This is a genomic window from Paenibacillus rubinfantis, from assembly GCF_001486505.1.
In the GTDB taxonomy this organism is placed as follows: domain Bacteria; phylum Bacillota; class Bacilli; order Paenibacillales; family Paenibacillaceae; genus Fontibacillus; species Fontibacillus rubinfantis.
On the sequence record NZ_LN909064.1, the window covers coordinates 115344 to 173014 of the forward strand.

Genomic DNA, 57671 nt, shown 5'->3' on the forward strand with positions numbered 1-57671 from the left:
ATCCTAAAGTGTCCAATATTCGGGGGCCCGGCCGATCAGTCGCATGACATACTTGGCACTAACTTTAACCCTCACTCAAGCAAAGTCGGAAATGAAGAATTGGAGAGTTGGTTATTAAGACAATTATCACCTCGTATTTATTTCGAATTCTATGAATTAGTTACGGATTCTGGAAAAATAGTCATATTAGAGATCGAAAGGGCTACAGATAAACCCGTACAATTTAAAGGAACAGAGTATATACGAATAGGGTCTTACAAAAAGAATCTAAAGGATTTTCCTGATAAAGAGCGTGCTCTATGGAGAGCTTTTGATAAAATACCGTTTGAAGAAATGATTGCTGCTGAAAATGTCACGGATTCTGAGGTGCTTAAGCTTCTTGATTATCCAACTTACTTTGAGTTATTGGATCTAGAACTACCGGAAGATAGAAAACGGATTTTAGAACGTTTATCAAACGACAACATGATAAAGAAATGCGATGCGGGTGGGTGGAATATTACAAATCTAGGAGCGATTTTATTTGCCAAGAGGTTGTCAAGCTTTAGTCATCTAAAAAGAAAATCGGTACGAGTTATTATATATAGCGGCAAAGACCGCACTCAAACTGAACGGGAACAAGAGGGGGTTAAAGGTTACGCTGCTGGATTCGAAGGACTTATTGGATTCATAGATAATCTTTTACCGAGGAACGAGATAATCGGAAAAGCTTTAAGGAAAGATGTTTCAATGTATCCCGAATTAGCCGTTCGGGAATTGGTGGCTAATGCTATAATACATCAGGACTTTTCTTTACGAGGTACAGGACCAATGATTGAAATTTTCTCAGATCGTATGGAAATAACGAATCCAGGAATACCGCTCGTTCAAGTGGAACGATTTATCGACAGTCCTCCTAGATCACGAAATGAAGCGATTGCCTCATTCCTACGTCGTGTTGGCGTCTGTGAAGAGCGAGGCAGTGGATTTGATAAAGTAGTGTCGCAAACAGAGTTCTATCAGTTACCAGCTCCAATAATTGAGGTTACTGAAGAACACACTCGAGTAATTCTATTTTCGCATAGGCCTTTTGCGGATATGGATCGCGAAGAACGGGTCAGGGCGTGTTACATGCATGCCTGTTTAAAATATGTAACTAGAGACTTTATGACAAATGCAACTTTGCGTCAACGTTTTGGAATGGATAGTAGGCAAATCTCCATTGCCTCCAGAATAATTAAAGATGCAGTAGAAGCATCAAAAGTTAAGGCAAAAGATCCTGATACTGCTCCAAAACATATGAAGTATGTGCCCTACTGGGCATAGGTGGCTTACTTGACGGTAACTTGCACGTAACTTGCATATGGCTCCCACTTTAGGGGGGGAAGTAATGAGAATAATGCAGCGGATACTTTGTTTTGGGGTATTCAGAACTTCAAAGTATCATTTATTTAACTTGCACGTAACTTCATAGAATGAGCTGGGTGTATTAGTAGCATTATCGAGTCTAACTTCGAATGGAGTCTCTAGGGTGACATCAATTCTGTCACTACACCCACACGAAGTTCGCCTATGTGGCGTTGCCTTCGTATAGAAGTTCGACTCTTCTCGCCTCCATTAAAAAAACAGGGAGCATCCACTCAAAAAGGTATGCTCCCTGTTTTTTATGCAGATGTTGCATAGATGGGTCATTTATAGTTAGTTTCCTTGGGGCTAAAAGAGAGGAGTGAATACCTTTCCCAATCTTACAGCATTACTATCTTGCCTCCTGAATCTTTGACAACTCCAGATCCAATTAAATACTCACAAGCTTGCTGCATGGCATGATTAATGTTGCCGCCAGTTCTGCTGAATCCAAATGCACGTGCAGTAACCACATAAAGATCATTTGATGTGATTCCAAAACTCTTGCTCACAATCTGGAGCATCGCTTCAGCAATTTCTTCCTTTGAGATATGTGCTATTGTTCTAAAACCAATGTTATTCGAAAAGGGTACCCTCGCTTTGATGGTATCAGCCCCTTTAATCCAGAGAAAGTCATTCCTTTTTTCTATTTTATCTGCGAGGTACTTACCGATCACGTACTTGACTGAGTTCCGGACTTTGACTGTCACCTTCTGATTTCCAAATAACCCGGCTACTCTTTTGCACAGCAAATCTAAATGAATAGGGTACTCCTGCTGGACAACATAATCAATGACATACTTTAGATACGTAGTATTATCCGAGAAACGTTTCACCTCATGAATATTGGCCTCTTCGTAAAAATCAAAAGAGTACGGGTCTTCGTAAGATTGTTCGTCTTTTGATATGGCACTCTCAATAACCTCAATGCTTATCGTGTCTTTTGCGAGATTATCTTGAGCTCTTTGTATCCCTCCAGAATTTGTACTACTTTCGTCCAAATATCCCGCTATAGCCTTATGGACAGCTTCGAGTAGTTTATGTCCCTCTGTTAAAGGATCTTTAATCCAGTCGGTGGACCATATACGGTAAATCTTCCAACCTATATCCTCCAGAACAGTTTGACGCAGCCGATCACGTTCTCTAGCTGTACGAGCTGAGTGGTAAGTAGCTCCATCACACTCTATCCCTAGTACGAACCTGCCGTTTAACGTGGGGTGTTTAACGGCAAGATCAATTCGATATCCAGAGCAACCCACTTGAGTAGCTACAGAGTATCCATTCTTTACTAAGAAGTCATAAACAGATTCTTCAAATGGGGAATCTACGTTTACTGTATCGGTATACGTTATTTCGTTAATGATTGCGTCCGGTCCATTCATAGCAAACTCAATATAGTAACGGAGCATTTTGACACCTTCAGCGTTTGTACTCTCCAACTTAATATCAGTTGGTCGGATTGATCCCACAAGTTTTATATTATATTTGGCACGGGTAATGGCAACATTTAACCGACGGAAACCGCCCGATCTGCTTAATGGCCCGAAGTTCATATACATTACACCATTTGGATCTTTTGCATATCCTATGCTGAAGATAATAGTATCGCGTTCATCACCTTGAACATTTTCCAGGTTCTTGATGAAGAAAGCTTCTTCTTTATCCTCATTGAAGAATTTCTCGTATTCTCTGTTTTGTAAACGCAACTGACGAATCGCAGCTTCAACAGCTTGTTGTTGTGCTTCGCTGAAAGTGACAACTCCTAAGGACCTGTCGGGATAATAGCGGAAATGCTCATAAACCATTTCTGCTACACGTACAGCCTCGATAGAGTTACATTTCTTGCCTCCTCGATCATAAACCCCATTTTCCACATAAATGTATTCGACGCCGTGATCAGGAATCTTGTCGATGTGAGAGGGAAATGTGATTAAATCGTGATTGTAAATCTTGGCATTCGAAAAGGCAATCAGATGTTCGTGGCGGCTTCGGTAATGCCACCTTAGTGTACGCTCTGTAAGAACTGTCAAAGATTCATCAAGGATTGACTCAAAGGCGTCTGTATCGTCAACACTATCTTCATCAGAATCGTTCACATCAAAGTCACCATCTGATGTACTAGCGGCGAAGAAACTCGTCGGGGGTAGCTGTTTATTGTCACCGGCTATAATTACCTGACTACCCCTCATAATGGCTCCAATTGCATCTTCTGTACAAACCTGAGAAGCTTCATCAAATATTACAACATCAAAATTGTATTCATCTGCATCGAGAAATAAGCTTACAGATAGAGGAGACATCATAAGACAAGGCTTTAAAGTAAGTAGTAAGTTAGGTATCGCTTTAAATAACTTGCGAAGCGGAAGTATTTTACGCTGTTTACCCAATTCGCGTTTTAATATCCCAACCTCATCTACGGCTATTGTAGCCGTGTTTAGATCCGGTAACCTCGAGACTAATCGTTCTTTAATCCTTGTCCGAGCTAGATTAAGCTGAGTTAGATCAAGGCGATTAAATTCACGAATGATCTCATCGTGACTCCGACTACGGAATGAGTTAACCGTAGGAAACTTAAGGATTACGGAGTCTACCCAAAGTCGATAAAATCGCTTTAAGAAAGTACCTATAATCTGGTTCTTTTCGATCTTAAGCACTTCTATCTTCTGGACATACTCCGCCAGGCCTTCTTTATTACACTCATCCCGACAACTACGGAAATCAATCCATTCTTCCAATGAAGAAATGTTATTTAGACAATTGCGGATTTTAAACGTCAACGCTGATAAGTCAGTTTGGTGCAACTCTTCTTTGTTGTCAAAGAGGTCTGCATACCATTGCCATTCCCTTTGTATCTGGGACAAGATGTCCTTTAGGTTCTTATTGTATGTGGAGGCATTAGAGATGAATGATGTGTCGGAACAAATGCGATTAATATAATCCATTGGTAAAGTGTACTTTTCGTGTATCTTTTTGAAATCACCTGTCCAAGATAATGAACCTAAGATTGAATTCCAGTCCGTCTGGATACTACCATTGAAGAAGTTCTGATAAGTCTCTTTAAGAAGTTCACTCTCCGAATTAATCGTAAGGTCAGTGATCTGAATGATCTCGAGCTTGGAGAGATCGTCCATTACTTCATCATAAGATAGTTCTTTGCAGCTGTATCTGGTCACATCTGTAAATAGCTCAACTAGATCATGTAGTGAATTTGTTACACTAGTAATCATTTCAAGGAGTACTGTCGAATCCATGACCTTATAATCTGCAGTTGTTGAGAATACTTTCTGAAGAATAAGCGGTAGTTCATTATCGTTCATAATTCCAAGTTTCTCATGGTACGTTTTAAGGCTTTGATAGGTCGAACCACCGCTAATAAGGAAGTCCTTAACACTTGATGATATTGGTTCACCCGAGAACGAGCGGATGATACTTGTAAACTGTTCAAGTGATTGTACCAGCAAGCCCCAATCGGTTAATTTCCCCGCGTAATGACTTCCAAGCAATTCAGTCAAGAGGTGGTCATTCTCTTTTAGCCAGGTATGCTTATCAGAAAGATCCTTTAACTGATTTAATACGGTAGTAATTGTTTGATCGTCGATCTTTTGATTACTACCCTTCATTAGGCCAAGGACTTGTTTTTTATCTGATCTGTAACTCTTTTTAAGATGTTTTAACCAAGAGGTGTATTCCACTTTGAACCTTTTAAGCATAGAAGAGAAATCCAACTCAAAGATTTCTTTATCAAAGATATTGCTAATAGAAGCTGTAATTGCATTGATTTGGTCGTAGGTATTCTTAGCTTCTAAGGAAATCTTTTTAATTGCAGTGTATTTGCCCGGCTCAAACCAAGCCTCGGTTGGCCTCGGATTAAGAAGTATATGACTAATAAGAACGTGTAGGCTCTCTAAGCCGGCAATAGAAGATTTGTATGGAATTTCCAGTGATTCAGTAATGCTATCCGCCGCGGCAGAAGCGGTTTCTAATTTTGTTGTAACCGTGGATAGTTCATTTATGATAGATTTTGCAAACTTCATGACATCATTTTCAGTAGGAAAACTACCAGAGTTTAAAACTGGCTTAATGGCTAAGTTTTTTGTTTGGAGCTGTGACTTTCTAACTTCTGCTTGCATTGTGAAGTAATCAGAATGGTACACCTTACGCAGTTGAGCCTGATAATCCTCATACTCCTGTTTCATCTCGAGGTATCTCTCTGCTTGCTGAATAAGCGAGGAAATATCATCCGTTGTTACCCAATTGATCGGAATACCCGGTGATTTCTCAGATACATTCAGGATCTCAATGAGATCATCTATCTCGGATAAGTTCGATCCCCTATTCAAACCAAGTGTTGTGTTCGTTTTGTTGAAAGTCTCTAACAATGTTTCGAAGGCAGGGGCTAGCTTCCTTAGGTTTGTTTCAATGTCATGTCTTAATTCGTGGGAAACATTGGTGACATTGCAGTTTTTCCATGGGTTTAGAGCATAATCAGCGGTCATTTTTCCGATTGTCTTGGATAACTCGTTCAGGAGGCATTTATATCGATTCAATTGTTCCGGTGTTGTTCCAGCAACGTTATTAATGGTAAATATAACGTCGGGGGTCTCATACAATTTTGCCAATTTCCCATTAATCATATATAGAGATTGATTAAGTGGCTGGATGATCGTATGGAGTTCCGAAACATAAAGGTTCAATTTCTCCCTTTGTCTCTCAAGTAATTCAAGCTGTGAGATTGCCTCTTCATGAACCTTAAACCTATTTATAGTCAGTGTTCGTCCAAGATCATTCAGTACCTCTTTCTTGTTGGCTTTATGGCTGTGTAGGGTCAAGCAAAAGTCTGAAAGGCCGGCGTGAGATAGACGTTTATGTACTACCTCAAGAGCAGCCATTTTCTCAGACACAAAGAGGACTCGCTTACCTTCAGCAAGACTCTCAGCAATTATGTTTGTTATGGTCTGGCTCTTTCCGGTGCCTGGAGGGCCTTGCAGAACAAAACTGACACCCTTCTTTGAGTAAAGAATGGCATCCTGCTGGCTGGAATCGGCATCGACTACTTGAAACGTATCTATTGCTCGTGTTTTCTTATCATGATCATAGTTATTGAATTCAGCAGGTAATGTTTTGATTTGAGTTCTGTCTCCCGATAACCCGAGAAGAACGGGATGGGCCTTAATTTTTTCTTGATTCTTATCAAGGTCTTCATACATATTTATTTTCAAAAATGAGAGTAGGCTTAAGCCCGTTTCGAGAGCCACTTCCCATTTGTTCTTAATAACTGTTTTGCCAAGGGTCGAGAGATAATCCGAAATGCTGTCTTCATGTGCATCAAATTCAGGCAGAGTTACCCCAAATTCGTTCTCCATCTTATACATTAATGTTGGGTTGATAACGACCTCGTCTTCATGTAAACGTAAGACGAAAGGGGATGAAATGGATTCAAGTGTAAGTGTAACGGGAACAAGCACGATAGGAGATGTGATGGTTTGGTCGGAGTCCAGGCTTTCTTTCCATTTGAGAAAGCCAAATGTTAGATATAGGATATTGACGCCCTGCTCCTCAAGTGCTGTCTTGGCTTTGTTTCTTAGATTTCTTAAAGTCTTCTGTTGCTCTTTGATGGATTGGTTAGTTTGGATATCACCAAGTGAAGTATATGGCTCTGTAGCTTCATCATCCTCATCTTCGAGTTCTTCATATGGGAAAGGAAATTCCAAGGCTGACTCATTCACGACTAGCAGCCTGAACAATTCGGCAAGATCAGGACTTACTATCTTTATGTTGGAACGCTTGGTTTCCCGATAATTGATGAGTCTGTTTTTCTTGCCCAAATCAAGGAGTCGTTTTTTCCATTTATCTATACGGACATCAATTGCAGCCATAGTAACACCTCAGTCATAAAAATTAATCATTAGAAGGTAATAATGAAAACCTAAATATATAGTTTCAACAGTATACAAAAATCTCCTTCTTTCGACTCAGGACATCAAACGAAATATATTGGCTCTTCGCTCAATTGAGTGGCTAACGCTGAATTATGTAGATTTCATAGTGTCGCTTAGATGTGAGAGTTTTTGAAATCTGATAGAAAGGAAAAAGAGAAACGAAGTCGTGCTTTGTTAGCGGTCATGTAAACCATAGCAATCAAATTATTCACGTTTCAGTATTCACGAGCTTTTCGTTTTGAGGCTTGAACAAGTCCATTAATGAGTCAATTTCATAATTCAAAGCCGTTGATCTAGCTGGATATTTTGGTCATAGAAAAGGGAGTACCTCCCCAAATCTCGAATTAACAGGTAACCAAACCAAACCCGAGAAAAAAAAGGAGGTAACCCCTATCTATTCAATTCGCCAAACAGAACTGTTTTCCTTCGAGGAATTGTTACAAATGCAACCTGAAGGTAGATATAGCCAGATCTTCGAGCATTTGAACCTCGCTCCGGTTATGCAATCGCTAAGTAAAAAACACGGCCGTGGGCGACCGGAGGAATTGAACGTGCCGGCCATGATCTATTCGCTGCTCATCGCAAAAATGGAAGGTATAGAATTTGTGTCCGCCCTGGTTAAGCGGCTCAAGTCCAGCGAAGAATTTCGAATCCAGTGTCGGTTTACCGGTTCCAATCGCATACCGAGCGAAGCTTCCTATTCGAGACTGATCCATGCGCTGCAACAAAATGGACTTCTTGAGAAGTTACAGGACCGTCTAGTACTGTCCGCCTTAGAAGAAGGATTCGTATCTGGTACGCATATCGCCGTCGACTCCTCGATCGTCGAAGCTTGGGACTGCCAATTCAGCGAGTCCGCATCCAAGCGACGAGCCGCTCGACGTTCCAAAAAACAAAGTAAGACACCGGAGTTAGAACAACTCAAATTGGATGTCACCGAGTCGCAACCCCCACCCGTGAGCGAACGGCCTAGGAAACCGACCTACCCGCGCGGGCGCGCCTCTGCTGAAGAAACAGAGCGTCGGCGTAAGGAACGGGAGGCTTACGAAGCGAGCCTAGGGCCGTTTGAGAAGAAAGTGGAGGACATGCTGTCCTCCACATACGATGAACTGCTCGCTGCATTGCCTAGGCAGGCCGCACGCTGTGACAAAAAGAACTCTAAAGGCAGGCTCACCAGCTGGTATGGTTTCAAGGCGAATATATTAGTGGATACCGACAGCCAATACATTCTCAGCGGTGTGTTCAGCTCGGCGAACCCAAACGACCAACGAATGGCGATTTTGCTGCTTAAGGGCCTGCCGCTGAAGTTCCCTATGCTTAAAGTGAAGCACGTCTTAGGAGACAAAGGCTACGACAGCAAGGCGGTCTACCAGTTAATTCACTCGCTAGGCGCCTACCCGGTCATTGATATAATCCACCATACGGAACCTCCCGAGGGAATGAACCGGGATTACAGTCCCGTTTGCAAGGAGGGGCATGCCTACCGCTATGACAGTTTTGACACCAAATACGAGACACTTCGATATACTCGGCCAAACGAGTGCAAGGATTGCCCATTTGCCGAGTCCAGCTGCCAGAAGGTCTTTAAGATCCGCATTGAAACGGATCTGCGCAAGCACACCTATCCGGCAAGAGGAAGCGAGAGCTTTGTGAAGCTGTACAAGAAACGAACTGCTGTGGAGCGCGTATTTGCCTACCTCAAGGAGTATTTCGGAATGAGACGCACACGTCACCGCGGTGTTCGAGCGAGCGTCGACTTTCAGTTAAGCACGTTGGCTTATAATCTCAGTAAGTTTGCCTTAGACAAGTTGAACAAGCAGTTGAGTCAGCACCGGCAAGTCGCCTGATTTTTATAAAAAACGATCTCGAATTTTGGGCAAGCATGCCCTCCAGCAAACTGAATTATGAAATTGACTCTTAATACCTTCAAGCAAACCATTGGTCATCTTACTGTGAAACCAGAAGTATGCCCTCTTCATGCGTTTTAATGGTTTATGCAAGTTTAATCATGGGTTCAAGTTGAGTCATATCATGAATTTTAAGCTGTCCCCGAAATTCATCGAATAAAATGACATCCTCACCTTTATAATTGTCGAAAGGGTGAATATAGTCTGTTACTCTATAGACATTTTGGTATCCGAACTTTTCCATAACATGTCTAGTTTTTCCAACTCCAGTTTTTCCCCAAATATAAGCAACTTCTAATTCACGGAACTTATCTTTATATTCCTCAGCCTTAATGATTTGTCTCACTCTCTCTATCTTATCTGTATGGAGTAGATATTCAGGGGCCGATTCCATGATTTGATAGTTTGAGGCTCCAGACTTAATCATGTCGTATAAGTCAGCCAAATCGTTTCTTGCGCCAGGTCTTGAGTTGAGGACTACTTGATCAATGTACTCTTGAAGAACTTGCTTCTTTCGTCATCTTTGGCGGATTCTGCTTGTTTTTATAGATAGGCTTAAAATGTGATCGATCACCCAGTAGGTGTTTACAGAATTATTTCTGCCAGATGCAGCATTTTTAGAACACGCGATGGAGAGGCCCAATGGTTATTTTAAATATATTACGTGTGAAATGGGTTCTTAATTCATACATTTCGGTGTAGATGGATAAATACCTATGAATATTGACCGTTACCGCTGCATATACTATAATGGATCTAAGTGATCTAGCCCATGTTCCTTACGAGGACTGGGCTTTTCTATTGGAGTTGACATTATGAAGCCATTCAAGACGCATCGGCAGCAATTAACTATTTTACGCGATCGTGGACTTTTGATATCAAGTGGATCAAAGGCGATGAGAGTATTAGAAAGAGAGAATTATTATAGCTTAATAAACGGTTACAAGGACTTATTTTTGTTGCGGGATCTCCATGATAGGACTGTTGACCCCGAGCAATATAAGAGCGGTACAACTTTTGACGAGATATATAATCTATATTCTTTTGATCGTGAATTGAGGAATATCTTGCTTGAAAGCTTGTTAAAATTTGAATCAAGTATCAAATCAAAAAGTTCTTATCATTTTACGGCTAAATACAGGGAATCAAGTGCATACCTTGAAATGACAAACTACTCTCGGGATCCAGTAAAGCTGAAGACAGTTCTTCAAGTAATAGCTACGATATCCAATGAAATTTCTAAGAAAGCGGATAAAAGGGGTCCTATCAAACATTATCTTGATAATCACGATGGGGTTCCATTCTGGGTTCTCATAGGTTATTTAACTATGGGGAATATGCAGTACTTTTATGAGAGTCTTGACGAATCCTTAAGAAACACGATAGCTAAAGATTTTGGTGAGTCTTTTAATCGTGAATATATTAAGTCTATTCAATTTACATCCGATGAGCTGCAAAATATCTTAAAGGCAGCCACATTTTATAGAAATGTGTGCGCTCATGAAGAACGGCTTTATAATTTTGTGATGCATCGGCCTCCAAGAAGTTCATCGAGTGCTGGCCACTTAGGAGTCCCCACAGATATTATTAGTAAGGGTAATTTATTCGCAATGGTCGCGTTTCTAAAATTAGTTATTGCTAAAAAGGACTATAAATTATTAATTAGCAAACTTAAAAAACTATTTGCTTCCTACGAAACGAGTTTCACATCAGTAAACTTTTCTGACATACAAAATAAAATGGGATTCCCTCACAATTGGCTGAATTATTTATAAATATACCTTGGTTTGGAATGGCTGAGTTTTATCGCCGGTAATCTATATACAGGGTTTTAAAAATGTAAGTTTACCTCCATTGAAGAAGTATGTAAAAGCCATCAACCAGTGATCTGGTTGGTGGCTTTTCAACTTCATACACCATTAGTGATAAGGGATATACCTCTTAGGTTATCGTCACAAACATAGACGAAAGTTCCTTTGGTGCCACGAGTTGGAAAGGCCGCGTATGAATTACTTTATTGTCATAAAAGGTATCCTTTTTACTTATATCATACTGTCCAGGTTATCTAAATAGAGTTATGGATCAATAATAACTCCTGCATAGTTTAGATCAAGACCAGGTAAAGTATAGATACTCCCCATCTCTTTTTTAGCATCTAAATTGCTTAACCAACCTCCTGTCTGGCTGTTCCATTGGAGCTATTAGTCGCCGCCCCCTTGGGGCATGAGAATCTTTCAAACATTTTATGTGGTAATATATGTATGATATTACACAGCTATTTGACTTAACAAACGTGCTTTAATTTGGAGACTATTCTCTCTTCCGCCGCCCATAGAAATTCTATAGTATTTCTCATTCTTTCGTCTTGATATTGTAAAACTTCTTTTGTTAGTTTCAAATATACATGTTATGTCATTATAATCTAATATAACTATTTCACTTGTGTTTAGTTTTTCCTTCCCACAAATCAACAACATTATAAACTCTTTATTGATGTTTTTCTTAATTTCAAAAATATCATCCTCTGAAAAAGTGAACTGCCAACTAGAATAGTCATTGCTTCCAGTTGTTCTTTTCGATCTGTATTTCATATAAATATCATAAGCGCTAGTATCAGTTGAAATTTTATAAATTCTTCTATTATCGCCCCCTTCAACTAGAGCTGGTATCATATTGTTATTAAATAGAATTGATAACGCTGCCCCAAAATAAAAGTCTGCTTGTGTTACTTTCGCCATTGCAATTACCTCATTTCTAATTTGATTATTAGGATTGTGTTAGGTTGTAGCGCATAATTGTAGTGTTATACGGAAGATTGCGCTTCTATAATTTGAATTCAATTACTAAGATTCTCTATCCATTTAATGAACTGTTCTTTTGAACAGTTGGCGATATATTTATGCGAATTAGTATCATCTACCTTTAAGAGTTTTTCTTTAACCAGGACCTTAAATGTAGCGTATACAGGAATCCTAGGCGTCTTTTTATAATCACTGTGAGAAATAATTTCATTTTGTAGCAAATGGAGAACATCGGACGTTTTCACGAACTTCTTTTTAAAAACAAAATCTGATGCAGCTGTAGCTATTTCTTTAAATACCGCTAAAGGGAACACATTTGAATAGGGGCTTCCTTCCAATCTTTTGGTTTCGATCTTTACAGATTCATCTGCGGTCCACCATTCAGTTCTTTCATGCACTCCTTTCTTTTCATCCTCAATAGTTTTATAATCGATGAGCTGTTCTCCGCCATTAATATTCAACCATTCAGTTTTAAGTTGTTCGACTTTAACAGAAAAATCCTTAATTTTCTCCGCAATTATTAATTGCTTTGTTATTAAATGTGGTTTTCTTTCTTTCGCCAATTGGGCGACGGAATCCATTAGCGAATCTTCAAACTCCATAACAGTTGAAAGCAGATAGTCCAATCCATCAATTACATCATTTAAGAAATCCGCGTTACTTTCCAACTTATCCACTCCAATTCAACTCGATTCATTTGTTGATGAAATAATACATTAAAGGTTTCACTCCTGTCAATTACAAAATCATTATAATTTCAATAAATTAATAAAATAACGAAAACGTAATTGGGCTTGTGTTATTCTTTTTTTCATCTTCACGACCTACTTGAATACCTTGATAGGCCTACTATTAAGCTTACCTGTAGTACTGCAATGCTCATTATAGCTCACATCATGTGCTTCTTTAATTGAAATTAGCGCATTCTTTGCGAGCCATTTCTACGGATTATGCCATCAGAATATGCGTAATAACTTCTCCATGTGTTTATGAGGAGTCTCTCCAAATAATCAGATAATAATAAGTTTCACTCACCAACACTAATCTAAAGACTTTTCCGCTATAATATACCTATCACTATCCCGGAGGGCAAAGCATGTCACTTCCAATCGAATTAGTAAACATATTCCGTGTAAAGCAAAAGTCCTACAAAATGGTGCTTGTGCTTGCGATGATTGATACTTGGCAGGAAACGCATGATCAGATGCTTAAGCTTGATGATGTAGCAAGACGGTTCCTGACTTACTACCAGTATAGAGAGATCAACGGTCTTGTTGTGGACTCACCTCCCAATAAAGTAGCAACACGATGGGAGTTTATGAGCGTTCCGCAAATAAAGACTCATATTCTCGATACTCCAATAGAAGCGCTTCGTTCGGTTGTTGTTAAACAAGCGGACGGGGCTTTTTTGACGTTTGCGGATTCAGTATGGGCGCAAGGGGATGCGGTGTTATCGGAGCTTCAGGATGATGCTAACCGTGAATTGGACCTATACCATAACCAGCTTGGACAGGAGCCGCGCTTCTCGCTTCACGACAGCTTGGTTCATATCCTACAAACCTATCCTCAAGCTAAGACCGAATCTTTTACGAATCACGCGCTAGGTACTTTATTCAGAAAGAAGTTGCCGGAGCAGCTTCGTTTGCTTCCATTTGTTTCGGAGCATATCAAAATTCAAGGTTCAGTGGGGATGGGGAACTGGGCAACCGTACCTTGGCTAGCTCTTATGGATACCCGAATTACGAAATCTACCCAATACGGGGAATATATCGTTTACCTATTTGCTGAGGACATGAGCGCGGTCTATCTGACTTTTAACCAAGGGGTTACGAAACCTATTCAGGAGCGAGGTAGAAAAGAAGGGTACAAGTTCCTACAACAAAAGGTGACGGAAATAAGAGAGAGCCTTGATTTTCAAGCTTTCTCCAAAGATGAAAATATCCAGCTTACTTCAGCTGGTTTGGGCCGTGATTATCAAATATCGACGGTTGCCTACAAGCGGTACGATGCGTCTCATATTCCGAGCGATGATCAGCTAGTAGCTGATCTTGAGCAATTGATGACGACCTACCAAGAATACGTCGATCGGAAGCTTCAAACCGAACAGGTCGAAGATCCAGAATATCCTTTGGAAACGGTGGAAGAAAACATGGATGATGAGGCAGTTCGCGGGCATTTGGATGGTATCCAATCGTACATTAAAAATAAGGGGTTTGCCTACCCGCCTGGATTGATCGAAAACTTCTACCTCTCCCTCAAAACCAAACCTTTCGTCATCCTAGCAGGCGTATCGGGAACCGGGAAAACCAAGCTGGTCAAGCTCTTTGCAGAGGCGATGGGGGCGACTTCGGAGAATGGGCAGTTTACGTTGATCCCAGTCCGACCGGATTGGAGTGATCCGTCGGATTTGATTGGCTACAGTGACTTGTCTGGTAAGTTCCGTCCTGGGCGTGTTACCGAGGTATTGTTGGAGGCCTCCCATAACCCGATTAAACCTTATTTTATCTGCCTTGATGAGATGAATTTGGCACGAGTAGAACACTATTTCAGCGATATGCTTAGCATTCTGGAGACTCAGGAATGGCGGGATGGACATATTGCTACCGACCCCATCATTCACGGCAGTTCGCTTGTGCAGGATGAGGATCGAGAGATATATGGTAATCTGTCGATTCCGGAGAATGTGTACTTGATTGGGACGGTCAATATGGACGAGACGACGCATCCTTTTAGTAAAAAGGTGCTCGACCGGGCGAATACGATTGAGTTCAATGATATCTTCTTGGCTCAATTTCCTGACGAGGAATCAGAGGTGGGGCAACGTCCAGAGGCCATGCCAAATCTGTTCTTAAGATGTGATTATCTGCAGCTAGTAGATGCCTATAACGTGGAATCCAAAGCACTGATTACGAAGACGACCGATACGTTGGTGCGGATCAACGGCATTTTGGAGGAGATCCATGCGCATATAGGGTTTCGAATTCGGGATGCGGTGTGTTTCTATATGCTCTATAACCAGCGGTTCGGGTTGCTTACCGAGGATGAGGCGTTGGATCACCAGTTACTCCAGAAAATATTGCCTCGCATTCAAGGCAGCAGCGCTTCGATCCAGAGGGTTCTTCTGAACTTGATGCGGGAGTGTGTGGGTTCCTCTTTTGCCGTCAATGAGTATGTAGAGGATACGACTTCATTGTTCGAGGGTAATAAGCTTAAATCACTGCTCGATCAAGCCAAGTATCCGCGTAGTGCAAGGAAAATCGCTTCGATGTTACGGAGGCTTGAAGAAGATGGATTCACCTCTTACTGGTTATCGTAATGCGCCGATGGAGTTACTACGCATTGAGACCAATCTGTTTGATTTAAATATCAAAGGGAAGCCATTTCATCCGACTGTCGAGACGATGCAGCTTCATCGGCAGGAGGGGGAGGTGTGGGTGGACGCCCATTTTCAAGTAGAAGTCCCCTCGCCGAAAGTGGAGATGAACTCGATTCAAGTCTTTTCGCATGAGTCCTCGGGTCTCCAAGCTTGGAATCCTGGCGATCCGGCAGAGCCCCTGTTTTATGAAACCCAAGCTTATGAAATCGTAGTAGAGAAGAAACAGAAGGATCTACCGATCGTATTCTTCCATGAAAATCTTCACTTGCGGCAAGCGGTTAAACCTGTAGGCCGTCTTGGCCGTGTTATGTCGGGGATTCTTAATTTTCAGAATGAGGTTGGTCTTTCGGAACTGGAGTTACGCCTGCATGGCGAAGTCATCTTCAAGCTGCAGCTCGAAGTGTTCCCATCCAAAATGGATTACAAGCGCGATTACGAAGTGATTTTGCGAGAGGTGAATGAGCAGATCTATAATCTGTCTTTTGACTTTCTGCGCAAGACGTTTCATCTTACCGGGTTGAGGGAGACCCGGCATCAGAGTGTGACGGAGTTTTTTACGATATTACAGCAGGTTTTTGGGCAACTGACCCAAGGCGTTGATCGGATCAAAAATACCCCCCACTATAAAATGCGCCGTGAATCTCATCTGGTGGAGGCGTCGAGGGCGAAGCGGGTGGGGAAGGAGAATATCGCCTTTTTGCGCAAAAGGCCGGAGCTGTTTGTTCCGGGGCAGGAGCTGCCTACGCATGTGCTTGAAACCCGGCGGTATATGGACTTCGATACGGCGGAAAATCGGTTCATCCGCTGGGCGTTGCTGCGCATCACCTCGAAGCTGAAGGAGCTCAGGTCCCATGCAGCGAAAAAAGGAACCGCGGATCCCGTCTTGCTGAAGAAAATTGACGTGATGCGTTCACAGTTGCAGCGGCTGTTACAGCAGGATTTTTTACAAATTGGGGATATGAAGCAAGTTTCGATCACGCTGGTCCTGCAGATGGCTCCGGGGTATCGGGAGGTCTATCGGATTTATCTCTTGCTGATGAAGGGGCTCTCGATTCAAGGGGATCTGTTCCGGTTATCGATGAAGGATCTGGCGCAGTTGTATGAGTACTGGTGTTTCCTGAAAATCCACGATTTGATGCGGCGGAAATATGAGCTGGTGAGCCAGGATCTGATTAAGGTGAATCGGACGGGTCTGTTTGTGACGTTGGATCGCGGGCGGAAGGCGAAGATGGCCTATCGGAATCCGCGAAATGGGGAAGTGTTTACGCTCTACTACAATTCCCTGCCTCAGGGAGACGGCCACTCTACGCTAGCGCAGAGACCCGATAATGTGCTGACTTTGAAAAAGAATGACGCGGCGATTGAGTATAAGTATATTTTTGATGCGAAATACCGCTTGAACCCCGCTTATGAGGGGACGCCGTACTGGAAGAAGTACAAACAGCCGGGGCCTGAGGAGGACGACATCAACACGATGCACCGATACCGGGATGCGATTGTGTACCAGGATCTACGGAACGGCGAGTATGAGCGGAGTATGTTTGGGGCGTATGTGCTTTTTCCGTATCCGGATGAGGTGAAGTTTAGGGAGCATCCTTTTTACAAAAGCATTCAGCTCGTCAACATCGGGGCGATCCCGTTTCTGCCGAACACGACGGATTTGATGGACCAACTGCTGGAGGAGATCATCCAAGACAGCCCGGAGAAAGCTTACGAACGTTCCACTCGCCCCCGCGGGACGAAGGAATATTACTACAACAAGTTTGCGGGCAAGAATGTCCTGGTAGGTTCGCTCAGGGAGCCTTCCCAACTGGAGATGGCTTTGAAGCATCAGTTCTACCATATGCCGCTGAAAAATATCGCCGACCACAAGCTGCTGACTCAAATCGAATACATTGCCATGTGCCAGTCTCGCAAAAAGTTTCAAGGCCCAGGGAACACGGGTATTCATTGGTTTGGACGGGTCCGGGATTGGAAGGTGGTCCGGAGACGAGAAATCACGGAACGGCCGGCTCGTCCTGGGACGGAAGAGGAGCTCTATTTGAAGTTTACGATCGAACGTTGGGAGCGGCGGGACCAGCCGATTGCTCTTGGAGGGCAGGGGATTTACACCTGCCTGTATACGAGCAAATACATGTTTGATCGGGCCAGTGAAATCGCCGAGTTGAAGCTGGAGAATGAGGAAGACCTGCGGAAATGGCGCGAAGCTCGCAGGCTTGGCAAGGTGAAAGTGCATCTGGATCATACGGATGTGGACTTGGCGGAGAAAGTGGTGGAAATTCGGGTGGAGGAGTATAGGGGCACTACAGAAAAGTATAGTTAAGACGCAATGAAAACCCGCTCACTGAGCGGGTTTTTGTTTTTCTTTTTTAATAAACTTAATCGTTCGTAGAATCAATAAACTTCACATTCTTAAGGGCATATTCCAACGCCATGTTTATGATTTCATTTCGGGAACGATTGCTCTTTCGGGCAAGCTCATCTAATTGTTCTTGAAGGATTTTTTCAATGCGGATCGACATGGTTACCGTCTTGTCTTCCCTTGGAGTTATGATGAACTCGTCATTGCTCATTTGAATCACCTCACGTATCAGTATAGAAAGAAAGTGAGGGATTATAACATAACACAATTTATGTTATTTTATGAATACAAATTGTATTTTAACTATGATATATTTATGAATACATACATTTGTGCACGGACCCGAGTCGGTATATTTCGTATTGGAGGGCAGCAATGATGGAGATTGTTGTAGATTCCATTCCAGGTGGAGCCTTATTCTATGAAGAATACGCAGACGATTTGTTTAAAGTTAAAATTTATTTGGAAGACCACAAGATCGTTGGCCCCATTCAAGGCTATGGTCCAAATTCAGAAGAAGAGGAATTCGAAGTTGAACGATATTTCAGTAGTTTGCTGCCCTATGTTCATGATGTTTGGGTCAGGAGAATTTTACTAGAAAATTTGATCGTGGATGCCAGGCTTGAATTGGATGCCTATGATGAGGAACTAAACACAGCTAGTCCCGAAGAACTCGCGAAAATTTGGGAACCACGCGACAGGAGTAAATGGTGGACATTGCTATACCTAACAAAGAGGGAAGTTCTACAATACAGTAAGTACGAAGCACAAAGGAAACTTCATAAATACGAGAAAATGCTAAATGAATTGTCAAACGATGATAATAACCATTGGAAAACAAGGACCATATAGCTGTAAAAGGCAAGTTCCAGGTTACCCTGAGCTTGCCTTTTTTGCTTCGCATCTGTGTGATTGGAATCTAGTTCAAAACACAGGCTATTTCTAGTATACTCACAATATGGAATTTATTACCTCTGTTGTTAAACATTATTCGACGGATTTTCTGACCGTTGGGTCCTTTGCCAGTCCAGCATCTAGGAGGTTTATAGGTGAGTTATCTTAAAGTGGATTTCGTTAGATTAATAAGAGACAAGAAAGTAATTATTGTAGTGTTGATAATGCTTGCCATTGCCATTTTTGACCCCATTTCAGTAACTCGACACTTTGATCAATACCCGGGTTCCGTGGAGACCATTGGTCTAAATCCATTTTAATTCTGGATGTTGATGAATTCGGTAAGTTGGGGGAACAACTTTTATCATCAGATATTTTGGATCATGTCGGTTTTACTTACCGGGTTAATCTACCATGAAGATAAGAATACCTCCATGTATACCTATCAAATCATTCGAAAAAGTAAAATTCAGTATATCCTCTCCAAGTTTATCTCAACAGGAGTATTATCATTTGCGATCCTATTTGCAGCCCTAGAAATCAATGTATTCATGACGTACATTCTATTTCCTGATACGACTCAAATGACCGAGTATTACCATAACTTAATTCCGCAAGAGGGAAGCTTTGTATATCAGGCATTTCTTTCGAATCCGATGAAGGAGGTTCAAATCTATACGTTTCTTAATGCGCTTGCGGTAACGATATTTGTTATTTTTTCACTTTGTCTCAGTATGCTGTTTCATTTTAAAAATCGATATGTTGCCCTGTTAGTTCCCGTCATTATTTTGTATGGCATTACTTATATTTTTGATTCATTTCCACCGTTATTCTCTTATAACATTCGGATGATCCTCCAACCTATGGCGGTTAGTGCGATGACAAATATGATTGGATGGGAGAACGTGGCTGTTGCTTTTGGGGGCTGGATGACACTGAACATCATCATGATATGTATCATACTGATTAAGTCGAGAGATAGTTATGAATAGAGTATTATTTTTATTTGGGTTCACGATCTACATTGCCTTCACTGGAATCATCTTGATGTTGAAAATACCCATGGGTCATTCTTGGTTTGATCAATGGATATTTAATAAATTTTTTGTATTTCAGTTTATGTCCGTACTTACAGTCGGACTGGCTATTGAAAGCAGCCGTTTTCATCATACAACGTACGTAAGAATAGGAAGTCGAAGAAAAATACTTCGAAACGAGTTAGTTGGTTACTATATGCAAGGAATTATCTGTGTGAGTATTATCTTCTTTTATATTTGGTTGGGGGCAACCTTACTGAGGGAGAGCAGGTCGCTGTTCTTCCTGTTTGAATGGTATATAAGATACTTACTGGGAACCATCGTTTTTATCAATATCATGTCATGTCTGAAATGGTCAAACCAATTAGTTTTAAGTAAATACTGCCAACTCATCGTTTTTACGTGGTTAGCTTTGGAGAGTATTGTATTCATTCCTTATATAAAAAGGTTCTCCTCATATAATGTAAACCTAATATTCTCTTGGGTCTTTCATCAGGAGAAAGCAAGCTATCTGGTTTTAGTCGTATTCATTCTTTTAACGATATTCCTAAATATCAAGTTAAGTGATAAGAGGGATTTTATATGACAGAGGTGTTTAAGAGCGTAAGACCCATTGCTTATGTTATCTTGCTAGCCAGTATCCTAATAAGCTATATCTTCTTAAAAGCTTCGGGCATGAATGATCCTTTAACAATGTATCAGACGATCTTTGGAGGCAAGCCTTTGAGCAGTCCCATGTTACAGAGCTTATTCGTCATGCTCATTTTTTTAATACAATATGTGTGTATTGATTATATTGTCTTTTATATCGACAATTCGGATACTTTATCCATCCGATATGGAAGCAAAAACAACTGGCTCAAAGCTCTACTGAAAGGGACTTCAGCACTTCTATCTGTATTTTTAATATTGTTTTACATAGTGTGGGTATTTTTGGATCTAATTTGGGGAAGTTCAAAAGTGATTCAGTCCATAAACTTAGATACAGTTGGGGTTCTAGCGAGAATTTATTTGTTTTGCCTGATTGTGGTTCTCGCTCAAATCTACCTTCTTCTGAAGCAATCGAAAGCGGGTACTTTTATCATTATGGGGGGGATTTCAGTCCTCTTAGCAATGACTAGCCACTATCAGAATTTTGCATTTCATATCTTACCCCAAATAAATCATCCTACAATGACTTTCATGAATGTGATTGCAAATCTATCCGTAATTCTAGTGCTTCTAGTCATGATTCAAAGGAAAAGCACAAAGAAGGAGTTGTCATTCCATGAAGATTGAAGTAACCAACTTCACCAAGACGATCGGAAAAACAAATGTTCTTGAAAATATTAGTGTTACGCTCAATAGTGGGCATATTTACGGGGTGGTGGGTAAGAACGGAAGCGGAAAAACCATGTTCTTGAGGATGATTTCTGGTTTGATCCTCCCCACAGAGGGCCAAGTCCAAATAGATGGTAAAGTATTAGGTAAGCATATTTCATTTCCCGATCATCTAGGAATTTTGCTTGAGAAGCCAAGTTTTCTCGGTCATCTCACAGGCTATGAAAATTTGAAAATGCTGGCTAAAATCCGAAATGATGCGAGTGATGAAGATATTCAATCCTATATGAATCTGTTTGATTTAGACTGGCAAAGCAAAAAGAAAGTCAAGCAATATTCACTGGGGATGAAGCAAAAGCTAGGTATTATTCAGGCGATGATGGAAAATCAACAAATCATTATTCTGGACGAACCATTTAATGCTTTGGATGAGGCTTCGGTTGAAACCTTAAGACAAGTATTAAGAAAACTGAAAGCAGAGAAAAGACTAATCGTCATGACATCACATAACAAAGAAGATATTCAATTACTCTGCGATTATACATTTACGCTTTCTTCTGGAAAAATGATGAGTCCAACAAACGAGAGTGCTGTACTTATTGCCGAATAATTTCTGTAACTGCCCGATCAAAAAGACGACCTATTTTTGACCAGTCGAATATAGAAACATAGTAATAAAAGAGCTGACCGTGCCGGTCAGCTCTTCTTGATTGGAGGTGTCTATGGCGGATCGTTAGTATGAGACGCTGTTTGAGCTCGTGATGCGAAAGGAACTCTATGACCTCTTATATGCCTGGTTAAGCGAACAAGCGGAGCCTTCCGTTACAACAAAGACGGTAGAGATGATCGCTCGGATTGCAAGCCGGGGCATCTTTAAACCCTTGCAGATATATTTTGCTTTCTAGAATGGCTTGCAAGGTAATTTGAGTGTCCTCATAGGGGGAACTGCGTATGCTGGAGGTTGTCAGGAAGGGATCCTCGGATGGTCTTCATATAGTGTTCAGATTCACTCCATGCTTGGTAGAAACCAGAGTCGATCACAACCCATTCGTTTGGATAAAGGTGTTGTACCTCGTTCCACTTCATGACAATCACCTCCGCACAAACATTAGGTGAATTATATACTACCCCATGTGGTGGGGACAATGCTATCATGGGGTGACTCTTGGGTGACATAATCGGACAGGAGCTCGACTCCCCTCGCCTCCATATAGTAACTCCACAACAACGAAAAAGAGCTTCGCTACAGTAAAATGTAGAGAAGCCTCTTTTCGTTTGGGTTATGATTTCCGAATTACGGGGATCCATACTTCGACTTCTGCGTCGGCCGGATTTCCGTTTAACAAGATTTCGGCAATGGGACCTCCGTGATATTCGTAAGGGAAGTTCTCGGTCAAGACCTCCGTGAATGCTTGATCTTCAAGTTTGTCAAAGGCAAGGCGGGACAACCCGCCTTGGCCGCTCAGAATCAGATAGTGACTTTGGGGGAATAACACCTCTTCCGTTCCGTCGATAGGGGGTTGGGTGGTACGGATACCGGCATAGTAGTACGTACCGCTATCCTTCGCGGCGATTACTCCATACCCATACTTACTCTCCGAGAGGGGGCGAAGCAAGGTCAACTTGCCGCTCTGAATGACAGACTTGAAGAACTCGGTCTTTCGGATGGAATAACTATCGGTATGGATGATTGCCTCTCCACCCAGCATAGTAGGAAATCCTATGAAACGAAATGCATCTTTCTCTTCCACTCTGTAATTGCTCATTTTGATCAAAATCCTCCTCTAAAAGGTTGAATTCAATAGTCCAGCGGCACAAGGTCCAGCTTGCTGATATTTACGGGATCGGAGATCAAATCGATTTCGGCGATCCTTCCCTGCCGAATGGTGTATTGGAGCACGTATTGCAAGTGACCTTGAGGGGCCACGATTACACCGACGGAACCGTTTATCAGAGCGGTTTGTGAAGCCTGTATGCGCCCGGCAACCTGCTGGGCTAGATGGTGGGCTCCATGAGTGATCCGCAATCCTCTACGCTGACGGTCGTCCCGAAGCACAACATTCGGATCAAGCAAAGCCAACAACCTGTCAAAGTCAGCATCCCGCGCCGCGGCGAGGAATGCTTCGATCAGCTCGCGTTGATCAGCCAGAGAAGTCTTGTCTTTTTCTGGGTTCCCCCCTTTCACACGGCGGCGTGCACGACTGGCAAGCTGTCTAGTCGCTGCCTCGGTTTTACCCAGGATTGAGGCAATTTCAGTAAAGGGAATAGCGAATATGTCGTGCAGGACAAAAGTGACGCGCTCGGATGGACTCAGACTGCCAAGCACTACCAGCATTGCGAGTCCGACCGAGTCTGCCAGCAGGGCCTCTTGTTCAGGATCGCTATCCGAATCATTCATGAATGCATGGGGCGAAGGGTCTTCCACCGACTCCTCTCGCCGCGATTTACGTGCCCGAAGCATGTCAAGGCAGATTCGGGAGACCACGGTAGTCAGCCAACCGCCTAGATTCTCAATATTTCTGGAATCGGACAGGCTTAGACGCAGCCAAGCTTCTTGAACCGCATCCTCTGCCTCGCTCCAAGATCCCAGCATTCGATAGGCTATCGCGAGAAGGTTCTTACGATTCTGTTCAAATTGTTCCGCTATCAATTCCTGTGCGTTCATCACTCCGCTTCCTTTTCCCTTAAATTGTGTTCTCATTAGTCTGACGTATGGCTATTGGATTATGTGACAAGTATCCCCGATTCGAGTGAAAAACAATTTGTCTCGGAGTGGGGGTAGGCGCTGGGAAGAAGTGCAGGAATGTCTTCCCGAAATCTGATAAAAAGATATTGGATGTACCTTAATGGGGCTCGATGCCTTTCGCCTCCATATGTAAATTAAAGGCCCTGACCTAACGGTCGGGGCCCTTCTTCTATCTAAAATTCAAAATCAAAGCCACCTTCTTCTGTCAATTCAAACGGACCGGGTGTGACATCTGCATCAGGTCTCTTGGTTCCGAAGAAGTCGGAGTCGAAACGATAAGGAGTGCCGTCCGGCTCCTCGTATTTCATCTCGGCGTGATAAGTCTTGCCCAGCAGATCGGTGGTCACCAATAGGGCAGAGGCTCCTCGAAGCCATTCGGGCGTATTGACCTGAATTTTCACTTTGCCTTGCGCAGGATGAACCTGAACGGTGATGCCTTTCTGCGTATCCATTTTCGCATAGGGCTCATGACTGCCTGGAACCGCATGGTTAAGATATACATTTCCGCCCATCGCCACTGGAAGAACGGCATTTCCGATAAAGAAATCCTTGGCGGCGTCGCCAAGCTCTGCAAGCTCCTCTTTGGTGTATTCCCACCATTTCTTATCTTTGGCATCCGGATGGTTGTCGTAGCCTCCCAGTCCCACAGGATGCAGATAGCAGATGGAATCGTCCGGAACCCCATCCATGACCGTCTTCCCGTTCTCTCCCACTTCATCCCTTGGTTTAAGCGGAAGATGCTCGAAAAAGGTAATGGGAACCGGCTCCTGATTCGCACCCTCATCCCCCAAAAAGATATTGTTATAGTACCTGTCATCGCCTCCGGTGATATTGGAGTACCCTGCCATTGCGGTCTCGTGAGGGAAGTGATAAGGCGTCGTACGGGTAATCTCGGAACGAACGACAAATCGGCCTGCAAACAAATTATGGACAAATGCGCCGCCTTGCGCCATATTTCGGAAGTTCATAGGAGAGAGGAACAGATTATGATCCGCCATATACGGACCATGGCAGACCTCAACGAACAAGTCTTCAGATAGGTTGTCAAAAAATACATTGCGGCTGATGCGGGTGCCCTGTGCCTGCCAGTCAAGCCAAAGTGCCCGGTAACAGCTATAGATGATATTTTCACAAATTTGAGTATCCAGAGAAGCATGCAGTTTGATTCCGGCGACTTCGGCACCGTGTCTGAGCCGTTTGTGGTGAATATTGTAAATGCGGTTCTGATAAATGCGGCTGAAGGCGGCTCCCATATGGCCCACAATCCCTGCCTGTTCGCAATCATGAATCACATTACCTCGAACGATGTGACTGCCGACGCGATCTTTATGCCAACCGGAGTGTAATGCCCGTAAAATAACCTCCTGCTCGCGTTGCGTACCGCCTTTAATATGCTTCCCGGAAGACTTAGCGTGACCTGTACCGATTGCGGTACCCAGGCTGATCCCCACGCATTTGGATTCACTGATGATATTGTTTTCAATAATCCAACCCTTGCTCCAGTGAGGCCCGATCAAACCCTCTTGGTAGTCCGTAGGCGGCGCCCACCCCGGAGAGGCCTGGCGAAGCGTGAATCCGCTTACAGTTATGTAGTTAAGTCCGGGTTTCTCAGGCCAGAAGCAATAAGGACGGACATTGATTTCTACATTTTCCTTACGGGGATCTCTCCCGCCAAAATTGGCCCAGATCTTGGTTGTGGCAGACCCAACTTCGGCATACCACGTTAACAGGGAGTCTTTGGGATATTTGGCTTCGGGCCAAACCTCGGGCTGGTGAACCTTCTCGACACGATCGCATTCATACAGAGATTTGCCATCCAAATAGACATCCCCGAGATGGACCGGGAAGGGCCCGTCAAACACCCAGTCTCCACGGAGCTCTTCTTCAAAGGGATTACGAACGGAAAACAGGGAGTTAGGGACTTCGGTACTCCAAGCATGGCCCCCCTCCGACTTCCAGTCCGTAATCCGTTCAGCTCCTGTAATGACGACTTCCCCGTCGCCTGCGGATCGATAGAGGATTCGATGCTCCTCTGTCCCTCCATGAGCCGGGTTCACCCATTCCCTGTATACCCCGGCATGGACGATAACCGTATCCCCAGCCAGGGCAAGGGCCGCAGCGCGTGATATCGTACGAAAGGGTTGATCGATTGTTCCATTTGCCTGATCACTCCCATGTATGGATACATGGTATTCCATAAGAATCTCCTTCTTCCCGCCTATCGAATGTCGCCGGTTCAAACGGCTATAATTATTTTACAAATGATGGCCGGAATGGTCAAAAAGTGTCCCCAAACTCATACCTCACCTGCGTCAGCTCCTCCGAAACCGCCCACAACCGCCGCGCGGCGGCTTCGTCATGCGAGCGAGGACTCGATTCGACCTTCTTGGGGAAGCCGCGCAATTCGAGAAGGCTTGGCCCAAAGTAATCTCCGCCTTGGACGTCTGGCGCAGTGGCCGCATAAAGGGTCGGCAAGACGCCCATTTTCGGGGGCTGCGCGAACATCGGGTTCAGGCGTCGCATGAAATTGGAATGCCGCAGCGCATTGGTCGCGGACCAGCCCGGATGTGCAGCTACGGCCAGCGTGGATTGGCCTGCGGCCACAAGCCGACGCTGAAGCTCGTAGGTGAACAGGAGATTCGCCAGCTTGCTCTGAGCATAGCCGAGCGATGGCTTGTAATTCCGTTCCAGGTTCAGGTCATCAAAGTGAATGACTCCCGACCGATGTGAAATGCTGCTTACGGTCACAATGCGTGCGCCCGGTGTCGCGCCAAGTAGATCAAGCAGCAGACCGGTCAGCGCAAAATGCCCCAGATGATTGGTCCCGAATTGCTGCTCGAAGCCCTGTGCGGTCTTCCCGTAAGGGGGATGCGCCACGCCGGCGTTGTTGATCAGGAGATCGAGCCGCTGGTAGTTCTGGCGAAAGGCCGCCGCAAAAGTACGGACCGAAGCCAGATCGCCCAAATCGAGCGCCATGACTATGACTTGGCCCGATGGCTTAAGTGCTTGAATCCGGTCAGCGGCCAGGTTGGCATTGGCGATACTGCGGCAGGCCATAATGACCGTTGCCCCTTTGCTGGCTAGGGCCCGCGCCGCTTCCCAACCAATCCCGCTGTTGGCTCCGGTTACGATAGCCACTCGTCCGGTCTGATCCGGTATGTGTTCTTCTGTCCAGGGTATTGTCATATCGTTTCGTCCTTCCTTGTTCATCCTACCTACTTTATAGATTTCACAGATTACTTGGTCTGTGCTAATCTTATCTAAGCGATTTGGCTTATACAACCAATAAACTAGCGAATTCGTGGGTTATCCAACACACGCTCTAATTTGTTGCTTTTTTATCCTGAGAGAGGAGAGGCCTAACATGCTCACGAACCCCAACGATCCCCGCGTGAAAAGAACCCGTCAGCTTTTGATGCAAGCTTTCATGGAATTGCTGGAGCAGAAGAACAACGTCTCTTCAATTACGATACAAGACATTACAACTTACGCGACGGTGAATCGCTCGACGTTCTATGCGCATTTTGAAGATAAATTCACGTTTCTGGAGAGCTGGATGAGGGAGAAATTCCTGGAGAAGCTGAAGGATGAGCTGCCGAATGCGGCGTTATCCGATATCGGGAGCCTGCGGACGCTGATTCTCATCGTGTTCGATTTCCTCTTCTGCACGCGTCCGTATATGTCATTGGCGGATCGTCAGTATGAGACGCTGTTTGAACTCGTGATGCAAAAGGAACTCTATGACCTCTTATATGCCTGGTTAAGCGAACAAGCGGAGCCTTCCGTTTCAACAAAAACGGTGGAGACGACCGCCCGGATCGCAAGCTGGGGCATTTTTGGGTCAGCCATGGAGTGGAGCAGGCAACCGGAGCGGAGTTCCGCAGAAGACACGGCGCGAGATGTCCTGGTGGTCATTGCTGCAGGTTTAGCCCCCGTCACGGGATAATAGAAGAGCAGCATTTCGAAATCCCCCTCATGTTATAACTTGAGTGAAACCGAAGGGTTCGCTGAAACATATCGAGGGAGATGAGGATATGAGCAAGTTGAAGGGTAAAGCCGCATTGGTGACCGGCGCAAGCCGCGGGATTGGGCGTGCCATCGCATTGCGATTGGCTGCAGAGGGGGCAATGGTTGCGGTTCACTACGCCAGAAATCATGGCGCTGCGGAAGATACGGTGCGTGCAATCGAGCAGCAAGGGGGATCCGCGTTTTCAATCGGTTCCGAGCTGGGCTCTGAACAAGCCGTGCGCGATCTTTTTGAGAGATTGGATGATGCATTAATGGAACGTACAGGGGAGCCTCACTTTGATATTCTAGTAAACAATGCGGGGCTTCCCCTAACCACTTCGATTGAGGAGACCACCGAATCCAGCTTCGATGAAGTGATCGCTATCAATATGAAGGCTCCCGGCAGTCACCGCCTATAACATGACCAAGGGAGCCGTGAACGCGCTAACGCTTTCCCTTTCAAATCAGCTCGGCCCCCGCGGGATTACGGTCAATGCCATCTTGCCCGGGTTCGTGGCCACGGATATGAATGCGGCCATGCTGGAACATCCGGAGAGCCGGAAGTTTGGTGCCGAATTTTCGATTTTTAGAAGATGGGGGGAGCCGGAGGATGTGGCCGATATCGCTGCTTTCCTCGCTTCTGCTGAAAGCCGGTGGGTCACGGGGCAATTGATCGATGCCAGCGGGGGATCCCATTTGTAATCAACGAAAAATCAGTCAAAGATTACTTACTTACAATAGCTTAATAGAATGGATGGTTCGTCCCCAAAAGCTCAGGCGTATTGAACGCCTGGGCTTTTGTTTCGGCAAAAAAGGTGTTGACATTCCAATGACTATAAAATAACATATGTAGTATAACAACAGTTATATAACGTAACAAAGGAGGAACGCTCATGCCCCCAAAGCCGAAGGTGACGCGGGAGATCGTATTGGAGGCGGCGCTGGAGCTGTTGCGTGAAGAGGGGATGGATGCCATCAACGCGCGGAATGTCGCGAAGAAGCTGGGTACCTCTACGCAGCCGATCTTTAGCCATTTTGCCTCGATGGAGGAATTGCGGGAAGCGCTCTATGCTGATGCCGAACATCTATATAACTCGGGGATGCTGGAGGCGATGCAAGGCGGCGGGAACGGCTTCCTGGAGATGGGGCTCGCTTATATCCGATTCGCACGAACGGAGAAGAGGCTATTCCAGCTTCTCTTTATGTCCAACCGGCTTCAGCAGGAGAAGGTGAACGAGATTGCCGGCTCCACGGAAGGCGACGATCAGGTGATTGCGATGATCGGCAGCCTAACCGGACTTTCGCCCGATCACTCGCGCAAATTATACGCCGGGATCTGGTATACGACCCACGGGATTGCTTCATTACTCGCCACGAACAGCAGCACGATGGACGACGCGGAGGCGCGGGATGTCTTAGGTCACGTATTTAAAGGCTTACTGGCTGTACTCCGAAAAGAAAGTGAGGAACTTTAACCATGTCCGAAAAATATATCACTAAACATCCTTATCTCGCGGCGGTCATCGCCGCCTTGATCTGCACCTTTCTGACCGCTGTGGGTTCCGCGGCGGCCCAAGTTGCCGAATTGGCGGAAGTCCCGGCTTACCTCGTGATGACAGCTTCCGTGGTTTTATCCATCTTGGTGGGCCTGTGGTTGCTGCGACGTTCCCGGATTTCGAGTGAAGAAGCGGGTTTTCGCCGTCCTGCCTCCGGCAGCTTGCGCTCCGTTTGGTTCTGCGTGCCGCTGCTGTTGCTGGAGATCATTCCGCTGGTCGCCTATGGTCCCGATGCGTTTACCCGCCCGGGCACCGAATATGCCGTGCTTGCCTTGTTCACCGTGGTGGTTGGTTTGAATGAAGAGCTTTATTTTCGGGGATTGGCCTTCTCCTTCCTCGCGCGAAGAAGCCGCAAACAGGCCGTGATCGGCTCATCCATCGTCTTCGGCGTGCTGCATGCCGCTAACGCCCTGAGTGGAACGAATCCGCTCGAAGTACTGCTGCAAATCGCCTTTGCTATTCTTGCCGGACTTATGCTGGCACTCCTCGTCAGTATCACTCGCAGCCTTTGGATTGGCATCGTCTGGCATGCGGTACATAATTTCCTCTCCTTCAGCACAGAAATCGTCTTTGACCAAACGGCGTTGGTGGTGGTTTCGGCCCAGGTAGTGATTCTGTTAATCTTCGCGGTTGGTTTATGGAAACGCGGTACAACCGCTGCCTAAACCGAACCCAAGTTGGCCCCCGCCCTAGCCTAAAGTCTAGTTTTCAAACACCACCTAAGACGGTTATATCGCGCCAACACGCTAGTTATAATGGGTTTATAAACTTAGCGCGTGACTGATGAAGGTAAAGGAGTGTTTGAAAGTGAAGGCAGTTGAAGCAACAAATGTGGCGAAAGTGGGGAAGGTCCATTGGGTGCTGTTTAATCCCAAAACCTATGCAACGATTCTCTATCTATTGCTCTCTCTCCCATTGGGGATTATCTATTTGACGTTAGCGATCACGGGGCTGGCCCTTTCCATTGCCTTAACTCCGGTATTTATCGGGATACCGATGTTTTTTGGAATGGCCAAGCTGTTGAATGGGATCGTAAGCTTTGAGCAAAGTCTGATTCGGCATATTCTGGGGTTGCCGGTTCCGCCTTCGGCGGTTCCCAACCCTGCCCAGGCGGAAGCGGGACAGAACTGGTTCCAACGGATGGTGAAGGGGTTTGACGGCACATTGTTCATCCGGAACCTGATGCTCGTTCTCCTGCGGTTTATCACCGGTGTTGTCTTTTTTGCCGTGATGGTTACGGCCCTGGCCCTGGGAATCGGATTTATCGCCCTTCCTGTGGTGCACATCATTCTGATGAATGAAATGAAGCTGGATATTTTGGAAAATAACCTGTTCACCTACTTCCATATCAACTGGACCTATAATCAGCAGTACCTGTTATACGTAGGCGTGGGGCTCTTCCTGTTCTGGGTCGCGCTTCGCGTGGTGAACGGACTTATGCAGGTCCAACGGAGAATCATGTATGTGGACGAGGCTTATCTGCAGCCAACACCAGTGCCAGCCCCCGCTCCCGTTCAATTCCAAGCCCCTGTACAACCGCAATATGAGGAGTATCTCGACGAGCAGCCGGGGCAAGAGAAGTTGTGGCTCGCTTAAAAGAGAAAAGCGCTATAGAAATAGTAATCCAAAACAAGTTCTAGCTTAGGCTAGGGCTTGTTTTCTTTATGACACTGTCATATCAACCTCCTGACAGCTGTGAATTCCGCCATCCCGGCGTTCGAAGGTAAAATGAAGCTACCAAGAGAACGAAGACGAAGGGACGGGAAGAGGATGGAGAATCGCGGCGGGAGAATTCGCTTGCTCGATATTTTGAGAGGGTTTGCGGTGTTGGGGACGCTGGGGACGAATATTTGGATTTTTGCGCATTTGGGAGACGTGAACTATGTCTTTACTTTTGTTGATGCGGCGTGGTGGTCGTCATTCCAGGATTTCGTGCGGATATTTGTGTTGTTCCTGGTTAACGGCAAACTGCTGGGCTTGTTGACGATCATGTTTGGCGTTGGGCTGGAGATGAAGTATCGCCAGGCCTTAAAGCGGGGGAACGCGTGGCCGGGAATGTATCTTTGGACATCGTTTATTCTGATGGCGGAAGGGTTGCTGCATTTTACGCTGGTGATGGAGTATGACATTCTGATGAGCTACGGGATCACGGCGGTCATCGCCGCTTTGATCGTTAAAGGCGGGGATCGGGCGATCCGGCGAGCGATGTGGATGTTCGGTGGGGTACAAGGAGGAATCATGCTGTTGATCCTGGGCTTCGGCATCTACCTCGGAATCTCCGGGGCGCATATCTCCATGGGGGATCTGAGTGAAACGACGGCCTTATATGGCGGCGGCAGCTGGATGCAGCAGGTGCAGGATCGGCTGGCGAATTTCGTGGCGCTCCGGTTGGAAGCCGTGTTTGTGATTCCGCTGAATCTATTTTTGTTCTTGCTGGGCATTCGGATGATGCGGTCCGGGGTATTTGCCCCGGATGAGCAGGGGCGGCAGCACCGCAGAAGGCTATTGAAACTTGGGATGGCGGTGGGGCTTCCGCTGAACCTGCTGATTTTTATCCCGGGCGGGTATCTGGATTTCCCTGTGCGGTACTTATTTGCCCCGATTCTCTCGCTGGGGTATCTCGCGCTCATCGCGAAGCTGGTGGAACGATACGAGGGGCTGTGGTTGTGGAACCGGTTGGAGCAGGTGGGCCGGATGTCTCTTAGTTGCTATGTCTTGCAAAATATCACCGCTTCCCTTATTTTTTATGGATGGGGTCTTGGCCTGGGAGGCAAGGTGGACGCATTTACCACGGTTCTCATTTGGATGGCCATCTCCAGTCTCCAAATCGTCTTTGCTTCGCTATGGTCCAAGCGGTTCCGATTCGGGCCGATGGAATCGGCGAGAAGGTGGATGACGAACCTCGCGGGTAAGCTGGCCGGCTGAGGATCAAGCATAAGGTGGGGATGCCCATTGTTACGGAAGTTGTATCCTGCGGACCAAATCGAGAAATTTTTGCTGCTGGATGTGATTATCCTTGTATTTCTAATCTATCGCGTGTGGGTGCTGGACGTTCCCTATCCGATCCTCGTCAAAATCGGGTTTCTCCTCCTGTTCCTAGCCGCTTATTATATCTGTCTATGGCAACGTCGGTGGCTGCTGCTCCTGGGCAGCTATGTTGGCTTCCTGCTAATTCTCGCGCTAAGCGTCTATGAAGGGATGGGGGCGTTGCTGTATGGCTTCGTGTTTGCGGATCTATTAGGCAGGGCAGACCGCAAGCGGGTGATTGGCTTCGGCATGGTTGGCATTGCCGCGATGTTCCTTATGGCCGGTTGGATCCATGAGGGGGAGCCGGCGGGGGTTTTTCGGACGGTTTCTTTTCCGGTGATGATCATTCAACTGGCGGTCCCTCCTATCCTTCAGGCTCGAGAGGGGAATAAAGCGCTGAAGGAGAAGCTTAACCTCGCGAATGCCCAGCTGGAACGGTATATTCAAGAGGAGGAGCGGAACCGGATTGCCCGGGATCTACATGACACGTTGGGACAGACCTTGACGATGATTAAGATGAAAAGCGAGCTGACCATCCGGTTAGTCGATCAACGTCCCGATCAAGCGAAGGAGGAGCTGCGGGATATCGTGAACACCTCCAGGCACGCCTTAAAGCAGGTGCGGGAGCTGGTGACCGGGATGAAGTTTGTTCCGCTGGAGAAGGAGATCGAGGTGGCGGGGGAGCTTTTGCAAAAAGTAGGGATTCAGCTGCTCGTCTCGAATCAGACGCCGTTAACTCCGCTCTCCCCGGTGGCCGAAACGATGCTGGCGTTATCCGTCCGAGAGGCGGTCACGAACATCCTCAAGCACAGCGGGGCGAGCGAATGCACGATCACCCGGGATGAACGGGATCAACGTCTTTATCTTGAAGTGAGCGATAACGGGAATGGTCAGCTGGAGCCGGGAAAAGGCAACGGCGTGCAGTCGTTCCAGGAACGGATGGCGATGCTGCAAGGGGAAGTCGAAATAAAGCAGCGTCCGGGGCAGGGGACCTCGATTACGTTTATTGTACCGCTTCTGGAAAATAGGGGGTGAGCCGGATGATTCGAATTGTGATTGCTGAGGATCAACAAATGCTGCGCGGGGCTTTTAAATCGCTGCTTTCTTTTGAAGAGGACATGGAGGTTGTCGCCGAAGCGGAGGACGGGGAAGCCGCCTGGGAGGCGACTCTGCGCCTGAAGCCTGACGTGTGCCTGCTGGATATTGAGATTCCGGGGCTGAGCGGGTTGGAGATTGCCGAGCGGCTCAAGCGGGCCGGAAGCCCGGCGAAAGTCATGATCGTGACGACCTTTGCCCGTCCGGGGTATTTGCAGAAAGCGATGGACCTCAAGTTAGAGGGGTATCTCTTAAAAGATGAGCCAATCGAGTTTCTGATCGACGCCATTCGCAGAGTGATGGGCGGGGACCGTGTGATCAGCAAGGACCTAGCGGAGGTGCTGTTCCTGAATGAGGACAATCCGCTGACCGAACGGGAGACCGAGGTGCTGCGGTTATCACATGCCGGACGGACAACCCGGGAGATCGCCGAAACGTTGTACCTAACGGAGGGAACGGTCCGTAACTATCTGTCCCTGGCGATTCAGAAGCTGGAAGTGGAGACGCGGCAGCAAGCCACCGAGCGGGCGAAGGAACGGGGCTGGATATAGATAAGGTGGGGAACCTTTGGCAATATCCCGGTTAAATAGGAAGAAGACCTTACCGTTGCACGGTAGGGTCTTCTTTTTTTAATCTTGCATTATCCGGCTATGAATCTCCTGAAGCTGCTGTTCGATTCGCTTTAGTTGAAGCTGTGTCTCCTGCTGAGTTTGCTCGGCGGCCCTTTGCGACTTGGTGTTGATAACTAAGACGACAATGGTCAGACCGGCACTGAAGATCGTCAGGCCCCGGGCTAATTGGTCGACACTGAGTTGCTTAACCGCCAGAAGGCCATCGGCCACCCCCGCCCCAATGAGGAATCCCCCGATAATCATCACCGTATTCAAGAACCATTTCTGATGAGTGAAGGTACTTGGGTAGGTTGTTCTGCTGAACCATTTGGATAGGGTGCGTTTCATGTAGAATTCCTAGTCTCCATTTCAAGTAATATCTTCTTCTATTCTACCAGAGGGGAAATTCGGACGGAATAAAAAGAGAGATCCCTTTGACATAAAAAGTAGTATACTATATGACATGATGAATATATTATATATAATTAAAATATAGTTATGTTTTGGGAGGGATACACTTGAAGAACACAACCGCTCGGGGAGATCGGGATTGGGCAGCGTACGTTAATACGAATATCGGGACGTTGTCCTACAAAACGTGGTCGACGTCTCCAACCGTGCAGCTACCTCATGGGATGATGGAGATCGATCCGGTCACTACACCGGGCATTGGAGACAAGTATTTGGCGGATAAAATCTTCGGATTTTCCTTTGGTCCCACAACCGTGACGGTTTCCGGCAGCCCTTTGTCCGATCAACTGGAAGCGCTTGCTTCTGCCTTCGATCATGATTTGGAGGAGACTCGACCTTACAAGTACCGCGTCTTCCTGGAGGATTCTGAGATCGATGCCGAGATGACGGTGGCTCAGCGCAGCGCTTATTTTCGCTTTCACGCCGACGGGCCGCTCCATGTCATCCTCAACGGCGGCGAGACGACGCAAATCCATAAACACGATGGCCGTGTGATCGAAGGACAGCGCGCCAATAAGGGATATGTTTGCTATTTCAGCTTGGAAATGAGAGAGGCCGCATCGTCATGGGGCTCCATCGGAAACAGCCCCGCCATCTATTTGACCTATGAGCCGCAGCAACAGGAACAAACGATAGAGTTCAAGGTAGGGATCTCCTATATCAGCTTGGAGCAAGCCCGGAAGAACCAACAGCAGGAGCTGCCGGATTGGGACTTCGAGGCTGCCGTTTCCCGAGCCCGGGACGCTTGGAACCATGCGCTTTCGGCAATCGAGGTGGAAGGCGGGACGGAGGAAGAGCGGACGATTTTCTATACGGCGATGTACCGTACGCTGCAACGGATGCGGAATATGACGGAAGATGGCCAATATTACAGCGGCTTTGACGGAAAAGTCCACAAGACGGAAGGCCGGGACTTCTACACGCATGACCAGCTTTGGGATACGTATCGCTGTGCCCGTCCTTTGCAGAGCCTTATCGAACCCCTCGTCTTCGAAGATATGGTGTACTCGTTGGTCCGCATGTACGAACAAGGCGGGTTGCTGCCCAAATTCCCTCATCCGGGCGGAGATCACGCGGTGATGATCGGCCATCATGCCGCTTCGCTCATCGCTGATGCCTGTGCGAAAGGGCTGGATGATATTCAGGTCGAGAAGGCCTATGAAGGAATGGTCAAGGATGCCACGGAAATGTCCCTGATCCCTTGGCGGACGGTGCCGGCTACGGAATTGGACCAGGTGTACTACGAAAAAGGCTGGTTCCCTGCGCTCCCTGTTAGGGAGGAGGCGAAAGTCGCCGACCCGGACGAGTGGAGAAAAAAGTTATGGAATCTCGTCATGGAGAAGATGCCAAATCAGATTACCTGGGTGCCTGAGGTTGGCGTTGACGAATGGGTGCCCGAGGTCGATCCTTGGCACCGCCGGCAATCCGTGTCCGTGACGCTGGAGCGGGCTTATGACGATTGGTGCGTCGCCCAAGTGGCCCATAAGCTGGGGCGGGAGGAAGAAGCCGAGCGGTTCCTTCAACGGGCGGGTAACTACCGCCATCTGTTCCGCCCTGACCTCGGCCTGATGGCGCCCAAGACGGCGGAAGGGGAATGGGTCGAACCGTTTGATCCGAAGCTGTCCGGCGGGTTCGCCGGGGAGGGGTATTTTGCCGAGGTGAACAGCTGGATCTACACCTTCCATGTGCAGCACGATGTCGAGGGGTTAATTCGGCTGATGGGCGGAAGAGAGGCTTTCGTGCAGAAGCTCGATGCGTTGTTTACGGAGCAGTACACGATGGAGAAACCATGGTTTCTGGGGCAATTCCCGGATATGTCGGGATTGATCGGGATGTATGCCCATGGCAATGAACCAAGCTTTCATATTCCGTACCTCTACAACTATGCAGGGGCTCCTTGGAAAACCCAGCGGCGCGTCCGTGACATCCAACACCTGATGTACAACGACGGGCCAGCGGGCTTGTGCGGGGACGATGATATCGGTTCGCTGTCGTCCTGGTATGTGTTTAGCGCGATGGGCTTCTATCCGGTGTGCCCGGGGCGGCCGGTCTATGATATCGGCAGCCCGATTTTCGAGAAGACGACCCTCCGTGTGGGGGAGGGCCAAACGTTTGTTATTGAAGCGCGGAATGTCTCCAAGGCGAACAAGTACATCCAATCCGCCGCCTTGAACGGGCAGCCGTATTCGCGGCCTTGGCTCAGCCATCAGGACTTGGTGAGCGGAGGAAGCCTTGTGCTGGAGATGGGCCCGCGGCCAAACAAGGCCTGGGGAAGCTCCCCGGAGGATGCGCCGCCTTCGATGACAACACTTTAGGATCTTTACCTTGTGAAACGGAGGAATCCGGCATGACCCTAACTACGCGCCGCAATCGATGCTGGCACCGGACGGCCGCCGGGCACGGCTTGGCGATGAAGTCCTTTTCCGCCTGGAATTTACGCCGCATTTGGGGATGAACGGCCTTTCTATTTTCACGTTGTCACAGAATGAATCCCCTCCTCGTTATATGGACGTACGTAATCCTACAGGGAGGTAGATGAATGATGTCGCAACGTCTTAATTACATGCAAGAATCGCCGGAATTCTTCAACAAGATGATGGAGTTCAGCGGGGCCGAGAAGAACAGTTCGATCGAGGAGAACCTCCGTCACCTGGTTCATATCCGCGCTTCGCAGCTGAATGGATGTGGATTTTGCTTGGATATGCACGTGAAGGAGGCGAAAATCCACGGCGAGAGCGAGCTGCGCTTGTACCATCTCGCGATTTGGCGCGAGTCCACGCTCTTTAGCCCACGCGAACGGGCGGCGTTGGCCTGGACCGAGATCCTGACCAAGTTGCCGGAGCATGGCGTGCCGGATGAGGTCTACAACCGGGTTCGCGAGCAGTTTTCCGAGAAAGAGCTCTCCGATCTCACCTTCTCGATTATGGCGATTAATGCCTGGAACCGCGTGAACGTGGCCTTCCGAACGGTGCCGGGTTCGGCCGATGCGGCTTACGGCTTAACGAAAGCGGGCCTCAGCTAGGTTCAGCGAGCAGCATCCCTGCATAATAAAGAAGCACCAAGAACCTGTGAGGGTTCCGGGTGCTTCTTTTTATTCCCCGACCTGCGTCAATTTGTCCGGGTTTCGAACAATATAGATGTTGTGAATTCGCTGGTTCTCCACATGAAGGATCCCCACGGAATGAATCCCCTCACTCGATCGAATCCGGAAGGCGGGGTGTCCATTCACCCGAATAACTTCAAGCTGAATGCCCTCGATCGTCGTAGCTTGCCGGAAGGGTCCCAGCAGGAACTGAGCGACCCGCTCTCGGGTTGGGATCGGCTCGGCAGCGGCCAAGACCTTGCCGCCTCCATCGGCCACAAGGACAACCTCTGGATCCAGAATCGCTAAGATTTGCTGGAGATTCCCTTGCTTAAGCGCGCTCAGGAATTGATGAACGTGTTCGGGGGCGGCTCCTTCGGTAACCACGGATTGATCGGGGGACATGCCCATCTTGGCGTGAGCCCGACTGAACAGCTTGCGACAGTTGACTTCGCTCTTCTCCACCAGTTCGGCAATTTCCCGATAGTCAAAACCAAGCGCCTCTCGCAGCACAAACACGATTCGTTCCGTTGGAGATAACCTTTCTAGCAGCACAAGCATGGCGTAGGACAGCTGCTCGTCGCGGACAACCTCCTCCATCGCATCGTCGTTCAGGTGATGAAGGGGCTCGGGAAGCCATTCCCCGTAATATTGCTCCCGTTTCCGGCGGGCCGATTTATACAAGTCCCGGCAGCGGTTCGTGACCATTTTGCATAGATAAGCTTTCGGTTCCTTCAGCTTCTCCGGCGGGACGTCCACAAGCTTCACAAATATGTCTTGGACCACATCTTCCGCATCCGTAACGGATCCGGTCAGTTGGTAAGCGAGCTTAAAGAGCAGCTTCTTATATTTCTCGTAGAGCTCCTTCATGGTATCCCTTCCTATCGATTTTCTATTTAATAACCTATACAAAATAGGCCCTAATGATAAGACGAGGTAGCGTGTGATTTCGTGACAAGGGAAAGAGGGGGATTCGGCGGGTTCTTCTTTTGAATGTTCGAATTTTACAAACCAATGCACGTTTTGTGAATGTCGTCCTCGCCCAGCTCTCCCTAAAATAGGGGTGAAGCTCATGTTCCTTAAAGGAGGTTAATTATGAAAGCGCTTCGAAAACCATCGGTAAGGGGGTGCCGGCTGAAAGCCGCTTACGGGCTTGTTCACGTGAGATGAATTGTGAAAACCGTGGAACCACCCAGAACCCATGACCGGTTAAAGGAGGAGATTTTGTTGAAGAGAAGAACGAAGCTGTTCCTGCAATCCTTAATGATGATGTTGATCGGCGTATCCTTGGCGTTTGCAAATGTTCCGGGCGCGGGAGCAGAAGTTGCCGCGGCACCGAATCCAGGCAAGCCCGCCCCGGGAGACAAGAGCGGGTTCGATGCCCAGGGCCGAATGGTCGCCCACTTCGGTTCGCCTGTAATCGATGGCAACATCGACAAAGTCTGGACCAAAGTGCAAGCGGTTACACCTAAATTTGCTTTGGATCAAGTAGAGGCTTCCGCCGGATTTAAGGCTTTGTGGGATGACCGCGCCCTTTATATCCTGGTAGAAGTGAAGGATAAGCAACTCTCTTTCGAGTCAGTAACTCCTTACATGCAGGATTCCTTAGAGATCTTCCTGGATGAGAATCACGACAAGACACAGGAATATGGTTTGGACGATTTGCATTTCCGCGTCAATGTTGAGAATGCCCAGTCCGTGGACAACGGAAAGGTGGAGAGGTTCTACACTGCAGCGAAACGGGTGGATGGCGGGTACATCATCGAAGCCAGAGTGGCACTCCAATCCAAACCGGAGAACGGAAAGGTGATGGGCCTCGAATTGCAGATGAATGATGCCAAGGATGCGAATCGAATCGGGACCTTGAATCTGTTTGATGCGACAGGCAGCGCATGGAACGATACGAGCAAATTCGGCGAAATCGTGCTCACGGGCAAGACCAAGGGGGATGTCAGCGGAGTTAATCCCTATGATCTTCTGAATCTGATGAAAAGTACGCTAGATCTGGACTTTACGCTTTATAAAAACCCCGATGTGGTGACGGAGGCTCTGATGAGGGTAGTAGCTGCCAACGTGCTGAACGACAAAAAGGCTACTCAACCCCAAATTGATGCGCAATATGCCGCCATCCAGGCGGCGGTCAGCAAGCTCGAAATGACGGAAGAAGCCGCAAACGAGAAATACTTCAAGGAAGTTCCGGACGCCTACCGAACCGAGAGCGACAAGCCGGGGACGATCGAAAGCTTGACGTACCAGACACCTAACTTATCCGGCGGGATGGATGAGAAGAAGCTGAACGTGTATCTTCCACACGGTTATGACGCATCCGATTCGAGTAAGAAATATAATGTGCTTTATCTGATGCATGGCGGCGGGGAGAATGAGAATTTGATCTTCGGCGGCCCCGGCCAAAGCAAGGAATTGAAGAGAATCATCGACCATATGATCGCAAACGGCGACATTGAACCGATGATCGTGGTAACCCCAACCTTCTACGGCGGGAAAAATGATACGGCCCTGTTCCATGAGGAGTTAATCCAAACCATTGTTCCGTTGGTGGAAACCAGGTACCACACCTATGCGAAATCCTCCAGCTTGGACGATTTGAAGGCCTCTCGGGCCCATCGGGCATTTGGCGGGTTCTCGATGGGGTCGGTGACGACGTGGTATACCTTCATCCATAACCTCGACTACTTCAAATATTACCTGCCGCTAAGCGGGGATAGTTGGATATTGGGTCAAGGGGGCGGAGGCAGTAAGCCGAAGGAAACGGCGGAATATCTGGCCAAAGTCGCCAAAGATGCCGGATATCAACCGCAGGAATATTTTATTTTCAGCGCGACGGGCAGCTTGGATATCGCATATCCGAATTTGAAGCCGCAGATCGATGCGATGAAGCAGCTCACCGATGCCTTCATCTATTCATCGGATCCGGCCAAGGGGAATTTCTACTTCATCGTAGGCGATGGCGGAACACACGCCTGGAATTGGGTGAACCAGTATATTTACGATATCCTGCCGGATCTGTTCCAATAGGATAACTGCAGGCGTAACCTTGAACGAGGCCTCTTGTCCTAGTGTGACAGGAGGCCTTTTACACGGATGTTCTAACCTTTTCCGTACTTCCAGTTGGGTTTATCAATTGTTTGGCTTGGCGGTCTGCCGATATAATGAAGGAATGTGAGATTTGCGGCATAAGAAGGGGGGCTGACGGTGAAAACGCGGTTGATAGAGAGTATACGTTCCTTAAGTTACGGCAGGCCGAAAAAGCTAGCTTTTAAGATTCCATTCGCCTATTTCGTGGTGATTTTGCTGACGGTCGGATTTAGTTATATGGTGCTGGACCAAATGGCGACGAATTCGGCTCAGAAGAAAATTAATGAGGCCTCGCTGCAAACGGTGACATCGATTCGCACAAACGTAGATTTAATGATTGAGAACGTCAACAACTATTCGAAAATGATCTTCTCGGATCGCAATTTACAGAACCTGCTCCGGCAAGGGGACGTTTACGCCAACCTGCAAACGCAGTCGAAGGTCAGCTCTTACCTGTACAATCTCATGCAAGCGGTTCCGATCATCGACTCCGTGCACATTTATGATCAGGCAGGGCATCGCTTCACCGTAGCGACCCAGGAATTGCCGACGTACATGGAGGTGGATATCAAAGATGCCCCATGGTATGACCAGGTGGTGAGCAACAAAGGAAAATATATTCTGAGACTGGATCACCGCCGAGGACTGGCAGAATCCGCCGACGGCAATATCATCTCTTTTATTCGCTTGATTCGCGACATCGACAATACAGCCCCACTCGGGGTGTTGGTTATAGATATCAAGGACGACGCTTTGGTTCAGGCTTATTCAAACCTGCAAAACGGGAGCTCCTTGCAGATTGCGATTTTAGATGAGAACAATCAAACGATTGTAGCGGATGCCACCAATGAGCAAGGCAGTGCCGCATTGGATGAGCTGCTTGAAACGAACAAGGGGATGCTGGCGGAACAATTTCAGCAGATGGACTCCGGTTCTCTGTCCATGGAGTTGGGTTCCCGGAAATATACCGTGACCTATCTGTCGGGCGGACCTTATAACTGGAGGTTTGTGAGCATCTCGCCGCATAACTCCATGGAGTCGCGCAACCAATCGCTGGTGGTATTGACGTTGGTCTTGTTGATTATTAACGGCACCATCTTCTTCGTCAGCTCCTTCGTGATTTCACGCAGTATCATTAAACCGATTCAGAAGCTGCTTCGGGCCATGAATAAAGCGCCTAGCGGCAATTTCATGAAGGTCCATGCGGAGCCGAACAGCTATGAGCTGGATCAGCTGTATACCGGTTACAATCGGATGATCGAGCAAATGGATCAGCTGCTGAAGCGCGTCATCGAAGAGCAGAAGACGATACGTAAAGCGGAGCTGAATGCGCTCCAATCCCAAATCAAACCGCATTTCTTGTATAACACCCTGGACTCGATCACATCACTTGCGTTATTGGGGGATAACGAACAGGTCTGTGATTTGATTGAGGCGTTGGGGAGCTATTATCGACTCAGCGTTAGCAAAGGACAGGACGTGATCCCTGTCGAGGAAGAAATTGAAATCGTTCGCAATTACTTAAAAATCCAAAGCGTACGTTATCCGGATGTATTTGAGGCCCAGTTCCAGGTGGAAGCGGAATGCGGCCAGACCTCAATTCCGAAGTTGGTCCTTCAACCGCTGGTAGAGAACTCGCTCTACCATGGCATTCGGCCTAAAGGGACGAAAGGGGTCATACGGATCACCGCGAAGCAAGTGGACGGATCGGTGATCCTCTCGATCGCGGATGATGGCATCGGCATGTCACAGGAGGAGATCGAGCAAATTCTGTTTACGGAAAGACAAGGTCAGATTAAGAGTTTTGGCTTGTGGGGCACGATGGAGCGCCTGCGTATTTTTTATGAAGACAAGGACGTATTCCATATCGAAAGCGAACCGGGAACAGGAACTACGATAACGTTAATTCTGCCGAATGGAGTAGATTCGCCATGGAAAAGTTGAAGGCTCTGATCGTTGACGATGAACATTTGATTCGGAAATTGATTCGCATGCGCATTAACTGGGAACAGGAAGGCTTCGAAATCGCTGGGGAAGCTTCGAATGCCCAGGAGGCCATGGAGCTGGTGGAACAGCAGAAACCGGATGTGATCCTCACCGACATTTATATGCCGGTCATCGACGGGATTGAGTTTAGCCGAAGCGTAATGGAGAAGCACCCGCAGATCAAGATTGTCGTAGTGAGCGGTCATGATGAGTTTGAGTATGCGCAGCAGAGCATCAAAATTGGGGTGTTCGATTTCCTGCTCAAACCGATCCGGGCGGCGGATTTGTTGCATGTCACCCGCAAGCTTAAACAGAAAATCGAGGAGGAACGATCCCGGGAGGGGGAGCTGGCGAGACTCAAGGAAGAGCTGGCTCGGAATCTTCCTTATCTCCGGGAGAAGTTCCTGCTGCAGTGGTTACAAGGGACGCTTTCCCGGGAGGAGATCCGGGAGCAAGCGGAATATTTCCAGCTCCCCGCCTTCCGGCAGGAATCTCCCTATCAAATCGCCGTTGTCGAAATCACTCCGCTGGCGGAGAAACACACTGAAGAGCAGTTGATTCTGCTTGGGATGGCGTGCAAGCGAAAGATGGAGCTGTTCTTTCAAGGGGATCCTTTTGTCACCACGCTGTCGGACACGCGTAACCAGTTTGTTCTGATTTCCTTTCGTCCAGAGGGGGATCTGGCCCGGATCTGCGAAGCGTTGATCAACCGGTTAACCGGTTCTCCGAAAGGGCTGGTTACCATCGGAATCGGGCGGAAACGCCATCGCCTGCAGGAGGGTCATCTAGGATACCAGGAAGCGTGTAGTGCCATCCGCTATAAAGCGTTCGTGGGGAATAACCAGGTGATTTGCTATGAAGACATGGTGGATAGTCGTGAGGAAACGTATCGATCTAACCCGGAGCTGCTGCGGCAGCTGCAATTCTACATCAGCGTGGGTTCCTCAGATCGTGCCGCGGAGATGCTGGAGCACATCTTTGACGTTGCCTTCTCCAGCGTGTCCCAGTTTCGTATGGCGGCGATGGATGTTATTCATGAATGCCAACGCGCCGCGATGGAGCAGCAGCTCGAAGGTGAGCAGGGGCTGGACAAAGAAACGCTGGTGTCGATCATTACCGCCGATAATTTGCCGGAGCTGGTGCAGACCTTGAAGGGCTATATCCTTACTGTCTCGGAGGCCATCCATGCAAGAAGGCAAACGAAGGAAGGAAACTTGATCCATCAGGTGCAAGCGTATCTGGAACAGAACCTGGGCGACCCCGGGGTCGGATTGGCCAGCACTGCGGCGGCTTTTTTTGTCAGTCCGGGTCATTTGGGCCGGCTCATGAAGAAAGAAACGGGGCAGACCTTCGTCGAGTACTTAACCAACCTGCGGATGAAGAAGGCGGAAGGCCTGTTAAAAACTACGGATCTCAAAGGTTACGAGATTGGCGAACAGGTAGGCATTACGGATCCGCATTATTTCAGTATCCTCTTCAAAAAATCAACCGGTCGATCCATGAATGAATATCGAAACGCAAGATGACGAGAGAGGAATGCTTGAATTCTCAAAGGGGATGCTCGATTTGTGAATGGAGTAAGCGCTGTCATTCCCCTTAAAATAGCCATAGATGCATCGAATCTAGTTGGGAGGTCAAAGAGATGAAAGCGTTGTTAAAAAGATCCATGAGTATCGTTCTTGCATTAGGTCTGGCCGGAAGCTTGGCCGCATGTTCGTCCAATTCTTCCGAAGGAAAGTCTTCGGAAGGAAGTGGAGGCGGCTCCATCAAGCTGACACTGTGGGACCAATCTGTAGGGAACACGGACCCGTCAGCGAAATTGCTGCCGCAAATCATCGAGAAATGGAACAGCGAGCATCCCGACGTCCAAATTGAACGGACCGGTACAACCGGCGAACAGTACAAGACCAAAATCAAGACGTCGCTGGCGGCGAATGAAGCACCGGACATTTTCTACGGCATGGGCGGCGGCAGCTTCATGCAGCCTTATATCGAATCCGAAAACGTACTGGAGATCTCCAGGTATCTGACCGATGAAATCAAGTCGAAGATGGCACCGGGGATGGCGGAAGCGATCGAAACGGACGGTAAAATCTATACCCTGCCTGTTTACACCCATATTGCCAACCTTTACGTAAATACCGAGTTGTTTGAGAAAGCGGGAGCTAAAATCCCGACAACCTACACCGAACTGCTTGATGCGGTAGAGAAGCTGAAAGCGGCGGGAATTACGCCGGCACTCATCGGCGAGAAGGACCGTTGGCCGGGCATGTATTGGTACGACATGATCGCGATGCGTCAAGCTGGACATGACGCCGTGATCGAAGCCTTTAAAGATCCAGCCAAATGGGATTCGCCGGATTTCGTTGCTGCCGCGGCCAAAATGCAGGAGCTAGCGAAGGTGGGCGCATTCAACAGCAGCATGCTGAGCATGAGTTATGATGAGATGCTGGGCGCATTTAATGCAGGCAGCGGCGCGATGATGTTCCAAGCGAACTGGGTGAATGCCGGGATTGAGGACCCGTCCTCGGCGACCCAAGGCAAGGTTCAAGTCATTCCATTCCCGGTGTTTGAAGACGGGAAGGGCCAAATTACCGAAATCTTCGGCGGAGCCGTTGATGGGTTTTATGTCAGCAGCACCACGAAACATCCGAAAGAAGCAGTTGATTTCTTGATGTACCTGAGCGAGCAATTGGGCACGCAGGGCTATCTGGCGGGGGCAGGCCTGCCAAGCTGGAACATCGATGGGCTGGATACCTCGAGCCTGTCCGAGTTGGACAAATCGGCAGCCGACATTATGAAGACGGCTACCTCGTTTATTACCTGGTGGGATAATATTCTTCCTGCTGAATCAGCGGAAACGCATAAGAACCTGATTGCCTCGCTCCTGGCCGGCGACATTACGCCAGAAGAGTTCTGCAAACAGATGGCGCAGCTTAAACCAACGGAACTAACTCTATGATCCTTGAATAATCTCAAATCAGACGTGGTCAGGGGAAACCCTGACCACCATCTTTGAGAGGAGAACTCACGATGAATTCAGTTTTTTCGAATAAGACCGCGATAGCGATATTTGTTCTTCCTACCCTTCTCATCTTTTGCGGGATTGTATTAGTTCCGATTTTCGTTTCGAGTTATTACAGCGTGTTGGACTGGAATGGTGTCGGCAAAGGTACTTTTATCGGACTGGATAACTATGTGGAGATGTTCACCGATGCCCGAGCGCTCCATTCAATCCGGAACTCCTTCCTGTTTGCGGCAGCGTCCATCTTCATTCAATTGCCGATTTCGTTGTTGCTTGCCTTGATCCTGGCCTCCTCGGTAAAAGGCGAAGGCTTTTTTCGGACGGTGTACTTTATTCCGGTATTGATTTCTACCGTGGTAATCGCGCAATTATGGTCCAAAATCTACAATGCGGATTACGGACTTTTAAATACATTGCTGAATGATATCGGTCTTTCCGAGCTGGCCCAAGACTGGCTTGGACAGAAGAAGACCGCGCTTGCCGCATCGTTTATTCCGACCCTGTGGCAGTACGTCGGATATCATATGCTGCTGATGTATGCCGGAGCGAAGTCGATCTCGCAGGATATTCTCGAAGCGGCCAAAATTGACGGGGCTTCCCGCATCCGAACCGCCTTTTCCATTATGATCCCGCTGATGAGGCCAATCCTTAAAGTCTGCCTCGTCTTCTCGGTGATTGGAGCCTTTAAGGTATTTGATCTGGTGTATGTTCTCACGGGCGGGGGTCCGTTGTTTGCAACCGAGGTGCCAAGCACCCTGATGTACACGACGATTTTTAATACGTATCGATATGGTTACGGCAGTGCGATATCCGTCTTTATTATCCTGGAATGCTTAATATTTACGGTATTGATCAATAAATTCTTTAAGACCGAATAGGGGTGAGCGTGTGAATACTGCAGAAGCAAGGTTGCCCAAGAAACCGTCCTTCCTTGGGAAGTTCCTGTTGCAATTCTTTTTAGTCATCGTGGCGATTGTTCAGATTTACCCCCTCATTTGGCTTGCGTTCTTCTCCTTGAAAGACAATAGTGAGATCTTCAGCGGGGATGTGGCGGGATTTCCGAAGAAGCTCCTCTGGAGCAACTATGCCAAGGCGTTATCGGACGGCAACGTCATGAGTTACTTCGCAAATAGCGTGTGGGTGACCGCTGCCTCCATTATCCTGGTATTGATCTTATCTTCGATGGCGGCTTATGCCATCACGAGAATGAATTGGAAGCTGAGCAATTTGACGATGACGTTGATCCTACTTGGGATGATGGTTCCAATCCATGCAGCGCTGCTGCCGTTGTTTATGGTTCTAAAGAATCTGCATCTGCTGAATACCTACTGGTCGTTGATTATTCCCTATGTCGCTTTCGGAATCCCGATGGCCGTGTTCATTCTCGGCAGCTTCTTCAAGGGGGTTCCCCGCGAGATGGAGGAATCCGCGGTCATCGACGGATGCGGCATCTATAGAACCTTCTTTCATATTATTCTTCCGTTGATTCGTCCCGCCATCGCTACCGTAGCGATCTTCACGTTCCTCTCTTGCTGGAACGAGCTGATGTTTGCGGTGACTTTCATCAATGACGCGCACTATCAAACATTGACGGTCGGGATGATGTCGATGGTCGGAACGTACATTACGCAATGGGGAATTATCGGGGCCGGGTTGATGATTACGACCGTTCCAACCGTAGTCATCTATTTGCTGCTGAATAAGCAGGTTCAACAAAGCATGATTGCAGGCGCAGTCAAAGGATAAAGTCGTGAAGGGAGAACAGAGGATGAAAGCAACGATCACGGTGAACGCCGACCAATCGGTGGGTACCATCAGCCGCCATATTTATGGGCACTTTGCCGAGCATCTCGGCCGCTGCATTTACGAGGGCATTTGGGTAGGTGAGGATTCGCCGATTCCGAACACTCGCGGCATTCGGAACGACGTACTTGAGGCGCTGCGGGGTCTGAATATCCCGGTTCTGCGCTGGCCGGGAGGCTGTTTTGCCGATGAGTATCACTGGAAAGACGGAGTGGGCCCGCGGGAGCAACGTAAACGGATGGTGAATACGCATTGGGGCGGCGTCGTGGAGAATAATCACTTCGGTACGCATGAATTTTTTGATCTGTGCGAGCTGCTGGGCGCAGAGCCGTACATTTGCGGGAACGTTGGCAGCGGTACAGTGCAAGAGATGCAGGAATGGGTCGAGTACATGACCTTTGACGGCGAATCGCCGATGGCGAACTGGCGGCAGGCGAACGGACGGGAGAAGCCTTGGCGGCTGAAGTACTTTGGCGTCGGGAATGAGAACTGGGGCTGCGGCGGGAACATGCGGGCTGAATATTACGCCGACGAATACCGCCGGTACCAGACGTACGTCCGGAATTACGGCGAGAACCGGCTCTACAAGATCGCAGGTGGTGCCAATGTCGATGACTACCACTGGACGGAGACGCTTATGCGCCAAGCCGGCGCCTACATGGACGGCCTCAGCCTGCATAACTACACGGTGCCGGGAGGATTTGAAGTTAAACGTCCGGCGCTGGGCTTCGAGGAAGCAGAGTGGTTCGAGACGATGAAATTGGCGCTTCACATGGACGAGTTGATTAAGCGGCATTCGGCGATCATGGACCAATACGATCCACAGAAACGGGTTGGCCTGATTATTGATGAGTGGGGGAACTGGTTCCAGGTAGAGCCGGGGACTCATCCGGGCTTCCTCTACCAACAAAACTCGATGCGGGATGCGTTGGTTGCCGCTTTGCATTTTCATATTTTCCACCGTCACTGCGACCGCGTCCATATGGCCAATATCGCCCAGACGGTTAACGTGCTGCAAGCGATGATTCTGACGGAAGGCGAGAAGATGCTGCTCACACCAACCTATCATGTGTTCGAGATGTTTAAGGTTCATCAGGATGCCGAGGCGCTGGCCCTTCATCTTGAGGCGGAGGAGTACCGACGGGGGGAGGAGGCCATTCCTCAAGTTAGCGGCTCGGCTTCGAAGCGGGCGGACGGTACGATCGACATCAGCCTGTGCAACGTGGACCCGCAGCAGGAAGCGGCCGTAACTCTGCAGTTGCGCGGATGGGCTGAGGGCAAGAAGGTCACAGGCCGTATACTGACGCATGCCGATATGAATGCACATAACACGTTCGAGGAACCGGAAACGGTGAAGCCGCGGGCATTTGACGGGTTAACATTAAATCATGGGGGCCACTTGGCCGTAACGCTTCCACCGATGTCCGTCGCCGTGCTGACCCTAGCCTAGGTAAGCAGTCACCTTTAATAGATGGGAGGGATGTCGTCAGGATGACCAAGGGTTCGTTAGTGCATCGGGTACCCACTCGGGAGAAGGCGGTCGCTTTTACGTTTGATGATGGGCCGCATCCCATATATACGGAGCAAGTGTTGGAGATTTTTCGGAAGGTAAACGGGAAGGCCACTTTCTGCATGATTGGACAAGAAATAGATAAGTTTGGAGACATCGCAGTGAAGGTTCATACCGCCGGACATGAGATTGCCAATCACACGTATTCACACCCGGATTTGACACGGTTGACACTGGAGGAGGCGCGAGCCGAAATCCTGCTGGGTGATGAGCGAATCCGCCGAGTCACAGGGAAGCCGACAGGTTGCTTTCGACCGCCGTATTTCGCTGTGAATGATGAGATTCTTTCCCTGGCCGCTGAGTTCGGATACGATTCGATTGGTTGCGTTAACGGAGAGGCTAGGGATTGGGAGCAGCCACAACCCGGCGTAGATTATATTCTGGAACATACGCGACCGACGGTCGAGGGCGGAAGTATCTTTTTGTTCCATGACGGATACGGCAACCGTGGGCATACGATCGAAGCGGTCCGGGCACTGGTCAGCGAGCTGGCTGCTGCGGGGTATCGGTTTGTAACCGTTAGTGAGCTGATCGGATTGGCCGAAACCTCATTTCGTAACCGATAACCTTTCTCTGCATCAAACAGGGATCCTCTCAAGAGCAGGTTGATCTAACCTTTTGAGAGACCCTGTTTTTTTTGTTTCTAAAAATAGGTATAGTCCATTTGTTATGTTACATAATATATGCTAGTATTAAATTAAGTAACATTATTCGGAGGGATTCTCTGTGGAGTACGTTAATCCGATTCGAGATCTAGAAACGATACGGGCAATGAAGGAGGAGCTGCGGAAACACTCGGTCAGGGATTTGTTGCTTTTTGTACTGGGGATCAATACGGGGATTAGTTTGATTGACCTGCTTCATCTGACGGTGGAGGATGTGTGTGACGGCCAGAGCCCGAAACAGTTTCTCTATATCAAGGATGAACGAACCGGGGAAGAGCGAGCCCATTATCTAAATAACAATATTCAGGAGATCCTGAAGGAATATGTGTCCATGATGGATTGGAAGCCGGGGGATTACTTGTTTAAGTCCAAGAAGGATTGCGGTCCGATCACCCGCCAGCAGGCTTATCGCATTATCAACCATTCGGCCAGAGAGGTGGGCATTTCGGAGAAAATCGGCACCCATACCTTAAGGAAAACCTTCGGTTATCACGCCTACTATAAAGGGGTGGCCATCTCCATCATCAAGTCGATTCTGCATCATCATTCGACCGCCGAGACCCTGAAATATTTAGGGATCGATAAGAATGAACGGCTGCCGATCAAGGTGGATGTCAATTTATAAGCGTGCAGATGTGAATATGAAAAAAAGAACCCTCCGCACCAAAGGCGGAGAGTTCCTCTATATGAATGGTGTTTAGTTCAGTTGTCCCTCGATTTACGATTCATCAGAACTTTCCCGATGCATCGCGGTTTGAAGGTCCACGTTCTTCAGCTCCGTGACGATGCAATCCGTCACCTGCACCTGAAGCGTCTCATCGTCCTTCATGAATCGGAAAATCCCATTATTGAAGTCGGTATCGGCTTCTTTGAAGAAAATGCCTTCATAAAGCGTATCTTTATGGTGGTTGAAGCTTAGGTTATAACGATCCCCATCTTTGATCAAATAAGCGCGGATTCCCTTTTCATAAATTCCCTCTTCGTCCCGGATATACCGGGCAACCGAAATGAGGTGCAGGTCGACAAAAGGGATTTCCCGGACCAAAGCATTAATGATGGATCCCTTCGTAATTTGTTCCCAACGACTATGGGCGGTTTGCCCCAAAATAATCTGCGTAATGTTGTTCTCACGGGCAACTTCGGCAATGACCTTGGAGACAGGGCGGCTCTCCTTGTCCTTCATAATAAATTGGGCCGTAGCATGGGTATTCGCATATTCTTTCCACTGCTCGATATAGAATACCTTCTCCGCATCCAACTCATCGAAGGGTTTAGGATCAATGGTCAAAATATAGAGTGGAGCCTGCATCAGGTTCGCGATCTTACAGCCGCGTTTGATTAGTCGTTCCCCGTTGGGACCATAATAAACGCAGACTAAAATGCTTTCATTACACGGAGTATCCATTTCGAACTTTCACCTCAAGGCTTATAGTAGAGCTTCCTTTAAACTACGTAAGACTATAATTGATGTTTCATCCCGAGTCAAACCCAAATTGACAGGAATCATTTTCAAGTAAGGAGGAGTGCGTTTGATCCCATTTTATGCCTTCATTTTCCTGCCGTTCATCTTTGCCATTATAGTCCCGTTTCTGTACAAGTATTTAAATCGTCAAGTACATACCGGATGGTTTGTTTTGCTTGTACCTTTATCGATCTTTCTCTATTTCCTTCAATATATCCCCTCCGTGGCCGCCGGGGAAACTTATATGTACACGCTGCCGTGGATCCCAACTTTAGAAATCAATCTGACCTCTTACTTGGATGGGCTAGGCCTGATGTTTGGGCTGCTCATCTCCGGCGTAGGGGCGTTGGTGATCCTCTACTCTATTTTCTATATGTCCAAGGAGCGGGAGGCGCTTCATAACTTCTACGTGTATTTGCTGATGTTTATGGGAGCGATGCTTGGCGTCGTGTTCTCGGACCATCTTTTGGTCTTCTATGGCTTCTGGGAACTAACCAGCGTCTCTTCCTTCCTGCTGATCTCGTATTGGTACGAACGAAGAAGCTCGCGACAGGGCGCGTTGAAGGCCATGTTGATTACCGTGTTTGGCGGGTTCGCGATGCTGGCCGGGTTCATTATGCTGATCCTGATGGCGGACACCTACAGCATCCGGGAGTTAATTGCCAATTTGAATCTCCTCCAAAATCATGAATTGTTCCTTCCGGCTATGCTGTGTGTTTTGGTGGGGGCTTTTACGAAATCCGCGCAGTTCCCGTTCAGCATTTGGCTGCCGGATGCGATGGAAGCTCCAACTCCGGTGAGCAGCTATTTGCACTCCGCCACGATGGTCAAAGCGGGGATCTATTTGGTCGCACGGATGACGCCGATCTTTGGCGGCAGCTCCGTGTGGTTCTGGCTGGTGGCCGGGGTCGGGCTGATTACGCTGCTGTACGGCTCCTTGACCGCACTGAGACAAACGGATCTCAAAGCCTTGTTGGCCTATTCGACCATCAGCCAGCTGGGGTTGATCATGTGCTTGCTTGGCGTTGGTTCGCTTGCGGTCTACTTTGGATCGGGCGAGGAAGGTACGGTCTTTACGGTGGCGACGTTTGCGGCGCTATTCCATCTCTTTAACCACTCTACCTTTAAAGGAAGCTTGTTTATGGTCGTTGGGATTATTGACCACGAGACGGGCCGGCGGGATATCCGCTTCCTGGGCGGGTTGATGCACGTGATGCCGGTCACATTCACGATCGCGTTGGTGGGTGGTTTGTCGATGGCCGGGTTGCCGCCGTTTAACGGGTTCTTAAGCAAGGAAATGTTCTTTGGGGCGGTAAATGAGGTGGCCCATGCCGGGATCTTTGGGCTTAGCAGCCTCGGGGTGTTGTTCCCGATTATCGCGTGGGTGGCCAGCATCTTCACCTTTGTTTATTGCATGATCTTTATCTTCAAAACCTTTGGAGGGAACTTCCGCCCGGAGAAGCTGACGCGGGAGGTGCATGAAGCGCCTTTAGGGATGTTGATTCCTCCCCTTGTGCTGGGCTTGCTCGTCATCCTGATCTTCTTCTTCCCGAATCTGCTGGGCAAGGCGATCCTTATCCCGGCCTTAAGCGCGGTGCTGCCGATGATGGACGTGGCACCCTACGATCTCAAAATCAGCGCTTGGCATGGCCTGAACCTGGAATTGTTGATGACGGTTGGTGTCATTGGGTTCGGGTGGCTGCTCTTCAAAACCGCAAAGCGGTGGATCACGTCCCTGCGCGGTTTCCCGAAGGGGTTCATGTTATCCCACTGGTTCGACCGGGGGATTGAGGAGACGGAGAAGCTCTCAGGTTCGCTGACGAATCGTTACATGACCGGCTCATTGCGGCATTACCTGATTTATATTTTCTCCTTCTTTGTCCTGTTGCTGTTGGGTTCATTGTTAGGGCTTCACGGCCTGCACTTCGATTTCTCGCAGGATGCGCCGATTGGGTTCTTCGAGACAGGGCTGGCAGTCGCTATGATTCTCGCCGCACTTACGGTCTTGCTGGCTGGCAATCGAATTGTGGCCATTGTAGCCCTGGGGGCAATGGGTTATATGATTTCGATGTTCTTCGTCATCTTTAGGGCGCCGGATCTGGCTCTAACCCAAATGGTGGTGGAGACGGTGACGACCGTCCTGTTCCTGTTATGCTTCTATCATTTACCGAAGCTGAAGAAGAACATCGAACGCATATCCTTCAAGTTGACGAATGTGATCATCTCGTTGGCGATGGGCGTAACGGTCAGCCTGCTGGCCTTAGCCGCGAATGGACATAAGCTGTTTGAGCCGATCACCTCCTTCTTTGAAAATGCGTATGAGCTGGCCGGCGCCAAAAATATCGTCAACGCCATCCTGGTGGATTTCCGCGGCTTTGATACCATGCTGGAAATCTCCGTGCTGACGATCGCCGGGTTGGGGGTTTATCTCTTGGTTCATCAACGCGCCAAAAGGAGGGAGTCCAATGAAACCGAATGACGTGATCTTAAGAAGCGTAACCCGCGTTGCTGCTGTGATCATCTTGACCTTCTCGATTTATCTGTTCATGAGCGGGCATCACCATCCGGGAGGCGGGTTTATCGGCGGGTTGAGTACGGCGTCCGCCATTGTGCTGCTTTACCTTTCCTTTGGCATCGAGAAGGTTAGAGAGAATATCCGGCTGGATTTCAAGAAGCTTGCCGCCATCGGCGTGTTGGTCGCGGTAGGGACCGGACTGGCGGGGATCGTTTTTGGTCAGCCGTTCTTAACCCAGACCTTTGGTCATGTTGACCTGCCGATCTTCGGGGATACCGAATTGGCATCCGCCTTGATTTTTGACACGGGCGTAGCTCTGGCGGTCATCGGTACGGCGGTGAACATTATTCTAAGCATAAGTGAGGATCGATAATATGGAGACGCTTATCGTGATTCTTGTCGGAATCTTAGTATCGATCGGAACCTATCTGATTCTATCGAAACAATTGCTGCGAATCGTGCTGGGAGCTTCGATCGTGAGTCATGCCGTGAACTTATTGATCATGACCTCCGGCGGCCTGAAGAAGGGGAGCGCCCCCTTGCTGGGGGAGAAAATGGCCGGGTTTACGGATGCGATCCCTCAAGCTTTGATCCTGACGGCGATCGTAATCAATTTTGCCGTGACGGCGCTAGTCTTAGTTTTGTGTTATCGGGCCTATCAGAACTTCGGGACGGATGACATGGAGCAGCTAAGGGGAAATGAGAATGAATAATTGGTTGATTGCTCCGGTGATTATCCCTTTATTAACGGGGATGCTTCTCATCATTTTTCAGAAAAATATCAAGCTCCAACGAACGCTTAGCTTTCTGGCTTTGCTCGCGGTAGGTGTCATTTCCGTGCTGCTGATGGTTCAGATCAAGGGGAGCGGCATTCAGACGCTGCAATTGGGCGGCTGGGAGGCCCCTTACGGGATCAGCTTTGTGGGCGACATGTTCAGCGCCTTGTTGCTGCTCGCGACGTCCATCGTCTCGGTCTGCTGCTTAATCTATGCCTTTCCTTCAATCGGCCGGAAACAGGAGAAGCTCTATTTCTATCCTTTATATTTGTTTCTGATCACAGGCGTGAACGGCTCATTCTTAACCGGGGACTTGTTTAACCTATATGTCTTCTTCGAGGTGTTCCTGGTAGCTTCGTATGTGCTGATCACCCTGGGCGGAACGAGGCGGCAACTGCGCGAGTCGCTTAAATATATCTTCACGAACGTGATCGCATCGGCGTTCTTCTTGATGGGCGTGGCCTATTTATATTCGATCACAGGCACGCTAAATCTCGCAGACCTGTCGCTCCGTGTAGCGGAGGCGGGCCAGGATGGGCTGATCACGACGGTGGCCTTGTTGTTCCTGATCGTATTTGCCCTCAAAGCCGGGTTATTGCTCTTCTTCTGGTTGCCGGGCTCTTACAGCGTGCCGCCTACGGCCATTGCGGCCATCTTTGCGGCGCTGCTGACGAAGGTGGGGATCTACGCGATCTTCCGAATGTTTACGCTGATCTTCTATCATGAGCCGCAAATCACGCATCTATGGATTGGGCTGCTGGCGGCCGCCACGATGATTTTAGGGGGACTGGGCGCTGTCGGATTTGGGGATATCCAGAAAATCTTAACCTATAACGTGGTGATCAGCGTTGGTTTTATCATGCTGGGGCTCGTTTCTTCCACGCCGGAAGGCCTGGCGGGTTCGATCTACTACCTGTTGCACGATATCCTTATCAAGGCCTTGATCTTCCTTATTGGCGGTACGGTCATCCATTTGACGGGCACTAGCCGGCTGAAGGACATCAGCGGTTTGATCCGGCTGCGCCCTGCACTCGGCTGGATGTTCTTGATCGCGGCGCTTTCGATGGTTGGCATTCCTCCACTAAGCGGGTTTCTCGGCAAAGTATTTACGATTCAAGGGACCTTCGAGGCGGGGGATTACGGGTTTGGAGCCATCGGGCTGGTGGCCAGCTTATTTATCCTGTTTTCCATGATCAAATTGTTTATGAACGTGTTCTGGGGAGAGACGGTCCTGTGTGAGGACGAGGAGAAGGGATCGATGAAGGGGCTCTTGCTCCCGATCGCTCTGCTCACTTTCGCCAGCCTTGCCTTGGGGATTGGTGCGGAAGGAATTGCCCCGTATGTTGCTCAAGCGGCGGAAGAATTGCTCGATCCAAATCTGTACATCCAAGCCGTGATGGATTAAAGGGGGGAGATCACCATGCCCGTTCAAGTGCTGCTTAATATCGTTATCGCTTACCTGTGGATGTTCCTGAAGGATGACATGAGCGTCTTAAACTTTATCAGCGGGTATATCGTGGGGTTGTTCATTTTACTCTGCATACGCCGGTTCTTCAAGAAGCCATTCTATGTCTTTACGCTGGCGGCGGTTGGCAAGCTGTTTGTTATCTTCATTCATGAACTCATTACTTCATCGATGATGGTCATGAAGCATGTGCTCCGGCCGAAGGTCGACGTGAAGCCGGGCATCTTCAAGGTGGAGACAGATTTGGAGGGGGATCTGGAGATTACGCTCCTCTCGTTGCTGATCTGCTTGACGCCGGGTTCGGTCGTGATGGATATCACCCCTGACGCAAAGACCTTGTACATTCATGGGCTGAATATGCCGGAATCCAAAGAATCGGTCCTCAAATCAAAATCCGTATTCGAAAAAGCGATAAAGGATGTGACCCGAAAATGATCTTTCATACGATCCTGATCATCGCCTTAGTTCTGCTGTTAGCGGCGATCTTGTTCAACTTATACCGCGTCATCAAAGGGCCATCCAGTGCGGACCGGGTTCAGGCGCTGGATTCCGTGGGCATTAATTTAATCGCAAGCATTGCGGTTTATTCCGTGCTGCTGCATACGCATGCCTTCTTCGATTTGATTTTGCTGATCGGCATTTTATCGTTCATCGGGACGGTAGCTTTTGCCCGGTTTATGGAAAGGGGTGCGGTCATTGAGCGGAAGCGGTGAAATGGTTGGCGCGATCCTGATTCTCCTGGGGGCGGTCTTTAGCTTGATCAGCGCGATCGGCAATATCCGGTTGCCCGATGTATACACCCGGTCTCATGCGGCCTCAAAAAGCTCGACCCTTGGCGTATTATGCGCGTTGGTGGGAACTTTGCTGTATTTTCTGATCGCCGAGGGATACTTCAGTATTCGACTGATTTTGGGCATCTTCTTCGTGTTTCTCACGGCTCCGGTGGCAGCTCACGTCATTTGCCGGGCCGCGTATCGTCACTGTGTCCCGCTGGCGGAAGGAACCGTCGAGGATGAGCTCCGGGAGTACTACAAGCCGGCCGAGGACTTTGAAGGGGAGGATCAGGTCGAAGCACAGGGGAATGAGATGGAGACCCCCACGCAGGAGCCTCTTCAAGTGAATCACATGAGTTAAGCACCCGCAAGGGTGCTTTTTGATCGTGTGGGATTAAGTCCCATGCCTTCTCATGTATGCGCGTATCTGATTGAGAAACCCTATAGCTACTACATTGACAAGTTGGGTGACTGAGATGAAAGTAGCGATTATGGGGGCGGGTTTATCGGGGTTGGCCTGCGCGATTACGTTGGAGCGAAACGGCATCGAGCCGGTGATTTTTGAGAAGCGGAGCCAGGTTGGAGATCGGTTTGTGAACGCGGAGGCGCTGCTCTCCATCTTTGTCCACCCCGTCCAAGATTGCATCGCATCGCTGTCGGAGCAATATGGCCTGTATCTTCAACCAACTGCGAGCATCCAGCAGATGACGATCACGTCCAGTCAGGCGAAAGCTATACTGGAGGGACCGTTAGGCTTCACCAACATTCGCGGGAGGGAAGCGAACTCGTTCGAAGCCCAGCTCAGTCGGCAAGTGAAATCGCCTATCCGATTTCATTCGGAAGCAACGTACGAGCAGCTGCTGGCGGATTACACGCATGTGGTGATGGCGACGGGGGACGGGGATTACGCCAAACAAACC

Annotated in this window: 48 protein-coding genes and 1 pseudogene (2 of these 49 cut by a window edge); 36 read left to right on the forward strand and 13 right to left on the reverse strand. The window is 48.0% G+C overall.

Features of this window, described 5'->3' with window-relative positions:
• A protein-coding gene (locus BN3277_RS08950; protein ID WP_232436370.1) for an ATP-binding protein crosses the window boundary here: on the forward strand, nt 1-1305 show its 3' portion. 3 nt of this gene lie to the left of the window's left edge; only the last 1305 of its 1308 coding nucleotides appear in the window; the start codon falls outside the window, past its left edge; its stop codon occupies nt 1303-1305.
• A 419-nt stretch (nt 1306-1724) separates the two neighbouring features.
• On the opposite strand, the gene BN3277_RS08955 is transcribed toward BN3277_RS08950, so the two are convergent.
• The gene (locus BN3277_RS08955) at nt 1725-7259 is read right to left on the reverse strand and encodes a DUF3320 domain-containing protein (protein WP_059041933.1); all 5535 of its coding nucleotides are present in this window, start codon (nt 7257-7259) and stop codon (nt 1725-1727) included.
• Between the two features lie 506 nt (nt 7260-7765).
• Between BN3277_RS08955 and BN3277_RS08960 the strand changes: the two genes are divergently transcribed.
• Nucleotides 7766-9169: a transposase gene (locus tag BN3277_RS08960; protein ID WP_059041934.1), complete on the forward strand. Its 1404-nt coding sequence runs from the start codon at nt 7766-7768 to the stop codon at nt 9167-9169.
• A 145-nt stretch (nt 9170-9314) separates the two neighbouring features.
• Here the strand turns inward: BN3277_RS08960 and BN3277_RS08965 are convergent, their stop codons facing one another.
• Complete coding sequence (locus BN3277_RS08965) at nt 9315-9656, reverse strand: P-loop NTPase family protein (RefSeq protein WP_148501016.1); 342 nt, start codon at nt 9654-9656, stop codon at nt 9315-9317.
• Between the two features lie 388 nt (nt 9657-10044).
• Between BN3277_RS08965 and BN3277_RS08970 the strand changes: the two genes are divergently transcribed.
• Complete coding sequence (locus BN3277_RS08970; protein ID WP_059041936.1) at nt 10045-11004, forward strand: Abi family protein; 960 nt, start codon at nt 10045-10047, stop codon at nt 11002-11004.
• 300 nt (nt 11005-11304) lie between these two features.
• Here BN3277_RS08970 and BN3277_RS25990 read toward each other — a convergent pair whose 3' ends face one another.
• The 3 genes from BN3277_RS25990 to BN3277_RS08980 all read right to left on the reverse strand — a co-directional run bounded on the left by BN3277_RS25990 (nt 11305) and on the right by BN3277_RS08980 (nt 12698).
• On the reverse strand, nt 11305-11370 hold the full coding sequence (locus BN3277_RS25990; protein ID WP_232436393.1) for a DNA/RNA helicase domain-containing protein: 66 nt from the start codon (nt 11368-11370) through the stop codon (nt 11305-11307).
• 126 nt (nt 11371-11496) lie between these two features.
• Entirely contained in the window at nt 11497-11967 is a 471-nt protein-coding gene (locus BN3277_RS08975; RefSeq protein WP_059041937.1) for a hypothetical protein, read from the reverse strand.
• 98 nt (nt 11968-12065) lie between these two features.
• Entirely contained in the window at nt 12066-12698 is a 633-nt protein-coding gene (locus BN3277_RS08980) for a hypothetical protein (protein WP_059041938.1), read from the reverse strand.
• 428 nt (nt 12699-13126) lie between these two features.
• Here BN3277_RS08980 and BN3277_RS08985 point away from each other — a divergent pair, with 428 nt between their 5' ends.
• Together BN3277_RS08985 and BN3277_RS08990 are read left to right on the forward strand one after the other, a co-directional pair.
• Entirely contained in the window at nt 13127-15346 is a 2220-nt protein-coding gene (locus BN3277_RS08985; protein WP_059041939.1) for an MrcB family domain-containing protein, read from the forward strand.
• On the forward strand, nt 15318-17729 hold the full coding sequence (locus BN3277_RS08990) for a DUF2357 domain-containing protein (RefSeq protein WP_059041940.1): 2412 nt from the start codon (nt 15318-15320) through the stop codon (nt 17727-17729). The genes BN3277_RS08985 and BN3277_RS08990 overlap by 29 nt, the downstream gene beginning before the upstream one ends.
• A 55-nt stretch (nt 17730-17784) precedes the next feature.
• Here the strand turns inward: BN3277_RS08990 and BN3277_RS08995 are convergent, their stop codons facing one another.
• Nucleotides 17785-17979 (reverse strand): ribbon-helix-helix protein, CopG family, encoded by a 195-nt coding sequence (locus BN3277_RS08995; protein ID WP_016313935.1) that lies wholly within the window; start codon nt 17977-17979, stop codon nt 17785-17787.
• Nucleotides 17980-18143: 164 nt separating this feature from the next.
• Between BN3277_RS08995 and BN3277_RS09000 the strand changes: the two genes are divergently transcribed.
• The 4 genes from BN3277_RS09000 to BN3277_RS09020 all read left to right on the forward strand — a co-directional run bounded on the left by BN3277_RS09000 (nt 18144) and on the right by BN3277_RS09020 (nt 21629).
• On the forward strand, nt 18144-18620 hold the full coding sequence (locus tag BN3277_RS09000; RefSeq protein WP_059041941.1) for a hypothetical protein: 477 nt from the start codon (nt 18144-18146) through the stop codon (nt 18618-18620).
• A gap of 476 nt (nt 18621-19096) precedes the next feature.
• Nucleotides 19097-19654, forward strand: coding sequence for a hypothetical protein (locus BN3277_RS09005; RefSeq protein ID WP_148501018.1), 558 nt, complete (start codon nt 19097-19099; stop codon nt 19652-19654).
• Nucleotides 19655-20281: 627 nt separating this feature from the next.
• The gene (locus BN3277_RS09015; RefSeq protein WP_059041944.1) at nt 20282-20977 is read left to right on the forward strand and encodes a hypothetical protein; all 696 of its coding nucleotides are present in this window, start codon (nt 20282-20284) and stop codon (nt 20975-20977) included.
• Nucleotides 20967-21629 (forward strand): ABC transporter ATP-binding protein, encoded by a 663-nt coding sequence (locus BN3277_RS09020; protein ID WP_059041945.1) that lies wholly within the window; start codon nt 20967-20969, stop codon nt 21627-21629. Before BN3277_RS09015 ends, BN3277_RS09020 begins: the two co-directional genes overlap by 11 nt.
• Nucleotides 21630-22299: 670 nt before the next feature.
• Here BN3277_RS09020 and BN3277_RS09025 read toward each other — a convergent pair.
• The 4 genes from BN3277_RS09025 to BN3277_RS09040 all read right to left on the reverse strand — a co-directional run bounded on the left by BN3277_RS09025 (nt 22300) and on the right by BN3277_RS09040 (nt 26951).
• Nucleotides 22300-22785, reverse strand: coding sequence for an effector binding domain-containing protein (locus BN3277_RS09025; protein ID WP_059041946.1), 486 nt, complete (start codon nt 22783-22785; stop codon nt 22300-22302).
• Between the two features lie 32 nt (nt 22786-22817).
• Nucleotides 22818-23684, reverse strand: a complete 867-nt coding sequence (locus BN3277_RS09030) for a sigma-70 family RNA polymerase sigma factor (protein WP_059041947.1) — start codon at nt 23682-23684, stop codon at nt 22818-22820.
• A 254-nt stretch (nt 23685-23938) separates the two neighbouring features.
• The gene (locus BN3277_RS09035) at nt 23939-25963 is read right to left on the reverse strand and encodes a right-handed parallel beta-helix repeat-containing protein (RefSeq protein WP_059041948.1); all 2025 of its coding nucleotides are present in this window, start codon (nt 25961-25963) and stop codon (nt 23939-23941) included.
• 79 nt (nt 25964-26042) lie between these two features.
• Entirely contained in the window at nt 26043-26951 is a 909-nt protein-coding gene (locus tag BN3277_RS09040; protein ID WP_059041949.1) for an oxidoreductase, read from the reverse strand.
• A 178-nt stretch (nt 26952-27129) separates the two neighbouring features.
• Between BN3277_RS09040 and BN3277_RS09045 the strand changes: the two genes are divergently transcribed.
• The 8 genes and pseudogenes from BN3277_RS09045 to BN3277_RS09080 all read left to right on the forward strand — a co-directional run bounded on the left by BN3277_RS09045 (nt 27130) and on the right by BN3277_RS09080 (nt 34002).
• Nucleotides 27130-27711: a TetR/AcrR family transcriptional regulator gene (locus BN3277_RS09045; RefSeq protein WP_059041950.1), complete on the forward strand. Its 582-nt coding sequence runs from the start codon at nt 27130-27132 to the stop codon at nt 27709-27711.
• Between the two features lie 88 nt (nt 27712-27799).
• Nucleotides 27800-28475, forward strand: a pseudogene (locus BN3277_RS09050) (SDR family oxidoreductase).
• A 191-nt stretch (nt 28476-28666) separates the two neighbouring features.
• Entirely contained in the window at nt 28667-29248 is a 582-nt protein-coding gene (locus tag BN3277_RS09055) for a TetR/AcrR family transcriptional regulator (RefSeq protein ID WP_059041951.1), read from the forward strand.
• A gap of 2 nt (nt 29249-29250) precedes the next feature.
• Nucleotides 29251-29994: a CPBP family intramembrane glutamic endopeptidase gene (locus tag BN3277_RS09060; protein WP_059041952.1), complete on the forward strand. Its 744-nt coding sequence runs from the start codon at nt 29251-29253 to the stop codon at nt 29992-29994.
• A 142-nt stretch (nt 29995-30136) separates the two neighbouring features.
• Entirely contained in the window at nt 30137-30925 is a 789-nt protein-coding gene (locus tag BN3277_RS09065) for a sensor domain-containing protein (protein WP_059041953.1), read from the forward strand.
• 174 nt (nt 30926-31099) lie between these two features.
• Complete coding sequence (locus tag BN3277_RS09070; protein WP_059041954.1) at nt 31100-32254, forward strand: DUF418 domain-containing protein; 1155 nt, start codon at nt 31100-31102, stop codon at nt 32252-32254.
• 27 nt (nt 32255-32281) lie between these two features.
• A complete protein-coding gene (locus tag BN3277_RS09075) occupies nt 32282-33391 on the forward strand; it encodes a sensor histidine kinase (protein WP_059041955.1) in 1110 nt (369 codons plus the stop codon).
• 5 nt (nt 33392-33396) lie between these two features.
• On the forward strand, nt 33397-34002 hold the full coding sequence (locus BN3277_RS09080; RefSeq protein ID WP_059041956.1) for a response regulator transcription factor: 606 nt from the start codon (nt 33397-33399) through the stop codon (nt 34000-34002).
• A 78-nt stretch (nt 34003-34080) separates the two neighbouring features.
• Here the strand turns inward: BN3277_RS09080 and BN3277_RS09085 are convergent, their stop codons facing one another.
• Nucleotides 34081-34410 carry a hypothetical protein gene (locus BN3277_RS09085; RefSeq protein ID WP_059041957.1) on the reverse strand — a complete coding sequence of 110 codons (330 nt, stop codon included), beginning with the start codon at nt 34408-34410 and terminating at the stop codon, nt 34081-34083.
• A 170-nt stretch (nt 34411-34580) separates the two neighbouring features.
• Between BN3277_RS09085 and BN3277_RS09090 the strand changes: the two genes are divergently transcribed.
• Both BN3277_RS09090 and BN3277_RS09095 read left to right on the forward strand, forming a co-directional pair.
• The gene (locus tag BN3277_RS09090) at nt 34581-36848 is read left to right on the forward strand and encodes a GH92 family glycosyl hydrolase (RefSeq protein ID WP_059041958.1); all 2268 of its coding nucleotides are present in this window, start codon (nt 34581-34583) and stop codon (nt 36846-36848) included.
• Nucleotides 36849-37072: 224 nt separating this feature from the next.
• Nucleotides 37073-37555, forward strand: a complete 483-nt coding sequence (locus BN3277_RS09095) for a carboxymuconolactone decarboxylase family protein (RefSeq protein WP_232436372.1) — start codon at nt 37073-37075, stop codon at nt 37553-37555.
• Nucleotides 37556-37624: 69 nt separating this feature from the next.
• On the opposite strand, the gene BN3277_RS09100 is transcribed toward BN3277_RS09095, so the two are convergent.
• A complete protein-coding gene (locus BN3277_RS09100; protein ID WP_059041959.1) occupies nt 37625-38485 on the reverse strand; it encodes an RNA polymerase sigma-70 factor in 861 nt (286 codons plus the stop codon).
• Nucleotides 38486-38842: 357 nt separating this feature from the next.
• Here BN3277_RS09100 and BN3277_RS09105 point away from each other — a divergent pair, with 357 nt between their 5' ends.
• The 9 genes from BN3277_RS09105 to BN3277_RS09145 all read left to right on the forward strand — a co-directional run bounded on the left by BN3277_RS09105 (nt 38843) and on the right by BN3277_RS09145 (nt 50385).
• A complete protein-coding gene (locus BN3277_RS09105; protein ID WP_059041960.1) occupies nt 38843-40651 on the forward strand; it encodes a sugar-binding protein in 1809 nt (602 codons plus the stop codon).
• A 177-nt stretch (nt 40652-40828) separates the two neighbouring features.
• Complete coding sequence (locus BN3277_RS09110; protein ID WP_059041961.1) at nt 40829-42655, forward strand: sensor histidine kinase; 1827 nt, start codon at nt 40829-40831, stop codon at nt 42653-42655.
• On the forward strand, nt 42643-44223 hold the full coding sequence (locus tag BN3277_RS09115) for a response regulator (protein WP_059041962.1): 1581 nt from the start codon (nt 42643-42645) through the stop codon (nt 44221-44223). Before BN3277_RS09110 ends, BN3277_RS09115 begins: the two co-directional genes overlap by 13 nt.
• A gap of 116 nt (nt 44224-44339) precedes the next feature.
• The gene (locus tag BN3277_RS09120) at nt 44340-45659 is read left to right on the forward strand and encodes an extracellular solute-binding protein (protein ID WP_059041963.1); all 1320 of its coding nucleotides are present in this window, start codon (nt 44340-44342) and stop codon (nt 45657-45659) included.
• A 71-nt stretch (nt 45660-45730) separates the two neighbouring features.
• A complete protein-coding gene (locus tag BN3277_RS09125; RefSeq protein WP_059041964.1) occupies nt 45731-46600 on the forward strand; it encodes a carbohydrate ABC transporter permease in 870 nt (289 codons plus the stop codon).
• A gap of 10 nt (nt 46601-46610) precedes the next feature.
• Nucleotides 46611-47468: a carbohydrate ABC transporter permease gene (locus BN3277_RS09130; protein ID WP_059041965.1), complete on the forward strand. Its 858-nt coding sequence runs from the start codon at nt 46611-46613 to the stop codon at nt 47466-47468.
• A 22-nt stretch (nt 47469-47490) separates the two neighbouring features.
• The gene (locus BN3277_RS09135) at nt 47491-48975 is read left to right on the forward strand and encodes an alpha-N-arabinofuranosidase (protein ID WP_059041966.1); all 1485 of its coding nucleotides are present in this window, start codon (nt 47491-47493) and stop codon (nt 48973-48975) included.
• Nucleotides 48976-49016: 41 nt separating this feature from the next.
• Entirely contained in the window at nt 49017-49661 is a 645-nt protein-coding gene (locus BN3277_RS09140; protein ID WP_059041967.1) for a polysaccharide deacetylase family protein, read from the forward strand.
• 160 nt (nt 49662-49821) lie between these two features.
• The gene (locus BN3277_RS09145; protein WP_059041968.1) at nt 49822-50385 is read left to right on the forward strand and encodes a tyrosine-type recombinase/integrase; all 564 of its coding nucleotides are present in this window, start codon (nt 49822-49824) and stop codon (nt 50383-50385) included.
• A gap of 93 nt (nt 50386-50478) precedes the next feature.
• On the opposite strand, the gene BN3277_RS09150 is transcribed toward BN3277_RS09145, so the two are convergent.
• A complete protein-coding gene (locus BN3277_RS09150; protein WP_059041969.1) occupies nt 50479-51165 on the reverse strand; it encodes a universal stress protein in 687 nt (228 codons plus the stop codon).
• 118 nt (nt 51166-51283) lie between these two features.
• Here BN3277_RS09150 and BN3277_RS09155 point away from each other — a divergent pair, with 118 nt between their 5' ends.
• The 8 genes from BN3277_RS09155 to BN3277_RS09190 all read left to right on the forward strand — a co-directional run.
• Nucleotides 51284-53701: a Na+/H+ antiporter subunit A gene (locus BN3277_RS09155; RefSeq protein WP_089153334.1), complete on the forward strand. Its 2418-nt coding sequence runs from the start codon at nt 51284-51286 to the stop codon at nt 53699-53701.
• Nucleotides 53688-54110, forward strand: a complete 423-nt coding sequence (locus BN3277_RS09160; protein ID WP_059041971.1) for a Na(+)/H(+) antiporter subunit B — start codon at nt 53688-53690, stop codon at nt 54108-54110. Before BN3277_RS09155 ends, BN3277_RS09160 begins: the two co-directional genes overlap by 14 nt.
• Nucleotide 54111: 1 nt before the next feature.
• A complete protein-coding gene (locus BN3277_RS09165; RefSeq protein ID WP_059041972.1) occupies nt 54112-54450 on the forward strand; it encodes a Na(+)/H(+) antiporter subunit C in 339 nt (112 codons plus the stop codon).
• Nucleotides 54443-55918 (forward strand): Na+/H+ antiporter subunit D, encoded by a 1476-nt coding sequence (locus BN3277_RS09170; protein WP_059041973.1) that lies wholly within the window; start codon nt 54443-54445, stop codon nt 55916-55918. The genes BN3277_RS09165 and BN3277_RS09170 overlap by 8 nt, the downstream gene beginning before the upstream one ends.
• Before the next feature lie 15 nt (nt 55919-55933).
• A complete protein-coding gene (locus BN3277_RS09175; RefSeq protein WP_059041974.1) occupies nt 55934-56413 on the forward strand; it encodes a Na+/H+ antiporter subunit E in 480 nt (159 codons plus the stop codon).
• Nucleotides 56410-56691 carry a Na(+)/H(+) antiporter subunit F1 gene (locus tag BN3277_RS09180; RefSeq protein ID WP_059041975.1) on the forward strand — a complete coding sequence of 94 codons (282 nt, stop codon included), beginning with the start codon at nt 56410-56412 and terminating at the stop codon, nt 56689-56691. Before BN3277_RS09175 ends, BN3277_RS09180 begins: the two co-directional genes overlap by 4 nt.
• Entirely contained in the window at nt 56675-57112 is a 438-nt protein-coding gene (locus tag BN3277_RS09185; protein ID WP_082691393.1) for a Na+/H+ antiporter subunit G, read from the forward strand. Before BN3277_RS09180 ends, BN3277_RS09185 begins: the two co-directional genes overlap by 17 nt.
• Nucleotides 57113-57227: 115 nt before the next feature.
• Nucleotides 57228-57671, forward strand: the beginning of a protein-coding gene (locus BN3277_RS09190; protein ID WP_059041977.1) for an NAD(P)/FAD-dependent oxidoreductase. Its footprint extends 660 nt past the window's final position; the window shows 444 of its 1104 coding nt (coding positions 1-444); its start codon is at nt 57228-57230; its stop codon lies beyond the right edge, outside the window.

Excerpts from the sequence above, each read along its gene's own strand:
- BN3277_RS09045 (WP_059041950.1), top strand. The coding sequence starts at position 27,130 with ATGCTCACGAACCCCAACGATCCCCGCGTGAAAAGAACCCGTCAGCTT.
- BN3277_RS09000 (WP_059041941.1), top strand. The coding sequence starts at position 18,144 with ATGATGGAGATTGTTGTAGATTCCATTCCAGGTGGAGCCTTATTCTAT.
- BN3277_RS09100 (WP_059041959.1), bottom strand. The coding sequence starts at position 38,485 with ATGAAGGAGCTCTACGAGAAATATAAGAAGCTGCTCTTTAAGCTCGCT.
- BN3277_RS08995 (WP_016313935.1), bottom strand. The coding sequence starts at position 17,979 with ATGAGCAATGACGAGTTCATCATAACTCCAAGGGAAGACAAGACGGTA.
- BN3277_RS09170 (WP_059041973.1), top strand. The coding sequence starts at position 54,443 with ATGAATAATTGGTTGATTGCTCCGGTGATTATCCCTTTATTAACGGGG.
- BN3277_RS09115 (WP_059041962.1), top strand. The coding sequence starts at position 42,643 with ATGGAAAAGTTGAAGGCTCTGATCGTTGACGATGAACATTTGATTCGG.
- BN3277_RS08990 (WP_059041940.1), top strand. The coding sequence starts at position 15,318 with ATGGATTCACCTCTTACTGGTTATCGTAATGCGCCGATGGAGTTACTA.
- BN3277_RS09070 (WP_059041954.1), top strand. The coding sequence starts at position 31,100 with ATGGAGAATCGCGGCGGGAGAATTCGCTTGCTCGATATTTTGAGAGGG.
- BN3277_RS09080 (WP_059041956.1), top strand. The coding sequence starts at position 33,397 with ATGATTCGAATTGTGATTGCTGAGGATCAACAAATGCTGCGCGGGGCT.
- BN3277_RS09150 (WP_059041969.1), bottom strand. The coding sequence starts at position 51,165 with ATGGATACTCCGTGTAATGAAAGCATTTTAGTCTGCGTTTATTATGGT.
- BN3277_RS09160 (WP_059041971.1), top strand. The coding sequence starts at position 53,688 with ATGAAACCGAATGACGTGATCTTAAGAAGCGTAACCCGCGTTGCTGCT.
- BN3277_RS08960 (WP_059041934.1), top strand. The coding sequence starts at position 7,766 with ATGCAACCTGAAGGTAGATATAGCCAGATCTTCGAGCATTTGAACCTC.
- BN3277_RS09165 (WP_059041972.1), top strand. The coding sequence starts at position 54,112 with ATGGAGACGCTTATCGTGATTCTTGTCGGAATCTTAGTATCGATCGGA.
- BN3277_RS09180 (WP_059041975.1), top strand. The coding sequence starts at position 56,410 with ATGATCTTTCATACGATCCTGATCATCGCCTTAGTTCTGCTGTTAGCG.
- BN3277_RS09005 (WP_148501018.1), top strand. The coding sequence starts at position 19,097 with ATGTATACCTATCAAATCATTCGAAAAAGTAAAATTCAGTATATCCTC.
- BN3277_RS08975 (WP_059041937.1), bottom strand. The coding sequence starts at position 11,967 with ATGGCGAAAGTAACACAAGCAGACTTTTATTTTGGGGCAGCGTTATCA.
- BN3277_RS09120 (WP_059041963.1), top strand. The coding sequence starts at position 44,340 with ATGAAAGCGTTGTTAAAAAGATCCATGAGTATCGTTCTTGCATTAGGT.
- BN3277_RS09035 (WP_059041948.1), bottom strand. The coding sequence starts at position 25,963 with ATGGAATACCATGTATCCATACATGGGAGTGATCAGGCAAATGGAACA.
- BN3277_RS09140 (WP_059041967.1), top strand. The coding sequence starts at position 49,017 with ATGACCAAGGGTTCGTTAGTGCATCGGGTACCCACTCGGGAGAAGGCG.
- BN3277_RS09095 (WP_232436372.1), top strand. The coding sequence starts at position 37,073 with ATGATGTCGCAACGTCTTAATTACATGCAAGAATCGCCGGAATTCTTC.
- BN3277_RS08985 (WP_059041939.1), top strand. The coding sequence starts at position 13,127 with ATGTCACTTCCAATCGAATTAGTAAACATATTCCGTGTAAAGCAAAAG.
- BN3277_RS09175 (WP_059041974.1), top strand. The coding sequence starts at position 55,934 with ATGCCCGTTCAAGTGCTGCTTAATATCGTTATCGCTTACCTGTGGATG.
- BN3277_RS09040 (WP_059041949.1), bottom strand. The coding sequence starts at position 26,951 with ATGACAATACCCTGGACAGAAGAACACATACCGGATCAGACCGGACGA.
- BN3277_RS09025 (WP_059041946.1), bottom strand. The coding sequence starts at position 22,785 with ATGAGCAATTACAGAGTGGAAGAGAAAGATGCATTTCGTTTCATAGGA.
- BN3277_RS09030 (WP_059041947.1), bottom strand. The coding sequence starts at position 23,684 with ATGAACGCACAGGAATTGATAGCGGAACAATTTGAACAGAATCGTAAG.
- BN3277_RS09055 (WP_059041951.1), top strand. The coding sequence starts at position 28,667 with ATGCCCCCAAAGCCGAAGGTGACGCGGGAGATCGTATTGGAGGCGGCG.
- BN3277_RS08970 (WP_059041936.1), top strand. The coding sequence starts at position 10,045 with ATGAAGCCATTCAAGACGCATCGGCAGCAATTAACTATTTTACGCGAT.
- BN3277_RS08955 (WP_059041933.1), bottom strand. The coding sequence starts at position 7,259 with ATGGCTGCAATTGATGTCCGTATAGATAAATGGAAAAAACGACTCCTT.
- BN3277_RS09085 (WP_059041957.1), bottom strand. The coding sequence starts at position 34,410 with ATGAAACGCACCCTATCCAAATGGTTCAGCAGAACAACCTACCCAAGT.
- BN3277_RS09135 (WP_059041966.1), top strand. The coding sequence starts at position 47,491 with ATGAAAGCAACGATCACGGTGAACGCCGACCAATCGGTGGGTACCATC.
- BN3277_RS09015 (WP_059041944.1), top strand. The coding sequence starts at position 20,282 with ATGACAGAGGTGTTTAAGAGCGTAAGACCCATTGCTTATGTTATCTTG.
- BN3277_RS09020 (WP_059041945.1), top strand. The coding sequence starts at position 20,967 with ATGAAGATTGAAGTAACCAACTTCACCAAGACGATCGGAAAAACAAAT.
- BN3277_RS09125 (WP_059041964.1), top strand. The coding sequence starts at position 45,731 with ATGAATTCAGTTTTTTCGAATAAGACCGCGATAGCGATATTTGTTCTT.
- BN3277_RS09060 (WP_059041952.1), top strand. The coding sequence starts at position 29,251 with ATGTCCGAAAAATATATCACTAAACATCCTTATCTCGCGGCGGTCATC.
- BN3277_RS08965 (WP_148501016.1), bottom strand. The coding sequence starts at position 9,656 with ATGATTAAGTCTGGAGCCTCAAACTATCAAATCATGGAATCGGCCCCT.